Raw genomic sequence first — 41,238 nt, 5'->3', positions numbered from 1 at the left:
ACCTACGTCACATCAAGAGCATCTGCATTGGAAGCTTTTAAATCATTCCGCGCTCCTTTGCCCCCCACCCTACACCAGGATTGAATATTGATAGGTGTAGGTTGGGCCTTGGCCCAACATGGTATTGGCATCCAGCGAATTGTTGGGCCAAGGCCCAACCTACGTCACATCAAGAATATTAGTCTTTCGTAATCGTGGTTTCGCCAGGTGCGTTAACGGTGATAGTGTAACCGTTGGCAGACAGTCTGGAAGGGGTGATTTCACCACTTTCTACGTTCAGATAAACCGTGCCCAGCTCAATGGGAGAGGATGTATCGGTGGCCATTTTAATGATGGCAGGACATTTCCCTTCAACCGTGTGTCCATAACAGGCCATGTTGACGATGAACCAGGATACCATATTGGTTGAGTTAGGTTTGGATGGAGAAGGGGAGGCCATACCGGCAACGAATGCATTGGATTCGACGTCGGTCAGGTTATGAGTAATCAGGTATTGTGGTGAGGCCATTGCGGCAGAACTGCCCAGACAGATTGTCAATGCGGCGGTCAGGTGTTTGAATCTATTCATTGGTGTTGCTCCTTGAGTGAAAAAATCAGGGTACACTATAATGGAAGGTATCTGGGCTGACAAGCGTCAAAAAAATGTAAAGAATTTCTGAATGAAAAATTGTAAGCCTTTTGCTGTGATATCTTCTAATTGGTTTTAATTTTTAGTGAGGTCATGAGATGTCGATCGATCAAAACGATTTAAAAAAACGTCAGGAAAAAGATCGCCTCGAAAAAGAGGCCCTTGAGAAACAACGTCAGGAAGAAGAACGCGCATTTCTTATGCAGGCTGCTTCACCCTCTTCACCTGCCTCCCTTGATTTGGTTGGAACAGAAGACGAAGAGAATACGCAGGACACACAACTGCAGTCAATCAGGATTAAAGCAGCAGACTCTGCCTGGTCATCAGACTGGGAGTTAATGGTTGAAGACTATAAAAAGCTTTATGGTGAGCCTGCAGAGAATAATTGCCTCGTCTTTCCAACCCGTGAAGCCGCGATTAGTTTTCTCAAAGAGCAGGCAACAGCAACGCCACCACGTAAATTTTTGGCTATTGAACTGGGCCCCGATGGCAAACCTACCGGGGATAATTTTTTTTCCTGTGGGAACGGCACACTTTATCAAGGCAGTCTACAACAGATCCAGCAGCAGGTGCAGGCCGATCTGAATAAAAATCCGGAAGACGGGAATCTTAAAACAGGCCTCGATAAAATTACAGCAGAATTGGCCAAACGTAACCCGACAAGCCGTTTCAAGGATAGATTGCATGGGGAAAAAAATAAGGATGCGGCCCCGGATTCTGATCTATCCAATGACCTCGACTCTCAAAGACCAGCACAAGGGGCTGGCAGCATGTGATATCGTTTTGAACCCGTATTACGCTATCGCTGATACGGGCTACATTGCCAGCTTGAACTGCTCCCAGTACCGGTTATATAGCATCAGCGTATCTTCGCCTACGTCACGCTGAAAATGGCCTCGTTGCAGTACCTCAGCTGGCGGATACACGGTTGTGTCATGTTTGATGGCATCGGGCAGTAATTCGATGCCTTTGGCATTAGTAATGGCGTGACCTTCTACAAGAGCGATGGTCGCACTGCTTTGTGGCTTCAGGATAAAATTAATAAAGCGAAGAGCTTCTCTGCGATGCGGCGGATTTTTGGGTATGGCCAGGCAATCGACCCAGATCACGAAGCCTTCTTTAGGGAAAATAAAACGGATATCCTTATTTTCTGCCTGAGCTTTTATCGCGTCACCACTCCAGGCAGTGCCAATAGACGCATCTTCGTCGATCATGATTGCCTGAACGCTCTCGCTGGCAAATAATTTAATGTTAGGAACCAGTTTTAATAAATGCTCATAGGCCTGCCTGATGTGGTCCGGGTTCGTATCGTTTGGGTCAAGACCCAGACTTAACAGCGCCATGGCGAATATTTCGCGAGAATCATCCAGCAGCATCAACTGGTTTTTCCAGCGGCTGTTCCAAAAGCCACTCCATGTGCTGGGCGGGTTCCTGACGTTGTTTTGATTGTAAAACAGGCCAGTGGTCCCCCAGATAATGGGAATGCTGTATTGATTGCCAGGATCGAAATCACTGCTTTGAAAAGCGCCTGCCAGATTGACCAGCTCTGGTAACGCCTGCGCATCAATCTTTTCCAGCATATTCTGTTTTCTCATCCGCTCCACAAAATAGCCTGAGGGAACAATGACATCATAAATCGGACGGCTGCTCGCCTTTAATTTGGCGAACATGGTTTCGTTGCTGTCATAGGTTGAAAAGTTGACGTGTATTCCGGTTTCGGCCTCAAAGGCCTGAATCACCTGTTTGGGAATTTCACCGCCCCAGGTATAGACATTGACCACGGGAGTTGCCGAGAGGCTTAATGAAGAGAGTAATCCGGCCAGCAGGGCCAAACGTTTTATCATGGTGTTTTCCTTGACAGGCGATGAGAAATAATCACCATCACCATAGATAAACCAAAGGTAATCGAGCACAGTGCGTTAAGTTCCGGGGTAACGCCTGCGCGTACCAGAGAATAAATGGCCAGCGGTAAAATGGTGAAATCCGGACCGGCAACAAAATAACTGATAATGACGTCATCAAAGGACATGGTAAAACTGAGCAGGAACGCACTCAGTACCGCAGGCCAGAGCAACGGCAACAAAATACGTTTCAAAGCCAGGTAGCGGCTGGCCCCCAAATCCAGAGCGCTGAAATACAGATTAGGATCCAGGGTCGTTATTCTGGCGTTTATGGTCAATACCACGAATGGAATGCAAAAGGTAATATGCGCAATCAGCAGGCTGAAAAAACCCAGTGGAATCTGGCAGATATTAAAGAAAATCAACAAAGCCACACCCAAAACCAAATCGGGAATAATGACAAGCACCAGCAAAAGCATATACAGCGATTGTTTTTTCCGGCGCAGCAAAAACAGGTTTACACAGGTGAGCAGCCCCATCAGGGTGGCAATCACGGCAGAGCAAAGCCCCAGACTGACCGAGTTGAAAAAGGCTTCCCATAAGGCTCTGTCCTGAAACAGCTCGGCGTACCAGCGCGTGGAGAAACCCTGCCACAGCAGGGAAAATCTGGCCTGGTTAACCGAGTAGAGCAGCAGAATCAGAATGGGTGCGTAGAGCAGAGCCAGCACCATCCCAACAAACAGGCGTTGTCCGTTTTTTTTCATGACAGACTCGCCTTGTTCTGTCGCCGATAGCAAATCAGCAATACCAGCAGAATAGCGGTGAGTACGGTGCTGGTCGCAGCACCCTGCGGCCAGTCTTCGAGTACAAGGAATTGATTTTGAATCAGATTACCCAGCAGAATCGAACGCGCACCACCCAGCACATTGGGAATATAAAACAAGGTCATGGCGGGCAGAAAAACGAGAATACAGCCTGAAATAACGCCCACGGCGGTATTGGGGAGAAACACGCGGGTGAATATTGCCCAGCGGTTGGCGCCCAGATCTCTGGCTGCCTCAATCAGTCGAAAATCAAAGCGCTCCATGTTGGTCACAATGGGCAACACCATGAAAGGGAACAAATTGTAAACAAGACCCGTGATGACAGCAAAATTGCTGTAAAGCAGGGAGAGAGGGGCGTCAATCAGATGCCATTTAAGCAACAGTGCATTCAGCAGACCCTTGTATTTTAAAATTGCGATGAGCGCGTAGGTTCGTATCAGCGAACTGGTCCAGAACGGAATAATAATCAAGACCAGCAGCAGCGACCGATGACGCGATTTGATCATAAAGTAGCTGAAGGGATAGGCAATGAGCAGACACAGAACCGTAGTGAGCAGAGCTATCAACAGCGAACGCAGTAGAATTTTGGCAAAAACGGGCGTAAAAAGGGCCATGTAGTTTGTCAGGGTCAGCGGCAGGGCCACAAGACTGGTGCTGTCTTTTGATAACAGGCTGACGCCTATGACCATGCATAACGGCAGCAGGCTGAACAGCAGTAGCCAGAAGTACAGGACAAACAAGGCGTAGGATTTAGTCTTCATAGGCCAGCAGCACCTCCCAGCCCGGCAGCCATTGAACCCATACCGTTTCGTTAACCGAATATTCCAGCTTGTCATCGTCCTCATCAAAAAATTCCGATGCGCTGATGATTTTTCCGGATGCGAGCCTCACCTTGAGATCAACGGTTGAACCCTTGTAGACAATATCTTCGATACGTCCCGGCAACATGCCGTTCGAATCCTCAATTTCAGTGATGCTCCAGACGCGTATGTCTTCGGGCCGGACAATTAAATGCAGCTTGTCAGCGACTTTGAAGTCACCAGTGTTCTGGCAGGTCAGGGATACGTTTTCAACCTTCGTCTGCAGAATGGAACCCTCGATGTGCTCAACGCAGACATCGAATATGTTGGCTTCGCCTATGAAACTCGCTACGTAGCGATTGACAGGTGTTTCGTATACGGCTCTGGGTGTTCCAATCTGTGCAATTTTACCCTGCTTGAGTATCACAATACGATCGGACATGGACAGGGCTTCTTCCTGATCATGCGTGACGAATACAAAGGTCATTTTCAGTGTTTTCTGCAACTGTTTCAGTTCGGACTGCATGGTTTTACGTAAACTGTAATCAAGAGAACTGAGCGGTTCGTCGAGCAGCAGCACCCTGGGCCTGTTTATAATGGCACGGGCAATGGCCACACGTTGCTGCTGGCCGCCACTGAGCTGCTGGATGTTACGCATGGCGAGTGCGTCCAGTTGAACCAGCGACAGCGCTTCCATAACGCGCTCGCGGATTTCATCGTTCGCAACCTGTCTGCAACGCAGAGCGAAAGCTACGTTTTCGAACACAGACAGATGCGGGAACAGAGCATAGCTTTGAAAAACCGTGTGTACGTCGCGACGTTGAGGAGGCAGATCGTTGACGCGCTCGCCACCAATAAAAATGTCGCCTTCGTCGGGTTGTTCAAAACCGGAAATCAAACGCAGCAGGGTCGTTTTACCACAGCCTGATGGCCCCAGCAGCGTCAGAAATTCGCCATCGTAGATGGACAGGGAAAGGTTATCAAGAATTAAAGCGCTGCCATACGACTTGTTAACGTGCCGTATGTCAATCAGAGGTTCTGTCATGGGCGGATTCGTAGTAAAAGTGTGCGATTATGCGTATTATGCCATAATTTGTCCATATTATTAAAACGATGCAACGGATTGCGGGCGATCCTGAGTGCTGCAGATTTCAGATATGCCGCCGTTGTTGCATATGACCATGCCGGTAGACGAATCAATATCAAGCACACCACCCTGCCATACGCAGCAGCCCTGAACATGATCCATGTCCATCACCGCATGGCGATCGCAGTAACACGAGGAATACGCACCGTTTTTACACACCAGGCGTCCCGCCGATGAATCGCAGTATTGAACGCCACCCATGCCGCCACAACAGCGATCGCAGGTTTGCGGGCAATTGTTTTCCTTGACGCAGGAGCCGCAGTTGCTGGCATGCACGAGGCTGAACGTGAGCAGGAGCAGGCAGGATATCAGCAGTCGGGTCAGTAGGGACATGGTGTATTTATCCAGATGATAATAGCATGATAGCAGAGACATTTTTTTCAGAATAACGGTTTTCAGACTAATTATCCATACTTTCCTCAATCAACAAATCAACCGATTCAATTTTTTGAAAACGCTGCGAGATTTTTTTAGCCGAGGTGCTCACTTCGCTCACATCCTGATGCGCCATATCAATGTGTCTGGATAATTTTTCCATTCGCTTGTCAAAGCGTTGAAAGTCATCAGCCAGAGAATGCAGGTGCTTTTGAATGATATGAACCTGCTTACGGGTGGCATCATCCTTGAGTACAGCGCGCGCGGTGGTGAGAACCGCCATCAGGGTGCTGGGTGAGACAATCCAGACTCTCAATCGTTGGGACAGAGCAATCAATTCTGGATAATTGGCGTGAATTTCGGCAAAGATGGATTCCGCCGGGATAAACATCACGGCACCATCCGTGGTTTCGTTAGGAATAATGTATTTTTCAGCAATGTCCTTGATGTGCTTTTGCACGTCCTGACGGAACTGCTGCTGCAGGGCTTTCTTTTCCATGGGAGCGTCTTTGTTACAGCCCATCAGTTTTTGATAGGTTTCCAGAGGAAACTTCGCATCGATTACGATGTTACCTGTTGGTTCCGGCAGGAGCAGCACGCAGTCCGCACGTTTTTGATTGCTGAGGGTGTGCTGCAGGCTGTAATGAGAACTGGGGATGAGGTTGGCAATCAGGCTGGTCAGCTGCACCTCACCGAAGGCACCGCGCGCCTGTTTGTCGACCAGGATGTCCTGCAGACTGACCACGTGCGTAGACAGCTCGTTAATTTTTTTCTGTGCTTCGTCAATCATGGTCAGACGTACTACCACGTCGGTAAAGGTCGCCGATGTTTTTTCAAATCCTTCCGTCAGCTTATGATTAACCTGTTGCGTCAGGCTGTGCAGATGATTGCGTATTTCTTCAGTCAGAGTCTGCAGGTGCGAGGTCAGTGAGCCGGAGTGCTGGGCAAAGCTGTGACTCATCTGTTCGCGCACATCGGTCATGTGTTGCTGTACCGTCTTGCCAATCATCACCTGACTGTTCATCTGCCCCTGAGAAATCTGTTCATGAATGCGTAACTGGCTGTTTTGAAAGCTTTCATTCAATTCGCGTTGTACACGATGCAGTTCGCCTGTCAGGTATTGCTGATTTTTTTCATTCTGATCCTGCAGGCGTCCCTGACGAATAAACAGGAGGCCGACCACCATAAACAACAGGGCGAGCCCGCAGGCCACGCCCTGTAACAGAGACATTTCAAGTAATATAACAGGCATGCTTACCTTATTTTGCTGATATCCGTCGGCATGTTGTATTCATATACCGGCTTTATCTGTCCGTAATCGACGAGTGTGATGGATGCCAGATAATAAGGGGGCTTATAGCTATTTGCAATCTCTGGGGAGAGGGAAAAGCTGATTTGAGATTTGCCGGGATTTAACCAGGCCGCAGAATGCACCGTTTCAACCGCTTCGCGTTTCCCGTGCTTATTTGTGGCCAGAAAGACGGCCTGCAGCGAATAACGGCTGGCCGTGGCCACGTTAATGGTCGCAGTGAAATGCTGGCTGCTGTTTTTCTGTGTATTAATCTCGGTAATAGCGGCGGAGGGGATGGAATAGGAAATGGCACTGTGAACATGGCGGAGTACTTCGCTGTCAGCGAGCATGGTCGACACATCGGCTTCAATATACCAGTTCTTGCCGGCCGGGTTTTTTTCATTTTTGATTTGAGTATGGGCAACGTAGGTATCCCATCGCTCCCTTTTCAGCGTTAATGGCAGAGTATCGCCATCCGGGCCAATCAGTGTCGCGGTTATTTCATCGATGGGATATCCGTAGGCCGAGTCGTGAAGGCGAAACGTGATAGTCAGCTCTTCGCCATACTGGTAGTGGGATTTATCCGTTGTTACCTGCAGATAGGTATCGGACCCCTGATCCAGCACCTGAACGACGTAGCGATCGTCGGGCTTACCATCGGGTTGTTGTGCCGTAAGAAGGAATCGGCCGGCTCCCAGTTCAGGTTTCAGCTGAAACAGGGCCAGATTCTGGCTGGTAAATTCTGAGTCGGCCAGTGCCTGTTGCAGCGCCAGGTCCGATGCTGCCTCCTTAATGGAATATTGGCTCTGATTCTTTTGAATACGGAAGTCAGGTCTGCTCTGTGCCTCCGTATTGCTCAATGGGCTGATGCTGATGACTGCGCCGGCCGCACGGGTGGGCAGGGCAATGCCCTGGCGCAACTGAGCAAGCGTGGTGACGATACGATATTTACGGCTTTCACGCACCTGAGGTTTTATGGTTTGTGCCACAGAATCGCCTTGAATTCGCCAGCTTGAAGACAGGGGATCATGCGATAAAGACTCACAGGCCTGGCATTCGTAGGGGTGAACCGGGCTGTCCGGTAAGGTCATCGCCTGTGCCTGCGTGCTCAGCGAGGCGGCTAAGAATAGATAAACAGGTTTCATTGTGACGCTCCTTGTTTCAAGAGATCCTGACGCAGAATTCTTTCCAGGCCAAAACAGCTGTGTCGGCTCTGGCTGTGACTGAGCGGCGTTTGATCATCTGTTTTATCCACATCCACAAACCACAGACGTCCTGCTGCGCGTTGTGAGCTGCAATTAAGAAATCCGTCTGAGCAGTCTTCAAGATAAAGTCGGGTCAGCTTCAGACCGACGTTTAATGTGTAGCCGTTGCAATAGCTCGCTCCGGAAAAGGGAGACGAAATAACGTCACTGCCAACCACGATGCGGAAAGGCACCGGCAGAGTAGGGCGGCCCGGGCTGCCGAACAACACTTCCTGGTTATACACGGCCATGTCCCCAACGCGCTGCTGCCTGACAGAATCATTACGATAACCAACCAGCCAGGCCAGTGATTCGGAGAAGATGCTGCCATCAATTACCTCATCGGCCAGGGGCGTACCGCCACTGGATGGTGCAAGAGCAATCACCTCGGCAATGTTCTCACGAAGGCTGGCAAAGCGCGGATCGAATGTTGGGTTGGATAAAATCCAGCGAATCACGTTACCGCCATTGGAATGGGTATACACCACAAGGCGGTTGATTTTTTTCTTTTCAATGAATGCCAGCAGCTGATCCGCGACACAGCCAGAAGCCTCCTCGCTCCACATGCTGTGACGAAAATCGCAGGCAACGACCAGGTGGTTATCAATGTCTGGAAGGATGCTGCTCATCATGTCGAGAAAGTCACGTTTCCAGTAGCCCCCATCGGCATCCTCACGATGATCATTCGTGCCATGTATAAAAGCGATACCCAGATTGACAGGCGCCGTATTTGCCCAGATTAAGGTATTGAAAAAAAAGGATATAAAACAGACTGTCAAACGAAGCAGGTTCATTTCCCTGAAGCCTTGTCCTGTTGAAGAGGCTGATATCTATAACATATTCCGAATTGATTCATCAAGTGGAAATTGGCTGTTCTGCTATGGCAAGACCAGTGGTACACTTTTTCCTTTATTGATGAAACAGGGTGTTATGACTGTGGAAGATGCGCTGACAAAAATTGAGGAACTGCGGCAGAAAATCCGGATGTACGATTATTATTATTACGTGCTTGATGAGCTGTTGATCCCGGATGCGGAATACGATCGTCTGTTTAGACAATTGCAGGATCTGGAACGGCAGCACCCTGACTTCGTGACGGAGGATTCACCAACGCAACGCGTCGGTGGACAGCCGGCGGGTGCCTTTGAGCCCGTGCAGCACAGGCAGGCGATGCTGTCCTTGAATAATGTGTTTTCAACGGAAGAGCTGCAGGCGTTTATCAAACGCGTGGCGGATAAGATTGAGTCCAGAGAAGACGGCTTGTTATTCACCTGTGAACCCAAGCTGGATGGTCTGGCCGTGAACCTGACCTATGAAAACGGCATCCTGAAACACGCCGCCACACGTGGCGATGGCACAACAGGTGAGAACATCAGCGCCAACATCAGGACCATTGCATCGGTTCCCTTGAAATTACTGACCGACAAGGCACCGGAACTGGTTGAAGTACGCGGTGAAGTGTATATGCCCAAGGCTGGCTTTGAAGCATTCAATGAGCGCGCCCGGCAGAACGGTGACAAATTGTTCGCCAATCCCAGGAACGCCGCCGCCGGCAGTCTGCGTCAGCTGAACCCTCAGATTACGGCGACGCGCCCGCTGGCTATTTATTGTTATGGCATTGGCGCTTACGAAGGCGATAGTCTGCCTGACAGTCATTATGAACAATTGCAGCTGTTGCAGGCGTGGGGATTTCGAGTGTCGGCTGAAAGCAGACAGGTCAGGGGGCTGGCCGGATGCCTTGAATATTACGAGAGCATGCTGGAAAAACGCAGCCGCCTGCCTTATGAAATCGACGGGGTTGTGTACAAGCTGGACAGCCTTCGTTTACAGGATATCCTCGGTTATGTGGCCCGGGCTCCGCGTTTTGCCTGCGCGCACAAGTTTCCGGCCAGCGAGGAAATGACCCAGGTTCTGGCTGTTGATTTTCAGGTTGGACGCACGGGCGCCATTACACCGGTTGCCCGTCTGAAGCCTGTTTCAGTAGCCGGTGTGACCGTCAGCAATGCAACGCTGCATAATATGGATGAAATCGAGCGTAAAGGGATTTTAATTGGCGATACGGTCATCATTCGGCGGGCGGGGGATGTGATCCCGGAAGTGGTGTCGGTTATCCTCGATAAACGACCCGCCGATGCGCATCCTGTCGTCCTGCCCGTTCATTGTCCTGTGTGCGGCGCTGACGTGGTGCGAACGGAAGCCGAGGCCGTGGCACGGTGTACCGGAGGCCTGTTTTGTGCGGCTCAGTTAAAGCGAATGATCTGGCATTTCGCCTCGCGCAAAGCCATGGCGATTGATGGACTGGGGCAGGGGATTATCGATTCGCTGGTTGAAAATAAGCGGATTCGAGACGTATCTGATTTATATAATCAGACCGTACAGAGCCTGGCTGACTTGCCGCGCATGGGGCTGAAATCGGCAGAAAATCTGATCCAGGCGCTGGAGCAGAGTAAACAGACCACCTTTAAACGATTTTTATATGCCCTCGGTATTCGTGAAATTGGTGAGGTGAGCGCGGGCGTTCTGGCAACGGAATTCAGAGACATCAGCGCACTGAAAAACGCCTCGCTGGAGGAGTTAATGGCTCTGAAAGACATAGGACCGGTTGGCGCCTCCTACGTCGTCCATTTTTTTGCGCAGGCACACAACCTGGAAATTGTGGACAAGCTTCTGGCCTATGGTATTCATTGGCCCGTGGAGGAACGAAAGGTGCTGGATGAACAGCATCCGCTGTTTGGTAAAACGGTGGTCATCACCGGTACGCTTGCATCCATGGCGCGTGATGAGGCGAAGCAGCGCCTGGAGGCGGCCGGCGCCAAAGTGACCGGCAGCGTGTCCGCCAAAACAGATTATCTTCTCGCCGGAGCAGAGGCAGGATCCAAGCTGGATAAGGCCATGCAGCTGGGCGTGAGTATTTTATCAGAAGAAGACTTCCTTAATCTGGTTGGTTCATCGTAAGATGTTGGCACGTATTTTGCTGTGAAGACGATGGTATAGGATTTACTCAGCTACGGAGCGGTATGAAAATAGAGACAGGGATGCTGGATAGTCTGGCTGTGTTGACCACTCAGACTGTGGTTAATGACACGCCGTTACTTGTTTTTCGTGATGTGTTAGTAAATGAAAAACCGGTGGAACAGGAATATGATGACAGGAGCGCGCTCGATCAGCCTGTGACGAGCCCTGCCCCTGATATGTCACTGTGTTACGTCAATACCATGCTGGCGCTGCAATCGGGAACGTCGGCTGAGCCGGGCGACGAAATGGCGGAGTCGAATCCCGTCCCGACGTTTAGCGCAGAAACAACGGGTCAGACTCGCGGGCTTGCGGAGCCGGCTCAGAAAGACAGTACAAATAGTCAGGACAGCCTCAGCGAAGGCCTGAATCCCGGTCCTGTCCCGATCCTGGCGAGTCTTTCGCTGGTTCAGGACGAAGGTATCAGACTTATCAACAATCAAGGTGAGCGTGCGCTATCCGCTGACGTTCAGCCCATGGAGCCTGTTCCTTTGGTTCGGGAAGAAAGTGTCAGGCTGGCTGACACAGACCGTGGGCGCATGGCATCCGTTGCGGTTCAACCCGAGGAAAATCCTGATCTGGCTCAGAATGTTCGTATCAGTCTGGCTGACAATAGCCGTGAACGTGCGGTATCTGTTCCTGTTCAACCCGATGTACGTCTTGCTCTGACTCAGAACGAGCGCATCAGAATGGCTGACAATAGCAGCGAACCCGCGGCACCCATTCCAGATCAATCCATGGAGCGCCGTCCTCTGACCCAGGTAGAGGGTATCAGGTTTAGCAGCAGTGACCTTGCAGGCACCGCTTCGGTTCCCGTTTCCCCCGAAGAACGTCTTTCTTCGGCTCAGAGCGAACGCATCAGGTTTACGGACAACGACAGCGGGCGTGCGGTATTCGTTGCAGCGCAATCCGAGGAGAGTCTTCCTCTGGTCCGGAACGAACGCTTGGCACCCGTTGCTGCTCAACCCACGGAACGTCCTTCCCTGACACAGGACGAGGGCATCCAATTCTCTGGCAGCTCGCTGCCCGTCACTGTTCAACCCATGGAGCATCTCTCTTTGGTGCAGGATGAGAGCATCAGGTTCTCGGGCATAGAATCTGAGCCCGCAGCCCCCGTTGCTCTTCAGCCACAGGAAACGGTTTCTCCTGTGCCGGATTTTGCGAAAGAACTCACGCAGCCGAGACCAATTCAGAAACAGCCGGTTCAGTCCGTTGCCCAGCATGAAAATCTGCGCATTCCCGTCTCGCTGGCTGTTCAGCATCAGGACACGCTTCGTGTGGCTCAGGACAGAACTCCGACTATCCTGGCCCCTCAGTTGGAACAGCCCGTGCCCACGGCTATTCAGCATCAGCCACTCCATCGCCTCAGTCAGGACAGAGAGCCCGTCCCTCTAACCGTGCAGGCAGAGGATTTTTCACTGCCGCCTGCCGGATTAACGCAATGGATCCACGAGGCGGTTAACAGCGCACGCCAGCAGGACAGCGCCGTCAATGCCTTGAATAAATCAGGAGATGACTTAAACGGGGTTCAAACAATTAATAAGTCGTCATTCGAGCACCATCCGCCTGAATCCTTGCCGGCTGTCGATACGATGGTCAGCAATGTCGCCGATTTTTTTAATAAAAAACTGGAGCTGGCCGGACAAAATAACCTGAAAACCCCGGTGGATTTTCGGGCCGGGCTCGATCAGCCATTAGACGGCAGTCAGGCACCGGCATCTTTTAAATACAATCCCGGCAGCCTGGCCCGCTCACTCAGCGTGGACGGCTATCACGCCCGGATAAGCCTTCATCCCGCTGATTTGGGGCATATCACAGCCGATATTCAGGTTAACAATGGCACGACCGAATTAAGGCTGTCTACCGAAACGGCTCAGGTTCGACAGTTTGTTGAATCGCATTTGCAATCGCTGCGCGATTCGTTTCAGACAATGAATATTCAGCTGGGTGACGTCCAGGTGCAGGAGCATGCCAGCTCGAGCCACCAGGGCGATGCGCAAAAAAGACAGGACGACGCGCGACACAGCGCTTACCGTCAGGAAACGCCGGAACGGCAGGAGCCACGGCAAAATCCGCGACGATCAAATGCAATGGTTGATACCTATGCCTGAAAACCTGGCACAGGAATTGCATAAGTCATTGAGGCAGTAAAAAAACATCAGGGAGGTTGTAGATGATTGGCAGTGTTTTTGGATTGGAACAACGGGCGTTAAAGCTTTGCGAGGATAGAGCGGCTTTGCTGGCTGGCAATATTGCCAACTCCAGTACCCCAAATTACAAGTCGCGAGACTTTGATTTTCAGGATGCCATGAAGGAGGTCAGTGTCGGCGCATTGCAGACAACGGACGCCCGGCATCTCAATAATCTGAATACCGCCAATGGCCATAAGCTGTTGTATCGCGTTCCCATGCAGTTAAGTACGGATGAAAACACGGTTGACGATGAGCTGGAACGAAAAAACTTCATACAAAACGCCATCAATTATCAGGCCGGACTCACCTTTGCTCAAAATACCATGGGTAATTTGATGCAGGCTATCAGAGGGGAATAAGATAGTGTATCGATTAGACGGAATTATGAATGTCATGGCCAGCGCGTTGAGCGCTGAAAGCATTCGCATGAATACTACGGCCAGTAACCTGGCCAACGCGGGCAGCATGGGTAACAGCGAAGCCAATACCTATCACAGCAAGCACCCGGTTTTTCAGACCATACAGCATCAGATTGCCGGGCTCGCGACAGGCGACCAGCAAATTGGCGGTGTGCGGGTTTCAGATATCATGACCAGTGATAAACCATTAAGCTGGCATTATGATCCCGATAATCCTCTGGCTGACCAGAACGGTCGTGTGTATATGACGGATGTGGATCCTATCGCGGAAATGACGGATATGATCGCGGCGTCGAAGGAATACTCCGCAGACGTTGAAGTAATGAACACCACGAAAAGTCTGTTGTTAAAAACGATTCGTGCCATGAACACCTGAGAATAAAGAGGGATATTATGTTGGTAAATGAACTGGCTGGCAGCATTGGTAACAGCAACAACGCTACAACGGCACCCCGGGGCACGCAGTTGACTCAGGATGACTTTATTAAACTGTTGATGACGCAAATGAAGCTGCAGACACCACAAAATCCATTTGACAGCAACACCATGATGCAGCAGATGGCACAGCTGACCAATCTGAGTGCGTCTCATGATATGGAGTCTGCCGTTAAATCATTGAACACCAATCTGGGCGCCAGTCAGGTTCTCGCTGCATCGCAGCTGGTCGGTAAAAAAGTACAGGTTGCCCATCAATCAAGCCCTCTTGCCGAAGGCAAGGATTTGCAGGGCTCCGTGGCACTGCCCAGAGATGTTGACAAGCTGACTGTAACTATCTCGGACATGAACGACAGGGTTGTAAAAGTGATTGAGCTGGGGGCTGCGAATGCCGGAATTATCGATTTCAGCTGGAATGGCCTTGATACCAATAATAATCCTTCCGCACCGGGTCTCTACAAGATGTCGGCCAGCGCAGTGATTAATGGAGAAACCGTAGGAATGCCAACGGCAGGTACCTTTAACGTGAACAGCGTGGCGCTGGGTCGTGACGGTGAAGGAGTGATTTTAAATCTTGATGGTATTGGCGGCGTCAATATGAAAGATCTCGTCAAAATACTCTCGTAACAATACAAACGTGATTGAATATAAGGAGATAGACTAATGGGTATGGGAAATATTGCCAATACTGGCATCAAAGCCGCCATGACAAACATGGAAAACATCAGTAATAATATTGCTAACGTAAACACGATTGGATTCAAAAAATCACAAATCAACTTCGCGGACGTTTATGCCAGCAGCTTTGCCAGCAAACAGCAGGTAGGCTTTGGTGTGCAGACACAGGCAATCCGACAGAACTTCTCCATGGGACGAATTGAATCTACTGACAACGGTCTGGATTTGTGTCTCGGTAATGATGGCTTTTTTGTTCAGAAAAACAAGTCTGGCCAGGCTGTCTATACACGAAATGGTCAGTTATCTCTGGATAAAGAAGGTTATCTGGTCGGCAATACGGGTCGTCTGCAGGGCTATCCAGCGGTTAACGGTTCAATTGTTTCGGCTGGCGTTTTAAACGATCTGCAGATCACACAAAATGCGCTGCCAGCCAAAGCCACGACCAATGCGCAATTGGTACTGAATCTGGATGCCAGTTCGGATGTGAAGACAGCGGCTTTCGATGCGACCGATACTACCACTTACAATTTCCGTACCGATACGAGGATATTTGACAGCCTTGGTCAGTCTTATCCCATGTCGGTTTATTATGTCAAAACGGCTGATAACAGCTGGACAGCTCAGGTTATGATGGATACTCAATCCATCGGATCCGGTACCGTCACCTTCCAGAGCAGTGGTGCTCTCGACACCGTCAATGGCCTGGATACCTTGTCCTGGACGCCCACCGGCGGTGCTGCGACACCCCAGCCCCTCGCTATATCACTGACAGACTCCACGCAGTTTTCTGGCGAATCGAAAAAATACAGTGCTGATCAGGATGGCTATGCCGCCGGTGTACCTACCGGTTACCTGATTGATGGCGATGGCAAGATAAACGTCTATTACAGTAATGATCAAAAACAGGTTCAGGGGCAGATTGCTGTTGCACAGTTCAGAGCGCCACAGGGACTCAGCCGTACCGAAAACATGTCCTGGCTTGCTACCAACGAATCCGGAGACCCATTCGTTGATCCTGCGACCAGCATGGGTGCGATTGGTACCAACAAACTGGAATATTCGAATGTTGACCTGACCACAGAGCTTGTGAGTCTGATGGGTGCTCAGCACGATTTTCAGGCGAATGCGCAAGTGGTTCAGACGTATAATCAGGTACTGCAGACTATCGAAAATATCTGATTTTCGCAGTCGGTTGTGCCTTGGTCTTACGATGCTTAACTGAGGTTTTTTATCTTTAGGAACGCATCATTAAGCCAGGGCCCAACCTTTATTGTGCTAACACTTTCAGGATTTGATTTATGGTTGATACAGCATTATTCGTAGGCATGAGCGGTGCAAAGCAATCAATGCGCGCTCTACAGATTATTTCCAACAATCTGGCCAATGCCAACACCGTTGGCTTTCGTGCGGACTATGAAACGATCAAATCGTTTCCTACCAGTTCAGACAAGATGCAGGCGCGTGTTTACAGCGCGTCCAATCGAACCTATTCTGATTTTAAGGCGGGTCCTATCATGGAAACCGGCTCTCCTCTGGACATTGCCCTCAGTGGCCCCGGCTTTATAGCCGTTCAGACCAAAGAAGGTAAGGAAGCCTATACCCGGGCGGGAAATCTGCGCCTGTCACCTCAGGGGCTTTTAATGACCCAGCGCGGTGATATGGTTCTTGGAAGCAGAGGCGTTATCAGTATACCGCCGGCTACCCGGATTCATATTGGCGAACGCGGCATGGTGACCGCTCAGTTGCGTGGGCAGAGCGAACGGGAACAAACCGAAATCGGTCCCATCAAGCTGGTTGAACCGGCTCTGGATCAATTGCACAAGGGCGAAGATGGCTTGTTTTATCTCAGCGACGAAGGCGTTGCCTTAGCTTCGGATAAGGTCAGGATCGTGTCGGGTGCACTGGAAGGAAGCAACGTCGATCCGGTAAAGTCCCTGACTGAAATTATTGATATTTCACGTCAATTTGAGATGCATGCCAAACTGATGCGCTCCATTGAAGAAAACTCAATGAAGTCAAATCAGTTGCTGGAAGTGAGTGAATAGTTATAAAGTAGAGATATTGACATCATATTGATTGATAAAAGGAGTGTAACAGCATGGATCCAGCTTTACGGGTAGCCGAGTCAGGCTTAAAAGCGCAGCATCAGCATATGGGCATTATCAGTAATAATCTTGCCAATGCGAGCACCACGGCATTTAAAAAGAATCGCCCTGAGTTTGAGGATTTGGCCTATGCTATCATTAAGCAACCTGGTTCTAATACCACGGAAATAACAAACGCACCGGCTGGTGTTGTCATGGGAACCGGGGTTAAGCTGGCAGACAACAAGAAAATCTTTACCGAAGGTGCACAGATTCAGACAGATAACGCGATGGATCTGGCTATCGTCGGAAAAGGATTCATGCGCGTCCAGATTCCCAATCAGCCTGACCTCGCCTATACACGTGCTGGCTCTCTGCGCGTTAACGAACAGGGGCAGATTACCATGCCCAATGGTTACGTTATTGATCCTCCCATCACGCTTCCAGAAAATACGCAGAGAATCCAGATCAGCGAGGACGGTATTGTGTCGGTGGTTATTCCTGGCAATACCAATGCCGAGGAAATTGGTCGTATTGAGTTGAGTGATTTTGTGAATCCAGACGGGCTCTTGCCAATCGGTGGTAATTTGTACAAGGAAACCATAGCAAGTGGTAACGCTGTTAATGGGCAGCCCACGGATAATGGATTCGGTCTCATTAAACAGGGGCAGCTGGAATCGTCTAATGTTAACGTAGTTGAGGAAATGGTTAATCTGATCGAAGCGCAGCGTACGTTTGAAGTGACGTCCAAAGCGGTATCAGCGATTGATAAAATGCTGCAAACCATAACTGAGCGAACATAAGCCGGGATACTAGAATTAATGTGGATTAAAAAAGCGGTTCGTTTGCTTGCGACAGGTGCCGTTGTCGCCTTAAGTGGCTGTTTTAACCAGGACGTGTATCTTCCGCCGGTCATGCCTCTGGACGTTCCGCCTCCGCCAAAGGTGAGGGGCACGATATATCAGCCGGGTTTCGAAGTATTGTTGTATGAAGATCGAATAGCGCGACGCGTAGGAGATGTTTTAACGATTCGCCTTGAAGAAGCAACACAAGGTGAATACCGTGCCAGAACGAGAACGGATAAAAAAGCCATATTGAATTATCCTGTTCCGATTTTGTTCGGTAAATCAGTACCTGCGCTGGAAGTGGATACAAATACAGAACAAAAATTTGACAGTATGGGTAACAGTGATCAGAGTAACCGCTTACGTGGAACGATATCTGTAACCGTTGTGCGTATGTTGCCAAACAGTAATATGGTGGTTCAGGGAGAGTCCTGGGTAACCATCAATCAGGGGCAGGAGTTTATTCAATTGACCGGTATTGTACGGCCGGAAGATATTGGCCCTAATAACATTGTATCCTCACAGCGTGTTGCGGCGGCACAAATCCGCTATGGCGCAAGAGGGCAGGCCGGTTATGCCACACGTGGCGGTCTGATGACGAAATTGTTTAATAGATTTGCACCGTATTGACGCTCAGAAATGTTAAGGAGAACAGATGAGATCACTAATGGATATTGGCGTACACAGCCTCATGGCCTATCAATATGCCATGTCGATAACTGGAAAAAACATCACCAACAAGGATGTGGCTTCGTACAGCCGTCGCGATGTGATTTTTTCTGAGGCGTTCAACGGCATGTTTGGTAATGGTGTCAGTGTGGCTGACACTCGCCGCGTATTTGATGATTCTGCCAACAGAAACGTGCAGCTGAGCAACAGCAGTAAGGCAAAGTCCGACGTCTATCTGCAGAATCTCAAGGATTTTGAAGTGCTGTTTGATGAAAACAGCTACAGTATCTCCACGTACATCAATGACTCATTGACCGCCCTGAACGTGATCAATACGAATCCCGGATCGGCGCAGACACGCGACACCTATCTTTATCAGATGCAAAACATTGCCGCCCGATTCAATGCCATCGACAACAACATTGCGCTGCAGCAAAAAGGTCTCAATACCTCTATTCAGGCAAATGTTGATATGGTCAACAATCTGACAGAAAGCCTGGCACGGATGAACAGTCTTCTGCCCATGGCAGCCGACGGCGAACGGGCTGACCTGCTCGACCAGCGCGATGAGATATTGTCCTCGCTGTCTCAATACCTTTCATTTGAAAGCAGTGCCGACGACAACGGAGCCGTCACTATTGAGCTCAGTAACGGTACGCCTCTGGTCCTCGGTTCGGACGTATCGAGGATGGTAACATATCCCGCCGCAGACGATCCCTCCAGGCTCGAGCTGGCGGTACTGAATAATGGCTCCCGTATCACCGTAACCAGACTCATCAATTCCGGCGAGCTGGGTGGCCTGATGCAATACCAGAGTGCAGCCCTTGAGGAATCAAGAAACGCACTGGGTCGTCTGGCTATTGTTCTGGCTCAAAAGCTCAATGCACAAAATGCGCTGGGCATGGATTTAAATGGTAACCTTGGCGGTAATATTTTCACCGACATTAACCAGTCCGACGCCATGAGGCATCGTGTGATCAATAACACCGGTAATATTGGCAGCGGCGTTTTATCCATTCAAATTGATGACGCCACCCAGTTAACCGGAAGCGACTATGAGGTAACCTTTGACAGCCCCACTCACTACCAGGTCATTCGTAAATCGGATCACCAGGTGATTGGCGACAGTAGCATTACTTCGTTCCCAGCCAGCATGGCGCTGGATGGTTTTGTCTTAAAAATAGACAGTGGCAGCTTTGTTGCCGGTGATAAGTTTACCCTGGCGCCAACACGCTACGCTGCCAGCGAAATATCCGTGGAAATGACCAACGCCAGTAAACTGGCTCTGGCCATGCCGGTTGCAACCTCAGCATCACAAAGCAACAGCGGCGAGGGTACCATAAGTCTGACGGCGGTTACTGACACGCGCAACCCGGCGTTTATTATGTCTGGGTACCTGAATCCACCTATTCGTGTTGAGTTCACCTCTACCGTTACCTATCGATTGGTTAATGCTAACGATAACAGCATACTGGAAGATAACATCAGCTACGACCCGGTCGCGGGCACCGATGTATTTCCCACGGGCGGCGGTATTGATCCGGGTTACCGCGTTAATTTATCAGGCAACATGAGCGTTGGGGATGAATTTTATATTGAGTACAATTCCGATGGCGCTGGTGATAACCGTAATGGTCTGCTTCTGGCTCAATTATATCAGACACCTGTTCTTGAAAAAGGAACCCTGACCTTTGCTCAGGCCTATCAGAGCCTGAGTGATGACATTTCCAGAAAAACCGCCGTTGCTGAACGTCAGGCCTCAACCAATAACACGATCAAAATCCAGGCCGATGCCCGACGGGATCAGATTTCCGGTGTAAGTGAGCTGGAAGAGTTCATGAACCTGACACGCTTTCAGGAATCGATGGAGGCCAGTGCTCAGATTATTGAAGCGGGCCAGAAAGTATTTGAAACCATTATTGGACTTTCAAGGAGATAGGCATGCGATTACCTACGGTCAATCAGTTCAAGACTCAGATACAGTCTCTGTCGCAGCAGTTTGATGACGTCGAGCGCTTGAAAAGGCAGGGAACAACGGGCAAAAAAATCCAGCGCTCCTCCGAGGATCCAATGCTGGCTGGCAAAATTCGAACATTGACTAATGCCATGCAGACAAGCAAAGGCTACAGCCTGAACAATACTCTGGCCACGAGTCGCGTATCGCTGCTGAATACCACACTCGACCAAAGTACGGATCTGATTGGCAAGATCAAGGATTTGATCCTCGCCGCTCAAAGCGACACACTGAGTAATGCAAACCGGGCCAGTATTGCCGAGGAGCTGAAAGGCTACGCGGAAACCCTGCTGGGCTTTGCCAATACTCAGGACGATAATGGTGAGTATATTTTTTCAGGCATGAATGTCCGTGTTGCCCCCTTTATCAGGGACAACAGCGGCTACCATTATCAGGGCGGTGCCGAGTCAATCCGTATCGCCCTCGACAGCAACACAAGCATTCCTTTCAATGACTCAGGCTATCGTGTATTTGGTGATATCAAGACCGGCAACGGCTACTTCACAGTCAGTTCCGATCGTACCAACAACACCGGCAATGGAGTAGCCAGCCCCATTAACCAGATCAACAGTCTCTCCATGGTTAAGGATGATTACACGGTCACCTTTGTTACCAACGGTTCCGGCCAGCTGGCTTATCAGCTGACAGGCGCCACCAGCGGACAGGTGATTCCGGCGCTGCCAGCCGTATCACCAGCGGATGCACCGGCTTACGTTGATGGCGGTAATATCATTTTTAATGGCATGTCGTTTCAGATAACAGGTCAGCCGAACGTTGGGGATACTTTTTACGTCGAGCAAAGCAGATCACAGAACCTGTTTGATACGCTGGACGAGGTGATTAAGATCCTGTCGACCCCCGTAAACACGGATAAAGACCGCGCTGATCTCCATCAGGTGCTGGGTGAGCAGGGTACATCGTTTACTCAGGCCTTTAATCATATACTTCAGTATTTTACCGAAGTGGGAAATCGTGGTAAAACTATTGATGATCAAAAGGTTATGACCGAGAATCGAATTAAGGATCAGGAGTACATGCTCGACAGACTATCCAATGCACCGATGGAAGAAGTCATGCCGGAACTGGTTCAGAAAATGACGTCCCTGGAATTGACTCAGCAAAGCTATCTTAAAATCCAGGAAACTCTGCACAGGCTCTATTCGACTCTGCAGTAAGGCTGGAGATATTATTATTCAGGATGTGACATGCGTTTTATAATTTGGATACAGATTGTTGTGTTGTCGTTATCAGTTGCGCAGGCCGCCCGTATCAAAGACATCACCACCCTTGGCGGGGTACGTGATAATCAGTTGATTGGGTATGGTCTGGTAGTAGGACTGGACGGAACGGGTGACCGTTCCGCTCAGGCGCCGTTTACCGATCAGACCTTTCGTAACATGCTGCAGCAGTTTGGTATCCGTTTGCCGGAAGGGCGTAATGTGCAGTTACGAAACGTGGCAGCGGTTGCTGTCAGCGCTACCCTGCCGCCATTTTCCCGTATTGGTCAAAAAATAGATGTCACGATATCATCCCTTGGAAATGCCCCCAGTCTGCGCGGTGGAAATCTGCTGATGGTGCCGCTCAGAGGTGCTGATAATCAGGTTTATGCCATGGCGCAGGGCAACGTGGTGGTTTCTGGTTTTGGAGCACGTGGCAGCGATGGATCCAAAGTATCGGTTAACTCAACCGGAACCGGCCGTATCGCCAACGGCGCCACCATCGAGCGCGCAGTTCCCATGCCCTATATTCAGGACGGCTTTATCACCTTTGAACTGTCCGAGCCCGACTTTACTACCGCGCAGAGAATCACCGAAACCATTAATCGTGAGCTCGGCTATTCGGCAGCGCAGCCTGTGGATGCCGGCGCGGTCGCCGTCCGCCTCAAACGCGGTTTGACCAAAGACAATTACATGGACAAAAATTCCTACGTTCAGTTCATCTCTGATCTGCAGAATCTCAAGGTTAATCCTGGCGAGGCTGCTGCACGGGTTGTAGTCAATTCGCGCTCAGGTACTATTGTGGTAGGACAGGATGTGACTATATCGCCGATTGCGGTAGCCCATGGTAACCTGTCGGTATCGGTCAAGGAAAATCCCTACGTCAGCCAGCCCAATGCCTTTTCGCGTGGCCGTACGGTTCAGGGCAATGATTCTGACGTAAATGTACAGCAACAGAATCTGCGCGCCTTTGTGTTCTCGCCAGGTACTTCATTGAAAGAGCTGGTTGATGCCATCAACCGTGTTGGGGTAGCGCCTGGGGATTTGATTGCTATCCTCGAAGCCATGAAACAGGCGGGTGCTCTGCATGCCGATTTGGAAGTGATTTAAGGACTGATTATGCCAGTAAGCAACAAAGCATTATACGATTCAGGCGTTTATACCAATGTGCAGGGACTTGCGTCGTTGCGGTATGAATACAAAAATAATGCGCAGGGAGTCAAAAAAGAAGCGGCACAGCAATTTGAATCACTGCTGATTCAAACACTGTTGAAGAGCATGCGCGAGGCCAACAAAGCCTGCAGCAGTGGCTTGATGTCCAGCGATCAGTCTGAGTTATATGGCGATTTGCTGGATAAGCAGTTATCGATGGTGATGTCGAAGGCTGATCTGGGGCTGGCAAAGACCATTGAAAATTATATTGACCGCACCACAGGTGTGTCACCGACACCCAAAACGTCGGTATCAACTCTGCTCAACTCGGCGTCACGTGTGGCATCAACGGCTGTACAGGCATCGAGCGTTGCCGCAAAAACCGTCGCGCAGGCTACGCCAACCTTCGACACGGCGGCCGATTTTGTGAAGGGGCTGTGGGGCCATGCCAGGGAAGCGGCACAGTTGATTGGCGCCGATCCGAAAATACTGCTTGCCCAGGCCGCACTCGAAACCAGCTGGGGAAAGAAAATCATTTCGCAGCAGGACGGTCAGTCAACGCATAACTTATTTAACATTAAGGCCGGCAGCTCCTGGGCTAAAGACAGTGCGAGCGTGAACACGGTAGAGGAGCAGGATGGGGTTCTGGTTAAGGAAAATGCGCGATTCCGATCCTATGATTCCTTTCAGGCCAGTTTTGTTGATTACACGCGGTTTTTACAGCAGAACAGTCGTTACAGCGAAGCGCTGAAAAATGCTCCGGATGCTGAGAAATTCATCCATTCGCTTCAGGACGCTTCTTACGCGACCGACCACCGCTACTCTGATAAAGTGATGGAAATCTACGAAAGCAAAAAATTTAATAAGCTGATAGACGAGATGAACCTGATTTAAATTTAATGTTTTTTAAATTTCCCCGATATCTTATTTAAGAAGAAGAAAAAAAGGAAAGTTACCGTGAAGCCCATTGATGTAGACAAAACCGGTATCGGTTTCATCCGCCATAAGAATAATCCGATAGACGGTCTGGCGACCCATAAATCAGCAGGACATACTCAGCCTGATACACGCTTTGGTGATCAGCTGGTTGATTTACTGTCTATCGTTCGCAACAGCCGTGAGGAGGCTGTTCATCATTCTGTGCGTCTGGATGCGTTGAAGCAGGATATTCGTCAGGACACCTACATCGCTGATGTTGATTTGCTGGTTGATAATATCATGGTCTTTGATTATGAGTGATGATGTAAAACTGCTGGAGCTGATTGAGCGCTTTATTCAACAGACACGCCATTTAACTGCTTTATTACAAAAAGACCTCGACTATTTTCGCGAAAATGATCTGTCGTCTATTGAAAAAAATAACATCAGTAAAAATGAGGCGAATGAACGGCTCATTGAAATTCTGACTGAATTCAACACCATTCCTGACTTGACCCTGAGTCAGGGTAATCTGTATGAGCAATTACTTCAATACACCCGCAATCGCACATCGCAATCAGCTGAACTGGACTATCTCCTGGCTGTCATGCACAACGAACTGGATGCTTACAGCCAATTGCTTAATGTGAATCGCCAGCTGGTAACCGCTAATATGGACTTCATTAAGGATATCTTTTCTGGCCTGATGAATCATTACGATGCCGATGATAAGACGACAACCTATGACAGGCAGGGCCTCCTGGAGCGTGTTTAAATCCTGGCAGGAGCAGTCGTCTGCAGGCATACCAAAATCTTCCCTTCTCCCTCAAGGGAGAAGGAAGCAGATTGTGCCAACGGATTAACTTCAGTTCAAATTAAGATGAGACTGCCCTGGACACATGACTACTCCTGATTCAACCTCGAATTGTGCCGGGATTTCTAAAACCGTAATTCTGCAATACAGGCCCAGTCCGGATCCCAATGCAGGGACTTAACCTGTCTGCTGTCTGTAAACAAATCAAGATAGTTTTGCAGGGTGGGGGCATTACAGGCCGCGATCACCAGATTTTCTCGACCACTTACCGGAAAAACCACGGTTCTTCCCTGAAACTGTGTCGTCATCAGATCAAATACCCGGCGATGATCACGGCGATTGGCCAGATTAACGGCCAGTACGCCATTGTCTGTCAGCCGCGCCTGGCACTGAGCGAAAAACTCAGGTTGATTACAGCTGTCAGGAAATTGATGTGCGTCATATAAGTCAACCAGAATATGCTGGAAATGCTCGTTGCTGCCGGCAATATACTGCGCAGCCTCCGACTGAAGAATGCTCAGATTGTTAATGCGATCGGTCATGAAATACTGCTGAGCCGTCTCAATGACATCTGCCGATAATTCCACAGCCATGATTGGATGACCCTGCAGATAAGGGCTGAGTGCGTGTGCCGCTCCAGCCCCACCCAGACCCAGCATGCATACCGCTCCTGGCTGGGCCCTGGCCATAAAGGTGAGTGCCGTGATGTATTTCAGACCCCTGCGTTGAGGAGACGCTTTGTACAGCAGACTCTGAATGGCATCGCTTTCAAACATCATCCAGCGATAAATACCATTGTCCATGACACGAATACCGCTGGCGCTGCGGTGAATACAACGCCCGCCAAGCGTCTGGAACATCATGCCGACGTCTTTTCCTGTTGAAAGGGGTAGAGCGCACCCAGATTAAGGAGTGTGGACAATTCATCCAGTGCGCGAAACACCTCGTCGACCAGCAACGGATCGGCCAAATCCTGAGCCTTTAGCTCCGTGCGGTAATGTTTTAACACCCAGGCATCCAATTGATCCAGCAGGGCATCATCAACCAGCACACCTGAATGCATGGCCGCCAGCTCCTGAGTATTCAAGGGTACGCGCAAACGCAGACAGGCCGGGCCGCCGCCGTTGCGCATGCTTTGTTTTAAATCGAAATAGTGGATCTGTGAAACTGGATTCTCTGAGTCGCTGAGCAGACGTTTCAGAACGGCCTGTACGCCCATGTGCTGCTCACATTCAGATGGTGCTACCAGCGCCATCCTGCCATCCGTCAGGGTCAGCAGCTGCGAGTTAAACAAATAGGTGGATACTGCGTCCGCGATGCTCAGTTCATCGCTCTTAACCTCAAGAAAGGCTATCTGGAAATCAGCCTTTTTCTGCAACTCATCCAATACCTGCTTTTGATTAACGAAGGCCTGTTCATGAGCGAGTAACACGTATTCGTTGGCCACCGCTATTACGTCGTTGTGAAACACGCCCTGATCAATTGCCTGCGGATTTTGACAGGCGGCAACCCACTGATGTCTGGCCAGGCCATGCTGACGGGCGATTGCCTGTGATGCCTCCAGCGTTTGCCTGGCCGGGTGCTTTATGGGTGCCGGACCGCCGGAATGCAGACCCTGTTTGCCGTACACATACAAATGTATGCCGGGGGCATCGTGGCGTGCGCAGAGCCGGCTGTGATTGGCGGCACCTTCATCACCAGTGACCGCGCTGGCAGGCAGTATCTCGTGATGCTGAAAATGGCGGCTGTCATGAAACACGCGTTGCAGCAGGTATCGGGAAAACCCGGCTTCCTGATGACGGTGTAAATTACTCACCAGGTTAGCTGCGGTAAAATGAACACGTTGATCGGGGCAGTCGAGGCTTGCAGAAACGGTGGCGGCATTGGCCGTCCACATGCTGGATGCCGAGTAACAGGCGCTGAGCAGTTCAGGTGCTTCGCGGCTGGCCTTGTTGAGCTGTGCTGCCACGGTCCCAGTAAATCCCAGTTGATGCAGCAGGTGCAGGTTAGGTCGTTGATGCGGGGGCAATACAGCCTGTTTCAGACCCATGTGATGCAGTTGGCGCATTTTAGCCAGACCCTGTCTGGCGGCAGCCTGCGGATTGGCTGCGCGCTGAGCGTTGGCCATGGACGCCAGATTTCCAGCCGCCAGACCGGCGTAATGGTGGGTAGGCCCCACCAGGCCATCCATGTTAAGTTCGTAAACGGGCATGATCTATCCTTACTTGAGGCCGGGCAGGCGTGTTTCGGGCGTCAGCAAGGCCGGTTTTTCCAGGCTGGCAACGGGATAGGCGCAATAGTCGGCAGCAAAATAAGCGCTGGGACGGTGATTGCCACTTTGCCCTACACCGCCAAAAGGCAGGTTACTGGCTGCTCCCGTGGTGGGGCGATTCCAGTTAATCAGGCCGGCACGCATGCCCTGATAAAACTGCTGATAGCGTTGCGGGTTGTTGCTGAACAGACCAGCTGCCAGGCCGTAACGGGTCTGATTGGCCAGTGCCAGCGCCTGCTCGAAATGATCATAGCGCCATACCTGAATCAAGGGGCCAAAAATTTCCTCATCAGCCGGGTTGCTGACCTCGCTCATATCTACCAGACCCGGCGAGAGCAGGCCAGTGTTGTTTTGCAGCAGTCTCAGGCTGAGCAGGGATTTTCCGCCCATATCCAGCAGATTCTGCTGCGCCTGCAGCACATTCAGAGCCTGTTGATGGCTGGCAACCGGTCCCATAAAGGGTTCTGGCGTGCTGCGACAGTCAGCGACCTCGATGGCACGCACGGCGTCCACCAGACCAGACAGCAGCTGATCGCCCTGGCGTCCCTGTCTGATAAACAGCCGGCGGGCGCAGGTGCAGCGCTGGCCTGAGGTGATCAGGGTCGACAGAATACCATGATAAATTGCCGCGTCATGATCGACGTCGTCATCGATGATCAACGGGTTATTACCCCCCATTTCGAGCGCCAGAATCACATCGGGACGATGACTGAAATGCTGATGAATCCGTTTGCCCGTCTGATAGCTGCCAGTGAAATAAACACCCTGAATATCGGATTCCAGCAGATGTCTGCCGGTGCCGGCATCGCCCTGAATACAGTTCAGAACGCCCGCTGGCAGGCCGCTGTCATGCCAGCACTGCATAATCAGTGCAGCAACCCCTAGGGTAAGCTCGCTGGGTTTGTAGACCACCGTGTTGCCTGCAAGCAGGGCAGGTACGATATGGCCGTTGCTCAAATGAGCCGGAAAATTGAAGGCGCCCAGGACCGCCACCACGCCATGAGGCTTGAAGCGCAGATGCGTGATGGCATCAGCCGTGTCTGCCTGCCTTTCAGCGCAGCGTTCCTGCATGGCCTTGACGGAGATGGCAATTTTTCCAATCACGGCGCTGACCTCGGTTGCAGCCTCCCAAAAGGGTTTGCCCATTTCCAGGGAAATCAACTGCGTAAGCTCAGCTTTTTTTTCACCTACCCGCTCCGCAAAGCGGTTCAGTACCTGGATTCGCTCCTCTACGGGCTGTAAAGACCAGTCCGCAAGGGCTCTGTGAGCGGCAGCAACTGCCTCGCCAGCTTCTCTGGCGTTAGCCGAACGGGTCTGCCAGACGATGGATGCGTCGGCAGGATTAATGGAGGTCAGCGGCCGTCCTTCGCCTGTGCGCCATTGGCCATTGATGTAATGATCAGCTGTCATATTGATTCCTTTAAAGGTGAAACGCGGATCTGGTCTCCCTGACTCAGCTGCAGAAGCCGGGCTACGTCTTTGCTGATAACGCAGGTATTCGCACTTTTGCCTGCAACGACCTGGGTTATGGTGGCACGAAAATCGGCCTGGTTGTTGCTGACCAGATAGGTATGACCACCCACGTCGTCGCTGAGGTTTTTAATGGTCATTGTCTGACTGGATGTCACGGTGCGTATCTGATTAAAGGGCGCTTCGATGGTTGGGCCGGCGTCAAAGATATCAACATAATTATTGTAGCGGAAGCCCTCGTTGAGCAATATGTTCATGGCGGCCTCAGTAGAAGGGTGTGTACGGCCAATAACCGCCTGAGCTTCTGGTTTGAGCAGTTTGACATAGACAGGATTGCGCGGCATCAAATCGGCAATAAACTGTTTGTCGGTAGCGAGAGTCAGCCTGTCTGCTTCGACGTATTCCATTTGAAAAAAATAACGCCCCAGGTTGTCCCAGAAGGGCGAGTGGCCGTTTTCATCGGAAATGCCCCGCATTTCAGCTATCACGATGGGCGCGAAGCGCTCTGGGAATCGGGCCATATACAGGAAACGCGCCCGCGACAGAAGCAGGCCATTACCGTCTTTACGCCAGGCAGGCTCCAGAAACAGCGTGCACAGTTCGCTGCGCCCCTGATTGTCGTTTACCAGGCTGAGGACCTCGTAGTCGCTGCGGATATTAAGTGAATGACAGAAGCGGGTGCGTCTTGACACCTTATAGGAATAAAAGGGGCTGCTGTAGCCCGTGGCTGATTCCAGAGCCGAGCAGCCGATGACCTGGCCGGTGCGGCTGTCTTCCAGCACAAAAAAATAATATTCGTTGCGAGGCTCGCTGATCGGTGAGTCAAATGACTCACAAGACCAGGCGATGCGTTTTTGCAGCATTTTTTTGTCTTTGGGCAGGGTCGTCAGTCCAACACCGCTGTGTATGGCCAGCTGGTGAATGGCGTCCACATCCTTTGCCTGTGCACGTCGAAACAATATCATGATATCAACTCCTCCAGACCACCTTCCGCCAGGTCTTTGAGCAGCAGGGCACTTAAGGTGGCACGTTCAGCCAGGCTGTCAAGCAGGATAAATTCCCGGTCGCTGTGAATACCACCACCGCGAACACCCAGCGTATCAATTACAGGTAAACCATGGCGCGCCAGATTATTGCCATCACAGCAACCGCCGGAATCTTTCCAGTCGCAGGGCAGGCCCAGCTGATCGCTCAGGCGTTTAATGCGCTGAAACAGACGGGTGGTGCCTGTGCAGACCCGTTTGACGGGGCGGCCAAATCCACCGTGAATACTCAGATCGTAGCCATCCCGCTTAAGCTCGTTTCGTATCTGTTGCAGTTGCGCTGTGACCCAGTCTTCGTCTGAGGGCAGACCGATGCGAATATCCAGCTTGCATACGGCTTTGTCGGGAACCACGTTCAGGGCCTCACCGCCAGCGACGCGGCCTACGTTGATGGTGACGCCCTCGCGTTGGCCATTCAGGGCATGAACACGGCAAATGACCTCGGCCAGATAGGCGATGGCATTGCGTCCGTCCTGAAAGGCGCGGCCAGCGTGTGCAGCCTGACCGGTAGCCACCAGTGTTAACTTGCCACTGCCTTTGCGGTTTTTGGCCAGCGTTCCTTCGCAGTCCATCGCGGGTTCATAGACCAGAGCCGTCTGAAAGCGGGGTGCCAGGTCATCGATAAGAGCGCTGGAGGCAGGGGATCCTATCTCCTCGTCGGCGTTGATCAACACGTCCCAGCCAAGGGAGGACGCCGCTGGCATCGCTTCGAAGGCCTCCAGTGCCCGCTGCATCACGATAAGACCACCTTTCATATCGGCAACCCCTGGTCCATTGATTTCGTCTGCGCTGAGCCGGGTCAGGTGTTGAAACGGATGCGTGGGGGAGAAAACCGTGTCCATATGTCCTGCGAGCAGCACACGCCGCTTCAGTTCTGGCCGTTTGCGAATCAACAACGCGTTACCCGTCTGCTGCATAAACAGCTCACCTTCCATGTTCATACTGCTGAATGCGGGGGGGCTGATGCTTTCAATGCTGTCGGCAAGAGGGGAGAATGCGGCAGCCAGCAGGGTTTCTGTCTGTGCGAGTCCGCTCAGGTTCGTGGTTCCTGAATTTACAGAGCAAAGGGAATATAACTGCTGAACCATGTCGTCTCGTGCGTTTTGCAGCGAGCTAAACAGACTTGTGCTGACGGAATCCATCGTTTTATCCAGCGGTAAAGAATTAAGACATTAGCTGAAATTCAACGGATTAACAATATTGACTTGTTGTTTTAAAAGGACTTTATAATTTTATCATTAGCTCACCCCATCTGGCGGGAATGACAGCCCGGAGTTTTGTCGAGTACAGAGTGATTTTTTACAAAAACTCCTTTTTTATTTTCTTTTCTTGCTATAGTGTAGGGTAGTTAACGATGACCGCTGGTTAAAATGAAATCACGAGATAAGCAGTCGGCCAGACGTCAGGCCAGACTCCAGAGCAGACACGATGCTCTGCTCACTGACCTGGATGTCATAGGGCAAGGGTTAATTGAGGGCCGTCCACTCAAGGCGCATGCTCTGGTGGAGTTTTTGTCCCGCCAGATTCCTGGCCTGAACGGCGTTTTGAGCAATTCAAGAAAAGTCCTGGCGAATGCCAATAACTTTTTAATGGCCATTCGTGAACCCACCCGGCTCATGCGTGCGGCCGCTCGTGCGTTACCGCTGGCGGGACTGGCGATTGACGCGCTTAATTTTTTACTCCATCCCTTTGCGCTGGCCGTCGCCCGCATCATGACCGGTGAATGGCCGCCACACAAAACAAGCACAGCAAGTAAATTTGCCTATGCGGTTGTGTTACTGAGTCTGTCTTTGCTGGCCGTATTCATACCGCCGCTGGGACCGTTTATGGCCTTAACCAGCCTCGGGCTTTCCTGTGCCATGGCCATTTGGTCTGTGTACAATGTCAGCAGAGAACAAAAGCAATTGCGGGCGGAGTGGGAATCGTTCAAAAACGGCGAATTAAGAGCCAGGCTGAATAAGGAAGCTGCCAGATTTAATCAACTCTTTGAGGCTAACGCCTTTGCCATGAAAGCCGCCGATTTACGCGCAAGATGGCAGGCCTTATGTCAGGAAGATCCGGCTGATCCCGGGATACAGGAACAAATGATGGCCTGTCAGCGTGACAGTGCCCTGCTGCAAAAGGCCTACGACAGCGCCAAGGCACCTTTGCAGCGTCTGCTGGACAAACGGGTTCGAATCAAGCAGAAACACGATAAAATCATTTCTTCGACTTACACCTACGATAAACTGGTCAGTCTTGGAACCGTGACGCTGGCTTTCCTGGGCGTGGCCATGGCTCTGGCTATTCCCCCTGTGGCTCCCATTGGATTCAGCATAGCGGCGGCCTCTCTCTCGGTGCTCGCGCTGTATGGCATGGCACGGTTTTTCTCCCCGTTGTTGATCAGAAAGCCTGTGCCCAGACTGCCTGATGATTCTGACAACAGCCAATACCTGCCCTCGGGAAGCAGTACCAGTCAGCTGGCGAGCCACCTGTCGCCGGACGATCCGGGGCAGGCCATGCAGGCAGGCGTACGCAACGGGCATCCGCTGCATCCGGACGGTTTTGATTATCTTCGGAGGCTTAACAGGCTGGATCTTCCGGAAGAGGTGCTGACTGAGAGAGAAGATGAGGACAGGGGCTGTCGATTATGATTGGCATCCTTTTTTCTGTTATCCTTACGCACACCATAATTCTGCCTGATGAAACATGACAATTGAAATTTATACTGACGGTGCCTGTAAAGGAAATCCGGGACCTGGAGGCTGGGGCGCCTTACTGCGGCAGGACGGCCGCGAAAAAACCATTCATGGCGGGGAATCCCATACCACCAACAATCGTATGGAGCTCATGGCTGCCATTAAGGCACTGGAGGCTTTGAAAAGACCCTGTGATGTAAACCTGCATACCGACTCGCAATACCTGCGTCAGGGTATGACGGAGTGGATGGCCGGCTGGAAGAGGAAGGGCTGGCGTAATTCCAAAAACGAGCCGGTCAAAAACGCTGACCTGTGGAAACGCCTCGATGAGCTGGCCAGCCAGCACAGAATTTCCTGGCATTGGGTGAAGGCACACAACGGCCATCCCGACAATGAGCGGGTTGACGCGCTTGCCAATCAAGGCATTCTCGAGCTGAGGAGCATGGATTAATGCGTCAGATTATACTGGATACGGAAACCACCGGTATCGGCCATGAATCCGGTCATCGTATTATTGAAATTGGCTGTGTGGAGCTGCTGGATCGCAAGCTCACAGGTAATCATTACCACGTTTACCTGAATCCTGAGCGCGAAGTTGATGAGGGCGCGTTTCGTGTGCATGGCATCAGCAGCGAATTTTTACGTGATAAACCCCTGTTTAAAGACATCATCGATGATCTGCTGGCCTTTATCAAAGGGGCGGAACTGATTATTCATAACGCTCCCTTTGACGTGGGATTCCTCAATGCTGAACTGAGCCGGATGCAGTGGCCCAAAAACCTCGGTCATTATTGCCAGATAGTTGATACTCTGGTCATGGCGCGCGACAAACATCCTGGTCAGCGTAACAGTCTGGATGCCCTGTGCAAGCGCTACGATATTGATAATTCCAATCGTCAATTACACGGCGCGTTACTGGATGCTGAGATTCTGGCTCTTGTATACCTGGCCATGACCGGTGGCCAGGCTACGCTGTTTGACGATCATCAGGAAACCGCGGCCCCAGGGCAGACGTCGCTTCGGCACAATGAAATACTCAGCTGTAATTCACCGGTAATTGAAGCAACAGCTGAGGAGCTTGAGCGGCACGAGGATTTTGTCCGCTTTCTGATTAAAAAATCAGGCCTGAACCGCTTTGAGGCATCCAGCGAGCCGGTCTGAGTTCAGGCCGGATTATCGCTCTTTTCCGGGGCCTCAATCAGTTCCACCCCATCTTCTTTTTTTAGCTGGGAAAAGATAGTGACGGATATCAGAGTCAAGGCGCCCATGGCTATGAAGGTCTGATGAAAGGTATGCAGGGTCAGGGACGATGGATTGCTGTGGTCGGCTGTAAAGAAGCGAACCAGTATGGCAGCAATGGCCACGCCAAAGCTTTGTGCCAGCTGTTGAATGGTGCTCATGATGCTGGTGGCAGCTCCGGTGTCGCGTTGTGCAATGTTGGCATACGCCAGCGAATTCATCGCCGTGTACTGCATGGAAATTAAAAAACCATACAAAAAAGTCAGCAGGGCAATAAACCAGATGGGTGTCGATTCGTTGATCAAGGCAAAGGAACACAGTGACAGGCCAACGAGGAATGTGTTGAGGATCAGAACCTGCTTGTAGCCAAGGACGCGTAAAATGGGTAACGACATGGGCTTGATTAATAAAACACCCAGCGCGGTAGGTGCGAGCAGCATGCCTGATAACTGTGGCGAGTAACCCAGGCTTATCTGCAGTAACAGGGGCAGCAGAAACGGAACGCCGCCGAAACCGGTACGCGACAGCAGATTACCCAGCGCAGACACCCGAAAGGTGCGGCAGCTTAACAGGCTCACGTTGGCAATAGGGTGTGCTTTATTGCGCGAATGCCAGGTGTAGTAAAGAAGCAGGAAAACCGCCAGAGAGATGACCAGAATCGATTCACCGTTTTCAATATCCGACTCACTGAGCGTTGCCAGGCCGTAGGTTAACGTAGCGAGGCCGCTGCCAAACAGGACAAATCCGAATTTATCCAGTGGAGGAACCGCACAGGGAGGAATAAAGGGCAGCCATTTAACAGACATCAACAGCGTCAGAATACCAACGGGAATGTTGACAAAAAATATCCATCGCCAGGAAGCATTGTGCGTAATAATACCACCCAGAACCGGTCCAAGCATCATGCCCAGTGCCGCAACCATGACCACAATACTCATTTTTGAAATCAGCTCGTGCCGTTCGCAGGTGCGCAGAATAATCAGCCTGCCAACCGGAAGGGTCAGCGAGCCACCCAGCCCCTGAGCAACACGGGCCATGATGAGACCAGTCAGACTATCTGTGAGTCCACACCAGACGGAACTTAAGGTAAATACGCCAACGGCTGTCATGAACACACGCTTGATGCCGAATTTATCAGCCACCCAGCCACTGATTGGGATGAAAATCGCAAGACTCAGTAAATAGCTTATGAGCGCCAGTTTCAAATCAATGGGATTGACGTTCATGCTCTCGGCCATAACGGGGATGGCGGTGTTGATAATGGTGGTATCCATGGCCTCCATAAACATGGCGAAGGATACGATGAGCAGAATAAGATTTTTTTTCATGATGAGCTTACTTTATCTGTTCCTGCGGCAAAGATCCATGCCCTGCAGGGTGAGATAAGGAGAGAGGCTGTGATTAATTCCGCATTGTTATCGAGCGAAGCACGTTCGGAGTTCCGAACCATGGATTGCATAAACCATGGCAAGGTGTGCATAATGCTGGGCTTTTATAGCGTTGCCTGGCAAGGATGACGTAGCCGGGGTGGTCTTTTGTAATCCAAGGGGGAATTGTGCCTGACGTAGACACGTCTGAACCTCATCTTCAAAGCTGGCTTACCGATCGTATGAGTCGGCTGGGCTACGTTTGTGAAGCCACCTGTTTTGGGGTCGCTCAGATGGCTGTTCAGGCTATGTTACTGGATGAGCTGGACGTATTTTTTAAGCGCCTGAATGTTATTGCTGCTATTCCTGTTGATGCTTTTTCCAACGATGATATCGCCGGTTTTCCGCCTGCTTTTGTTAACGAGGTGCGTGCTTTTTTTGAGGGGATAGTGCTCTATCAGCAACCAGCAAAATACCCACAGGCATTTGAAAACGTGCCGGCAACTCAAAATGCCGCGTTATCGGCTTTGCTGACAACATCAGTTAAACTGGAGCGGCAGGGCGGGTTGTTTTTGGCTGGCAGTTTTAGCGGTATTTATACACCATCGGCCTTAACCTCGTATTTTCAAGGCTTGCAAAAACTGATGGAACGCCATGATCACAGGCGACTTCAGCCTGTGGCAATTGTTATTCTGAATATTGATCATGCCATTGCGGTTGGATATTCCCCCAGAAACCGCGGCTGGTATTTCGTTAACGCGAATAAACTGGTCTCAGAACCTGTTCCCCGGGTCTGGAGGCTGTCCGGGATGACAATGACAGCCATGTCGAGCAACTGGGTTACCGCGATCATCACGCGATTCTACGGCATGAGACAGCATGCCGGGTTTTTCAGATATCTGTTTGAGGCATGGCGCAGAACGCCTGAGTGGCAGTCAATACATACGATCTCAGCTCACAATCTGAGCTTAGTCGACAGTTTTAAAATCAGCTGGCTGCACATTGCCCTTGAAGGTAATCAATTTCACACGGCTCGAACTTTGCTGAGAGAAGGTGCCAAAGTCCGCGTCCGGGACGACTATTCTTATCTGCTGTATGCTGTCGTGGAATGGGAGCAGGGCTGGATAATACGTCTGCTGAAAAAGTATGGCGCAAATTCGCAATCGGTAATCAATAAACCCCTGGATCAATTTCATAAATACATTTCGCTGCGCAATGAATATGTTCGCCGTCGGGCCAGTCTTTTCATTGCCAGACAGACAGCTGCCGGACTGGTTACCACGCACATCCCGATAACATCCTGCCAGCTTGCCTGCATTCTGGGTGATCAATACATAATGAGGCTCCTGGCAGGCTCTGAGGGTATTCATCCCGACCTTAATCCGACCTTACTGAAGCGGCTGCATCAGTTTATCAGGCGGGTTGCTCCCGGTGTTTACAGGAAAGCAGGGGACTATCGGAGGGCTGCTGTGTATCAGGCAGCGCACGATCTCCTGTTTTTGTATCAGTGTTTTGCCCGTCTTGAAGAGGAAGATATTCCCCTTGCCGCGAAGGTAGGGGAATTAAACGACATCGTGCAGGCCATTTTGTCAGAAAACACAGGGAAAAGAACAGTTGAATACGTCAAGGTCTGTTGACAATTCAACGCCCTCTCTCTTCGTCCCGCGTCAATTGTTAACACGCCCCGGCTCCCCATGACCATCCCATTAAAAAATACCTCGTCAATTCCGGTTGTAACGAAGCTGATGGTGCGGACTTCATGAGATGACCGTGTGCGTATTATTTATTCTGCTTGACATTAGTTTATTGATTGTTAACATGCATTACTCATTTTGGTTAATTTATACCTGGTAATTATGGCTAGTCAATATCCGTTTTTTACGGACGCAGCGCAGGGCACTGAACCTGGCGTATCTCTGCAAACTTTTTTTTCCCGTTTTCCAAAGCAAGAATTCTGGCGATTTTTTATAGAGAGAATACGTTATGATCTGCGCCCTTTTGTGTATAGAGAGTCATTCAAAATCATGGGTGGAAAAGAAACGGTTGAGCTTTCAGCAATAAAGTCATTCGTTAAACAATTTCGGATGCGTGTACGTGACTTATCTTCCTGCGGTGCTTCCTTTGCTGCCGATGCCATTTCATTATTTCATGCTGAAGACAAAATGGATGACCTGGTCTTTGATATTCTTGAGAGTGGCAGTTATGGGCTGGGCTGGATTAACTTTGAGCAAAGTGAGCCAGGTTATTTAAAACATGTAACCGAAGGTTTTTGTTTTATTCTGGATAATCTCAGTACAGATGCTCCGCTTACCAATGATTTTATAAAAAAACTTCATGAAATCTGTACGCGGGATGTTAAGAATATGCTGGAGCAGGTACCGGGACAGTTTCGAACAGAAATCGTCTCGTGGAGTATGACCAGAACATTTGATTCCCTTTGTGGATTAACCGAATCCATTACCCACCTTCAGTTAGTTGAGCAAAAATACCAGTTTCCAGGGACAAACTTAGCTACAAAGCCTAAAAATGGATCAGTAAAGTGCTATAGTTCTTTCGTTGGCCATGATCCCCGGGAACTGGCCAACGAACTCATGGAATCTGTTAAAAATGGCGGGCTGGTAAGTTATTATACAAACGAACAGCCTTCCACTAATAATTTTCTGAATGATGTTACAGAGCATCTTCTCAATGAGCTCAACAGCTCTCTGAATAAAGCTGCAACTGAAAAAGACAAACTTAAATCTATATTTACCTTTATAAAATATACAGTATTACATCATCCCTTCACGGATGGCGTTGGTCGCACGTACTCCATGATTCTTCTGCAATATCTTTTAATGAAAGAAAAGCTGCTGCCATTTCTGATAGTTAACTCTAATATAATTCCGGGTTTTTCAGTTGATGAACTGATAGAGTGTTATTTGAAAGGCAAAGAAGAAATGAAAAGGATATTAAACGATCCGTCGTATATAAGCAGTGCCGATTTCTTCGATCCGAATGTTTCAACAGAAGATATTCTTGAAAAAGCGCCTGAAAAATTTAAGACTCTGTTCCAGGAATGCCTGACTGTCTGGAGTACAAAAATTACGGAATGTATAGAACAGTGCAGTCCGGACGCCACGTTAACAGCAGGAAGTCAAACACAGGATTTTTCATGAAAAGGATCAGGACAATTATCAACACGCCATTCAAGGCCTGACCCCATAGATGCACAGATGCGCATGGGACCGACCTCACTGCCATTCCGATTACGATACCGAAGAATTTCACGGAGCATCCGAGCCGCGATCCGGATGCTCCCTGTTTCATGCCGGAGATCCTTAATTTGGACCCGACCTGTGTCTGGGTTTATCTGAATCGTGAAGGCATCTCCGATTCAGGTGATTCCAGCATCAACTCTCTGCGCGCTGCTTTGATCAACTGACGATCTGGTTTAAACAAACCTTGTTCATCCGCGCTTTGTGAAGCTTTTGTCGCGGCAACCGATGCTGCCACTTGATTGCCTGCCTCAACCCGCGCTGTTCGGCTGGCGCGCCCGTCTGTTAAAACCTGGGCAAAAAAGCGTAATGGACCTGCCAGGCATTGTTGTTTCTCACTGCCTTCATATTTTGAGGCCAGACTCGTCATTTGACTTGCGTGAACTGCCGATGTCTTCTGCTGATGCCGGGTTCCTGATGCAACTTGCAATGATTCCATGAGAAGCGGTTCATGTTCAGCCATGTTGCCCAGAGTCTCCAGCAACAAACTCTGATACTCAGGGCTGCATAGCAAGCCTCCGTCGATGGCAATTTCACAAAAATTAATGCCATACATATCACTTAGCCTTGACGTAGCACTGATAAATCGGGCATACGGGAAACTCGACGGAAAACGCTGATTTAAATTGACGACCAGCTTTCTTGCTTCTTCCTCAGAAATATGCAAAAAGAAAGCGATATCCATCTTACGACCCACATAATCACTTCCTTGCTGAAATCTTGCATACTTCAATACTTCCTTGCAACCGAACATTCTCATCAATGAGTATTCTGTGGCATCCGAGGTTATGGATAATTTATGCGTTGCCAGCGTCTTGTTCAGGGCGGGCTTCACCTGTTCAAATATCGGTGCTTGTCTTTCAACATAAGCCTGATAGGCACGCACAGTACGCGGGTTGGCAAACTGCTCATCGATACATTGCAATATCAGGTGGAAATGAGTGGATATGGCTTCCAGGGAGAGGCTGATATCCTGCATAGATAAATACTCCCGACCACCATGGCTACAGCTGTCCTCGCCAAACATTTCCTTTAAACTTCGAGCAAGTATTTTTGCATCTTTATAGGAAATGCCGAGGCGGATGTTGATATAACCCGGCTTTGATGGGTGAGGAATATATTCGCAACCGGTTGGATTGAGTTCGCTACCGACCAGTTTCAACAAGGTGTTTTCAAAAATATCTGTATGATTCGTAGTGATGTGATATGGCTGCAAATGCCTGTTAAGCCCGGCCGTCAGTTGTTCAAAGCCGAACCGTTTATGAGGCAGATAAATCTCATTCAGTTTTTGTGCGCCTTGTTTCATCAAATCAACAACGCGCTGACATTTTTCGGCCAGGAATGGCTGGTTTTGGGTGTTAACCACCAATGCCTGAACACTATAGACTCTGACATTTGACAGATAGCGTATGCCTTCCTCCCGGATCTTTCTGGTATTGTCTTTTACAGCGCCCCCATCGCCTATCGCAGCGTGACGGGAAATATCACGGGACCCCGCTCCGCTTTGTGCAACTCCGACGCATTGCTCTACGATATCTGTAGATTGCGCAATCCGTGCCGACTGCAAAACTCCACCAGAAGGACGTCTATCCGCACTTTCCCTGACGCCATGCTGTACAAGATCATGTTCAATGAATATCACCATACAGGCATTTTTTTCCATGGCTGCATATACTTCGGGTTGCGTCTGTTTCAACTCATCAGCAAAATCATTGGGAATTTCGGTAGCTTTTAATGCAACTGGTGGGCCACTGTCTCTACCCAGACAAGTCAATCCACGGCGACCTGAGTAACCGTAGCCACCGTGCAGGGTCAGATGCTCTCTTCGGATCCCGTCTTCAGAAATCGTAATTACTAAGACTCGTTTTGTTTCATTGTGGTTGTTATAAAAGGGTACAAACTCCGCAGATGTGGCGCCACGCCCGTCACTATCGCTTTTTGCCGGCGTCCCGGGCAGTGCTGCCACAACAGACGTTAATGATATGGCATAGCTTTTATTTCTGAACAAAATATTGTAGTCACGACAAGCTTCATAGATAAGCGATTGCAGATTGTGAGTGTCTTGTTTAGGTAATCGGATTTCAGCTGATTTGACATCAAAAGAAGGCGTATGCACAAGAGGCAAAACATGGCGCTCGTCAGCTTCGCCGTTCTTGCAGAGAACAAACTGTAAAGAATCAATCATTGTGGTTGTTTCCGGATTTCGCTCAACAGCTGATACGGCCTGTTCGTTAAAACTGAAGAGATCCGAGCTTGATGATGCCATATTTTTCTCCGCGTCGTTAATTATGGATACATAATAGCCGGAACTGTAGTTGTAAAGAATCTTTCGGTCAAGTAGGTAAAATTACGTATTTTTATGATTGGAGAAAGGCATCATACAACATCAGTAGCTGGTAATTTTCATTGCCCACAATTTAGCCGGGAAGCATGTATCAACAAGGGATTATGTTTCCTGTTAGAGAGAACAAAAGTGAGGCTCTACAACGGCAGGAAGTCAAACACAGGATTTTTTATGAAAAGGATTATATAATCTTTGCGTTTTATGTGCTTATGCACAACAACGTGACGGGAAAAGCATGAAATTGTATTTAGCATCAAAAAGCCCGCGGCGCAGGGCCTTGCTGGCGCAAATGGGCGTTGAAGTTGAGCTGCTGTTGCTTGATGTTCCTGAAGAAACCCGGCCAGATGAATCGCCAGAGGCGTATTCCCTGCGCATTACCTGCGAAAAACTTCAGGCCTCTGTTGCCAGACTTCAGCATGAGCAGCTGCCCATCCTGCCCGTGCTCTGTGCCGACACGGAGGTGGTTGTTGATCAGCATATTGCTGGTAAGCCGCGTGATTATGATCATGCTTTTGCCATGCTGAAGCAGTATTCCGGCCGAAGCCATCAGGTGATCACCAGTGTAGGAATCCAGTACCATGATTACCAGAAAACAGTCACCCACATCAGCACAGTCACATTCGCTACCATGCCGGATGAAGCCATACATCACTATCTGGCCATGGGTGATTACAAAGACAAAGCCGGAGCGTACGGTATTCAGAGTTATATCGGGCAGTTTATCTCCAATATTGACGGTTGTTTCTATTCCGTCATGGGTCTGCCGCTGAACGTGGTCAGAGAACTGCTGCTGGACCTGGACAGTTACAACTATGGGGAACCAGTAACAAAAAGTTAAACTGGTCAGCATTTACACTGTGCTGGACAAAAACTCCAGTCTGTTATTCCCGTGCCTGATTTGACCATAGATCCCCGCCCTTCCAATTAGCCTTAAGTTTTGCTTGACACTCTAAGCCCCCTACGTACCGC

The 41,238-nt window shown here is 50.1% G+C and carries 38 protein-coding genes; 22 read left to right on the top strand and 16 right to left on the bottom strand.

What is annotated here, in order from left to right:
- Positions 1-178 precede the first annotated feature (178 nt).
- Positions 179-568 (bottom strand): hypothetical protein, encoded by a 390-nt coding sequence (locus ACQUTA_RS11745; protein WP_444988446.1) that lies wholly within the window; start codon positions 566-568, stop codon positions 179-181.
- 158 nt (positions 569-726) lie between these two features.
- Between ACQUTA_RS11745 and ACQUTA_RS11740 the strand changes: the two genes are divergently transcribed.
- Entirely contained in the window at positions 727-1,404 is a 678-nt protein-coding gene (locus ACQUTA_RS11740) for a hypothetical protein (protein ID WP_444988445.1), read from the top strand.
- Between the two features lie 39 nt (positions 1,405-1,443).
- On the opposite strand, the gene ACQUTA_RS11735 is transcribed toward ACQUTA_RS11740, so the two are convergent.
- The 8 genes from ACQUTA_RS11735 to ACQUTA_RS11700 form a co-directional block, all read right to left on the bottom strand.
- On the bottom strand, positions 1,444-2,472 hold the full coding sequence (locus ACQUTA_RS11735) for an ABC transporter substrate-binding protein (protein ID WP_444988444.1): 1,029 nt from the start codon (positions 2,470-2,472) through the stop codon (positions 1,444-1,446).
- Positions 2,469-3,233, bottom strand: a complete 765-nt coding sequence (locus ACQUTA_RS11730) for an ABC transporter permease subunit (RefSeq protein WP_444988443.1) — start codon at positions 3,231-3,233, stop codon at positions 2,469-2,471. Before ACQUTA_RS11730 ends, ACQUTA_RS11735 begins: the two co-directional genes overlap by 4 nt.
- A complete protein-coding gene (locus tag ACQUTA_RS11725) occupies positions 3,230-4,054 on the bottom strand; it encodes an ABC transporter permease (protein ID WP_444988442.1) in 825 nt (274 codons plus the stop codon). Before ACQUTA_RS11725 ends, ACQUTA_RS11730 begins: the two co-directional genes overlap by 4 nt.
- Entirely contained in the window at positions 4,044-5,138 is a 1,095-nt protein-coding gene (potA, locus tag ACQUTA_RS11720; RefSeq protein ID WP_444988441.1) for a spermidine/putrescine ABC transporter ATP-binding protein PotA, read from the bottom strand. The genes ACQUTA_RS11725 and potA overlap by 11 nt, the downstream gene beginning before the upstream one ends.
- Positions 5,139-5,198: 60 nt before the next feature.
- On the bottom strand, positions 5,199-5,573 hold the full coding sequence (locus ACQUTA_RS11715; RefSeq protein WP_444988440.1) for a neurogenic locus notch: 375 nt from the start codon (positions 5,571-5,573) through the stop codon (positions 5,199-5,201).
- A 67-nt stretch (positions 5,574-5,640) separates the two neighbouring features.
- Positions 5,641-6,867 (bottom strand): DNA recombination protein RmuC, encoded by a 1,227-nt coding sequence (locus ACQUTA_RS11710; RefSeq protein ID WP_444988439.1) that lies wholly within the window; start codon positions 6,865-6,867, stop codon positions 5,641-5,643.
- A gap of 2 nt (positions 6,868-6,869) precedes the next feature.
- Positions 6,870-8,051 (bottom strand): DUF4785 domain-containing protein, encoded by a 1,182-nt coding sequence (locus ACQUTA_RS11705; RefSeq protein WP_444988438.1) that lies wholly within the window; start codon positions 8,049-8,051, stop codon positions 6,870-6,872.
- A complete protein-coding gene (locus tag ACQUTA_RS11700) occupies positions 8,048-8,944 on the bottom strand; it encodes a hypothetical protein (RefSeq protein WP_444988437.1) in 897 nt (298 codons plus the stop codon). The genes ACQUTA_RS11705 and ACQUTA_RS11700 overlap by 4 nt, the downstream gene beginning before the upstream one ends.
- Before the next feature lie 136 nt (positions 8,945-9,080).
- Between ACQUTA_RS11700 and ligA the strand changes: the two genes are divergently transcribed.
- The 15 genes from ligA (at position 9,081) to ACQUTA_RS11625 (ending at position 24,560) form a co-directional block, all read left to right on the top strand.
- Entirely contained in the window at positions 9,081-11,105 is a 2,025-nt protein-coding gene (gene ligA, locus ACQUTA_RS11695) for an NAD-dependent DNA ligase LigA (RefSeq protein ID WP_444988436.1), read from the top strand.
- A 62-nt stretch (positions 11,106-11,167) separates the two neighbouring features.
- Entirely contained in the window at positions 11,168-13,273 is a 2,106-nt protein-coding gene (locus ACQUTA_RS11690) for a flagellar hook-length control protein FliK (RefSeq protein ID WP_444988435.1), read from the top strand.
- 62 nt (positions 13,274-13,335) lie between these two features.
- Positions 13,336-13,713 (top strand): flagellar basal body rod protein FlgB, encoded by a 378-nt coding sequence (flgB, locus tag ACQUTA_RS11685; RefSeq protein ID WP_444988434.1) that lies wholly within the window; start codon positions 13,336-13,338, stop codon positions 13,711-13,713.
- A gap of 4 nt (positions 13,714-13,717) precedes the next feature.
- Complete coding sequence (gene flgC / locus ACQUTA_RS11680; RefSeq protein WP_444988433.1) at positions 13,718-14,149, top strand: flagellar basal body rod protein FlgC; 432 nt, start codon at positions 13,718-13,720, stop codon at positions 14,147-14,149.
- Positions 14,150-14,166: 17 nt separating this feature from the next.
- A complete protein-coding gene (locus ACQUTA_RS11675) occupies positions 14,167-14,835 on the top strand; it encodes a FlgD immunoglobulin-like domain containing protein (protein WP_444988432.1) in 669 nt (222 codons plus the stop codon).
- Positions 14,836-14,871: 36 nt separating this feature from the next.
- Positions 14,872-16,065 carry a flagellar hook protein FlgE gene (locus tag ACQUTA_RS11670; RefSeq protein WP_444988431.1) on the top strand — a complete coding sequence of 398 codons (1,194 nt, stop codon included), beginning with the start codon at positions 14,872-14,874 and terminating at the stop codon, positions 16,063-16,065.
- 119 nt (positions 16,066-16,184) lie between these two features.
- Positions 16,185-16,931: a flagellar basal-body rod protein FlgF gene (gene flgF, locus ACQUTA_RS11665; protein WP_444988430.1), complete on the top strand. Its 747-nt coding sequence runs from the start codon at positions 16,185-16,187 to the stop codon at positions 16,929-16,931.
- A 53-nt stretch (positions 16,932-16,984) separates the two neighbouring features.
- The gene (gene flgG / locus ACQUTA_RS11660; RefSeq protein ID WP_444988429.1) at positions 16,985-17,773 is read left to right on the top strand and encodes a flagellar basal-body rod protein FlgG; all 789 of its coding nucleotides are present in this window, start codon (positions 16,985-16,987) and stop codon (positions 17,771-17,773) included.
- Between the two features lie 18 nt (positions 17,774-17,791).
- Positions 17,792-18,445 carry a flagellar basal body L-ring protein FlgH gene (locus ACQUTA_RS11655; RefSeq protein ID WP_444988428.1) on the top strand — a complete coding sequence of 218 codons (654 nt, stop codon included), beginning with the start codon at positions 17,792-17,794 and terminating at the stop codon, positions 18,443-18,445.
- Positions 18,446-18,470: 25 nt separating this feature from the next.
- Positions 18,471-20,423: a flagellar hook-associated protein FlgK gene (gene flgK, locus ACQUTA_RS11650; protein WP_444988427.1), complete on the top strand. Its 1,953-nt coding sequence runs from the start codon at positions 18,471-18,473 to the stop codon at positions 20,421-20,423.
- 2 nt (positions 20,424-20,425) lie between these two features.
- A complete protein-coding gene (flgL, locus tag ACQUTA_RS11645; protein ID WP_444988426.1) occupies positions 20,426-21,673 on the top strand; it encodes a flagellar hook-associated protein FlgL in 1,248 nt (415 codons plus the stop codon).
- Between the two features lie 30 nt (positions 21,674-21,703).
- Positions 21,704-22,825 (top strand): flagellar basal body P-ring protein FlgI, encoded by a 1,122-nt coding sequence (locus ACQUTA_RS11640; protein ID WP_444988425.1) that lies wholly within the window; start codon positions 21,704-21,706, stop codon positions 22,823-22,825.
- 9 nt (positions 22,826-22,834) lie between these two features.
- On the top strand, positions 22,835-23,761 hold the full coding sequence (gene flgJ, locus ACQUTA_RS11635; RefSeq protein ID WP_444988424.1) for a flagellar assembly peptidoglycan hydrolase FlgJ: 927 nt from the start codon (positions 22,835-22,837) through the stop codon (positions 23,759-23,761).
- A 63-nt stretch (positions 23,762-23,824) separates the two neighbouring features.
- Positions 23,825-24,106, top strand: a complete 282-nt coding sequence (locus ACQUTA_RS11630; protein WP_444988423.1) for a hypothetical protein — start codon at positions 23,825-23,827, stop codon at positions 24,104-24,106.
- Positions 24,099-24,560: a hypothetical protein gene (locus ACQUTA_RS11625; RefSeq protein WP_444988422.1), complete on the top strand. Its 462-nt coding sequence runs from the start codon at positions 24,099-24,101 to the stop codon at positions 24,558-24,560. Before ACQUTA_RS11630 ends, ACQUTA_RS11625 begins: the two co-directional genes overlap by 8 nt.
- Before the next feature lie 164 nt (positions 24,561-24,724).
- Here ACQUTA_RS11625 and ACQUTA_RS11620 read toward each other — a convergent pair whose 3' ends face one another.
- Genes ACQUTA_RS11620 through ACQUTA_RS11600 form a run of 5 tightly spaced genes read right to left on the bottom strand, consistent with a single transcriptional unit; the run spans position 24,725 to position 30,526 of the window.
- Entirely contained in the window at positions 24,725-25,462 is a 738-nt protein-coding gene (locus ACQUTA_RS11620; RefSeq protein WP_444988421.1) for a spermidine synthase, read from the bottom strand.
- On the bottom strand, positions 25,459-26,811 hold the full coding sequence (gene astB / locus ACQUTA_RS11615) for an N-succinylarginine dihydrolase (RefSeq protein WP_444988420.1): 1,353 nt from the start codon (positions 26,809-26,811) through the stop codon (positions 25,459-25,461). The genes ACQUTA_RS11620 and astB overlap by 4 nt, the downstream gene beginning before the upstream one ends.
- Before the next feature lie 9 nt (positions 26,812-26,820).
- Complete coding sequence (astD, locus tag ACQUTA_RS11610) at positions 26,821-28,281, bottom strand: succinylglutamate-semialdehyde dehydrogenase (protein ID WP_444988419.1); 1,461 nt, start codon at positions 28,279-28,281, stop codon at positions 26,821-26,823.
- On the bottom strand, positions 28,278-29,306 hold the full coding sequence (astA, locus tag ACQUTA_RS11605; protein WP_444988418.1) for an arginine N-succinyltransferase: 1,029 nt from the start codon (positions 29,304-29,306) through the stop codon (positions 28,278-28,280). Before astA ends, astD begins: the two co-directional genes overlap by 4 nt.
- The gene (locus tag ACQUTA_RS11600) at positions 29,303-30,526 is read right to left on the bottom strand and encodes a hydrolase (protein WP_444988417.1); all 1,224 of its coding nucleotides are present in this window, start codon (positions 30,524-30,526) and stop codon (positions 29,303-29,305) included. The genes astA and ACQUTA_RS11600 overlap by 4 nt, the downstream gene beginning before the upstream one ends.
- A 228-nt stretch (positions 30,527-30,754) precedes the next feature.
- Between ACQUTA_RS11600 and ACQUTA_RS11595 the strand changes: the two genes are divergently transcribed.
- Genes ACQUTA_RS11595 through dnaQ form a run of 3 tightly spaced genes read left to right on the top strand, consistent with a single transcriptional unit; the run spans position 30,755 to position 33,223 of the window.
- Positions 30,755-32,017 (top strand): hypothetical protein, encoded by a 1,263-nt coding sequence (locus ACQUTA_RS11595; protein WP_444988416.1) that lies wholly within the window; start codon positions 30,755-30,757, stop codon positions 32,015-32,017.
- Positions 32,018-32,072: 55 nt separating this feature from the next.
- Positions 32,073-32,513, top strand: coding sequence for a ribonuclease HI (gene rnhA / locus ACQUTA_RS11590; RefSeq protein ID WP_444988415.1), 441 nt, complete (start codon positions 32,073-32,075; stop codon positions 32,511-32,513).
- Positions 32,513-33,223 carry a DNA polymerase III subunit epsilon gene (gene dnaQ / locus ACQUTA_RS11585; RefSeq protein ID WP_444988414.1) on the top strand — a complete coding sequence of 237 codons (711 nt, stop codon included), beginning with the start codon at positions 32,513-32,515 and terminating at the stop codon, positions 33,221-33,223. The genes rnhA and dnaQ overlap by 1 nt, the downstream gene beginning before the upstream one ends.
- Positions 33,224-33,225: 2 nt before the next feature.
- On the opposite strand, the gene ACQUTA_RS11580 is transcribed toward dnaQ, so the two are convergent.
- Positions 33,226-34,629 (bottom strand): DHA2 family efflux MFS transporter permease subunit, encoded by a 1,404-nt coding sequence (locus ACQUTA_RS11580; RefSeq protein ID WP_444988413.1) that lies wholly within the window; start codon positions 34,627-34,629, stop codon positions 33,226-33,228.
- 227 nt (positions 34,630-34,856) lie between these two features.
- Between ACQUTA_RS11580 and ACQUTA_RS11575 the strand changes: the two genes are divergently transcribed.
- Together ACQUTA_RS11575 and ACQUTA_RS11570 are read left to right on the top strand one after the other, a co-directional pair.
- Entirely contained in the window at positions 34,857-36,305 is a 1,449-nt protein-coding gene (locus ACQUTA_RS11575; protein ID WP_444988412.1) for an ankyrin repeat domain-containing protein, read from the top strand.
- Between the two features lie 219 nt (positions 36,306-36,524).
- Complete coding sequence (locus ACQUTA_RS11570) at positions 36,525-37,826, top strand: hypothetical protein (RefSeq protein WP_444988411.1); 1,302 nt, start codon at positions 36,525-36,527, stop codon at positions 37,824-37,826.
- Positions 37,827-38,016: 190 nt separating this feature from the next.
- On the opposite strand, the gene ACQUTA_RS11565 is transcribed toward ACQUTA_RS11570, so the two are convergent.
- Positions 38,017-40,191, bottom strand: a complete 2,175-nt coding sequence (locus ACQUTA_RS11565; RefSeq protein ID WP_444988410.1) for a hypothetical protein — start codon at positions 40,189-40,191, stop codon at positions 38,017-38,019.
- A gap of 313 nt (positions 40,192-40,504) precedes the next feature.
- On the opposite strand from ACQUTA_RS11565, the gene ACQUTA_RS11560 reads away from it, so the two are divergent.
- Positions 40,505-41,107, top strand: coding sequence for a Maf family protein (locus ACQUTA_RS11560; RefSeq protein ID WP_444988409.1), 603 nt, complete (start codon positions 40,505-40,507; stop codon positions 41,105-41,107).
- Positions 41,108-41,238 lie beyond the last annotated feature (131 nt).

The sequence above is a fragment of the Legionella navarrensis genome (assembly GCF_052527415.1).
This window is presented reverse-complemented; position numbering and strand designations above follow the sequence as displayed.

Bases quoted from the DNA above. Each gene is read 5' to 3' on its own strand.
- ACQUTA_RS11745 (WP_444988446.1), bottom strand. From the start codon at position 568: ATGAATAGATTCAAACACCTGACCGCCGCATTGACAATCTGTCTGGGC.
- ACQUTA_RS11740 (WP_444988445.1), top strand. From the start codon at position 727: ATGTCGATCGATCAAAACGATTTAAAAAAACGTCAGGAAAAAGATCGC.
- ACQUTA_RS11735 (WP_444988444.1), bottom strand. From the start codon at position 2,472: ATGATAAAACGTTTGGCCCTGCTGGCCGGATTACTCTCTTCATTAAGC.
- ACQUTA_RS11730 (WP_444988443.1), bottom strand. From the start codon at position 3,233: ATGAAAAAAAACGGACAACGCCTGTTTGTTGGGATGGTGCTGGCTCTG.
- ACQUTA_RS11725 (WP_444988442.1), bottom strand. From the start codon at position 4,054: ATGAAGACTAAATCCTACGCCTTGTTTGTCCTGTACTTCTGGCTACTG.
- potA (WP_444988441.1), bottom strand. From the start codon at position 5,138: ATGACAGAACCTCTGATTGACATACGGCACGTTAACAAGTCGTATGGC.
- ACQUTA_RS11715 (WP_444988440.1), bottom strand. From the start codon at position 5,573: ATGTCCCTACTGACCCGACTGCTGATATCCTGCCTGCTCCTGCTCACG.
- ACQUTA_RS11710 (WP_444988439.1), bottom strand. From the start codon at position 6,867: ATGCCTGTTATATTACTTGAAATGTCTCTGTTACAGGGCGTGGCCTGC.
- ACQUTA_RS11705 (WP_444988438.1), bottom strand. From the start codon at position 8,051: ATGAAACCTGTTTATCTATTCTTAGCCGCCTCGCTGAGCACGCAGGCA.
- ACQUTA_RS11700 (WP_444988437.1), bottom strand. From the start codon at position 8,944: ATGAACCTGCTTCGTTTGACAGTCTGTTTTATATCCTTTTTTTTCAAT.
- ligA (WP_444988436.1), top strand. From the start codon at position 9,081: ATGACTGTGGAAGATGCGCTGACAAAAATTGAGGAACTGCGGCAGAAA.
- ACQUTA_RS11690 (WP_444988435.1), top strand. From the start codon at position 11,168: ATGAAAATAGAGACAGGGATGCTGGATAGTCTGGCTGTGTTGACCACT.
- flgB (WP_444988434.1), top strand. From the start codon at position 13,336: ATGATTGGCAGTGTTTTTGGATTGGAACAACGGGCGTTAAAGCTTTGC.
- ACQUTA_RS11675 (WP_444988432.1), top strand. From the start codon at position 14,167: ATGTTGGTAAATGAACTGGCTGGCAGCATTGGTAACAGCAACAACGCT.
- ACQUTA_RS11670 (WP_444988431.1), top strand. From the start codon at position 14,872: ATGGGTATGGGAAATATTGCCAATACTGGCATCAAAGCCGCCATGACA.
- flgF (WP_444988430.1), top strand. From the start codon at position 16,185: ATGGTTGATACAGCATTATTCGTAGGCATGAGCGGTGCAAAGCAATCA.
- flgG (WP_444988429.1), top strand. From the start codon at position 16,985: ATGGATCCAGCTTTACGGGTAGCCGAGTCAGGCTTAAAAGCGCAGCAT.
- ACQUTA_RS11655 (WP_444988428.1), top strand. From the start codon at position 17,792: ATGTGGATTAAAAAAGCGGTTCGTTTGCTTGCGACAGGTGCCGTTGTC.
- flgK (WP_444988427.1), top strand. From the start codon at position 18,471: ATGAGATCACTAATGGATATTGGCGTACACAGCCTCATGGCCTATCAA.
- flgL (WP_444988426.1), top strand. From the start codon at position 20,426: ATGCGATTACCTACGGTCAATCAGTTCAAGACTCAGATACAGTCTCTG.
- ACQUTA_RS11640 (WP_444988425.1), top strand. From the start codon at position 21,704: ATGCGTTTTATAATTTGGATACAGATTGTTGTGTTGTCGTTATCAGTT.
- flgJ (WP_444988424.1), top strand. From the start codon at position 22,835: ATGCCAGTAAGCAACAAAGCATTATACGATTCAGGCGTTTATACCAAT.
- ACQUTA_RS11625 (WP_444988422.1), top strand. From the start codon at position 24,099: ATGAGTGATGATGTAAAACTGCTGGAGCTGATTGAGCGCTTTATTCAA.
- ACQUTA_RS11620 (WP_444988421.1), bottom strand. From the start codon at position 25,462: ATGATGTTCCAGACGCTTGGCGGGCGTTGTATTCACCGCAGCGCCAGC.
- astB (WP_444988420.1), bottom strand. From the start codon at position 26,811: ATGCCCGTTTACGAACTTAACATGGATGGCCTGGTGGGGCCTACCCAC.
- astD (WP_444988419.1), bottom strand. From the start codon at position 28,281: ATGACAGCTGATCATTACATCAATGGCCAATGGCGCACAGGCGAAGGA.
- astA (WP_444988418.1), bottom strand. From the start codon at position 29,306: ATGATATTGTTTCGACGTGCACAGGCAAAGGATGTGGACGCCATTCAC.
- ACQUTA_RS11600 (WP_444988417.1), bottom strand. From the start codon at position 30,526: ATGGATTCCGTCAGCACAAGTCTGTTTAGCTCGCTGCAAAACGCACGA.
- ACQUTA_RS11595 (WP_444988416.1), top strand. From the start codon at position 30,755: ATGAAATCACGAGATAAGCAGTCGGCCAGACGTCAGGCCAGACTCCAG.
- rnhA (WP_444988415.1), top strand. From the start codon at position 32,073: ATGACAATTGAAATTTATACTGACGGTGCCTGTAAAGGAAATCCGGGA.
- dnaQ (WP_444988414.1), top strand. From the start codon at position 32,513: ATGCGTCAGATTATACTGGATACGGAAACCACCGGTATCGGCCATGAA.
- ACQUTA_RS11580 (WP_444988413.1), bottom strand. From the start codon at position 34,629: ATGAAAAAAAATCTTATTCTGCTCATCGTATCCTTCGCCATGTTTATG.
- ACQUTA_RS11570 (WP_444988411.1), top strand. From the start codon at position 36,525: ATGGCTAGTCAATATCCGTTTTTTACGGACGCAGCGCAGGGCACTGAA.
- ACQUTA_RS11565 (WP_444988410.1), bottom strand. From the start codon at position 40,191: ATGGCATCATCAAGCTCGGATCTCTTCAGTTTTAACGAACAGGCCGTA.
- ACQUTA_RS11560 (WP_444988409.1), top strand. From the start codon at position 40,505: ATGAAATTGTATTTAGCATCAAAAAGCCCGCGGCGCAGGGCCTTGCTG.